At 49.9% G+C, this 56,987-nt stretch carries 58 protein-coding genes (2 of these 58 running past the window's edge); 37 read left to right on the top strand and 21 right to left on the bottom strand.

The window, feature by feature from the left end:
- Both HZ996_11540 and HZ996_11535 read right to left on the bottom strand, forming a co-directional pair.
- On the bottom strand, positions 1-1,052 hold the beginning of the coding sequence (locus HZ996_11540; GenBank protein QTN39748.1) for a TonB-dependent receptor. The gene continues 1,396 nt to the left of window position 1, outside the view; only the first 1,052 of its 2,448 coding nucleotides appear in the window; its start codon is at positions 1,050-1,052; its stop codon lies off the left edge, out of view.
- A gap of 9 nt (positions 1,053-1,061) precedes the next feature.
- Entirely contained in the window at positions 1,062-1,730 is a 669-nt protein-coding gene (locus HZ996_11535) for a carboxypeptidase-like regulatory domain-containing protein (protein ID QTN39747.1), read from the bottom strand.
- A 60-nt stretch (positions 1,731-1,790) separates the two neighbouring features.
- Here HZ996_11535 and HZ996_11530 point away from each other — a divergent pair, with 60 nt between their 5' ends.
- Positions 1,791-3,614: a T9SS type A sorting domain-containing protein gene (locus HZ996_11530; protein ID QTN39746.1), complete on the top strand. Its 1,824-nt coding sequence runs from the start codon at positions 1,791-1,793 to the stop codon at positions 3,612-3,614.
- An 18-nt stretch (positions 3,615-3,632) separates the two neighbouring features.
- Here HZ996_11530 and HZ996_11525 read toward each other — a convergent pair whose 3' ends face one another.
- On the bottom strand, positions 3,633-5,333 hold the full coding sequence (locus HZ996_11525) for a M23 family metallopeptidase (GenBank protein ID QTN39745.1): 1,701 nt from the start codon (positions 5,331-5,333) through the stop codon (positions 3,633-3,635).
- 81 nt (positions 5,334-5,414) lie between these two features.
- Here HZ996_11525 and HZ996_11520 point away from each other — a divergent pair, with 81 nt between their 5' ends.
- The 3 genes from HZ996_11520 (at position 5,415) to rny (ending at position 7,789) form a co-directional block, all read left to right on the top strand.
- Positions 5,415-5,708, top strand: coding sequence for a hypothetical protein (locus HZ996_11520; protein ID QTN39744.1), 294 nt, complete (start codon positions 5,415-5,417; stop codon positions 5,706-5,708).
- A 3-nt stretch (positions 5,709-5,711) separates the two neighbouring features.
- On the top strand, positions 5,712-6,008 hold the full coding sequence (locus HZ996_11515; protein ID QTN39743.1) for a cell division protein ZapA: 297 nt from the start codon (positions 5,712-5,714) through the stop codon (positions 6,006-6,008).
- 236 nt (positions 6,009-6,244) lie between these two features.
- A complete protein-coding gene (rny, locus tag HZ996_11510) occupies positions 6,245-7,789 on the top strand; it encodes a ribonuclease Y (protein QTN39742.1) in 1,545 nt (514 codons plus the stop codon).
- A 2-nt stretch (positions 7,790-7,791) separates the two neighbouring features.
- Here the strand turns inward: rny and HZ996_11505 are convergent, their stop codons facing one another.
- Complete coding sequence (locus HZ996_11505; protein ID QTN39741.1) at positions 7,792-8,169, bottom strand: DUF2200 domain-containing protein; 378 nt, start codon at positions 8,167-8,169, stop codon at positions 7,792-7,794.
- A gap of 25 nt (positions 8,170-8,194) precedes the next feature.
- The gene (locus tag HZ996_11500) at positions 8,195-9,067 is read right to left on the bottom strand and encodes a nucleoside phosphorylase (protein QTN39740.1); all 873 of its coding nucleotides are present in this window, start codon (positions 9,065-9,067) and stop codon (positions 8,195-8,197) included.
- A 66-nt stretch (positions 9,068-9,133) separates the two neighbouring features.
- On the opposite strand from HZ996_11500, the gene HZ996_11495 reads away from it, so the two are divergent.
- Positions 9,134-10,021 carry a universal stress protein gene (locus HZ996_11495; GenBank protein QTN39739.1) on the top strand — a complete coding sequence of 296 codons (888 nt, stop codon included), beginning with the start codon at positions 9,134-9,136 and terminating at the stop codon, positions 10,019-10,021.
- On the opposite strand, the gene HZ996_11490 is transcribed toward HZ996_11495, so the two are convergent.
- On the bottom strand, positions 10,018-10,746 hold the full coding sequence (locus HZ996_11490; protein ID QTN39738.1) for a DUF4197 domain-containing protein: 729 nt from the start codon (positions 10,744-10,746) through the stop codon (positions 10,018-10,020). The two genes, HZ996_11495 and HZ996_11490, sit on opposite strands and share 4 nt — an antisense overlap.
- A gap of 42 nt (positions 10,747-10,788) precedes the next feature.
- Here HZ996_11490 and HZ996_11485 point away from each other — a divergent pair, with 42 nt between their 5' ends.
- From HZ996_11485 to rimO, 7 genes are all read left to right on the top strand, one after another.
- On the top strand, positions 10,789-12,033 hold the full coding sequence (locus HZ996_11485) for a competence/damage-inducible protein A (GenBank protein ID QTN39737.1): 1,245 nt from the start codon (positions 10,789-10,791) through the stop codon (positions 12,031-12,033).
- Positions 12,034-12,100: 67 nt separating this feature from the next.
- Positions 12,101-12,340: a 50S ribosomal protein L28 gene (locus tag HZ996_11480; GenBank protein ID QTN39736.1), complete on the top strand. Its 240-nt coding sequence runs from the start codon at positions 12,101-12,103 to the stop codon at positions 12,338-12,340.
- A gap of 69 nt (positions 12,341-12,409) precedes the next feature.
- Positions 12,410-12,982: a hypothetical protein gene (locus HZ996_11475; GenBank protein ID QTN39735.1), complete on the top strand. Its 573-nt coding sequence runs from the start codon at positions 12,410-12,412 to the stop codon at positions 12,980-12,982.
- Positions 12,983-13,040: 58 nt separating this feature from the next.
- The gene (gene rpmG, locus HZ996_11470) at positions 13,041-13,223 is read left to right on the top strand and encodes a 50S ribosomal protein L33 (protein ID QTN39734.1); all 183 of its coding nucleotides are present in this window, start codon (positions 13,041-13,043) and stop codon (positions 13,221-13,223) included.
- Positions 13,224-13,232: 9 nt separating this feature from the next.
- Positions 13,233-13,382, top strand: a complete 150-nt coding sequence (locus HZ996_11465; GenBank protein ID QTN39733.1) for a DUF4295 domain-containing protein — start codon at positions 13,233-13,235, stop codon at positions 13,380-13,382.
- An 80-nt stretch (positions 13,383-13,462) separates the two neighbouring features.
- Positions 13,463-14,419 carry a signal recognition particle-docking protein FtsY gene (gene ftsY, locus HZ996_11460; protein ID QTN39732.1) on the top strand — a complete coding sequence of 319 codons (957 nt, stop codon included), beginning with the start codon at positions 13,463-13,465 and terminating at the stop codon, positions 14,417-14,419.
- Between the two features lies 1 nt (position 14,420).
- The gene (gene rimO, locus HZ996_11455; protein QTN39731.1) at positions 14,421-15,734 is read left to right on the top strand and encodes a 30S ribosomal protein S12 methylthiotransferase RimO; all 1,314 of its coding nucleotides are present in this window, start codon (positions 14,421-14,423) and stop codon (positions 15,732-15,734) included.
- Between the two features lie 107 nt (positions 15,735-15,841).
- On the opposite strand, the gene rho is transcribed toward rimO, so the two are convergent.
- A complete protein-coding gene (gene rho / locus HZ996_11450) occupies positions 15,842-17,560 on the bottom strand; it encodes a transcription termination factor Rho (protein QTN39730.1) in 1,719 nt (572 codons plus the stop codon).
- Between the two features lie 211 nt (positions 17,561-17,771).
- Between rho and HZ996_11445 the strand changes: the two genes are divergently transcribed.
- Entirely contained in the window at positions 17,772-18,185 is a 414-nt protein-coding gene (locus tag HZ996_11445) for a DUF4293 family protein (GenBank protein ID QTN39729.1), read from the top strand.
- Here the strand turns inward: HZ996_11445 and HZ996_11440 are convergent.
- On the bottom strand, positions 18,182-18,691 hold the full coding sequence (locus HZ996_11440) for a metallophosphoesterase family protein (GenBank protein QTN39728.1): 510 nt from the start codon (positions 18,689-18,691) through the stop codon (positions 18,182-18,184). The genes HZ996_11445 and HZ996_11440 overlap by 4 nt on opposite strands.
- A 43-nt stretch (positions 18,692-18,734) precedes the next feature.
- On the opposite strand from HZ996_11440, the gene truA reads away from it, so the two are divergent.
- Entirely contained in the window at positions 18,735-19,502 is a 768-nt protein-coding gene (gene truA, locus HZ996_11435) for a tRNA pseudouridine(38-40) synthase TruA (GenBank protein ID QTN39727.1), read from the top strand.
- Positions 19,495-21,279, top strand: coding sequence for an ABC transporter ATP-binding protein (locus HZ996_11430; protein ID QTN39726.1), 1,785 nt, complete (start codon positions 19,495-19,497; stop codon positions 21,277-21,279). The genes truA and HZ996_11430 overlap by 8 nt, the downstream gene beginning before the upstream one ends.
- On the opposite strand, the gene HZ996_11425 is transcribed toward HZ996_11430, so the two are convergent.
- Together HZ996_11425 and HZ996_11420 are read right to left on the bottom strand one after the other, a co-directional pair.
- Positions 21,276-22,187: an aminotransferase class IV gene (locus HZ996_11425; GenBank protein QTN39725.1), complete on the bottom strand. Its 912-nt coding sequence runs from the start codon at positions 22,185-22,187 to the stop codon at positions 21,276-21,278. The genes HZ996_11430 and HZ996_11425 overlap by 4 nt on opposite strands.
- Positions 22,180-22,911 (bottom strand): sulfotransferase family protein, encoded by a 732-nt coding sequence (locus HZ996_11420; protein ID QTN39724.1) that lies wholly within the window; start codon positions 22,909-22,911, stop codon positions 22,180-22,182. The genes HZ996_11425 and HZ996_11420 overlap by 8 nt, the downstream gene beginning before the upstream one ends.
- Before the next feature lie 99 nt (positions 22,912-23,010).
- Between HZ996_11420 and HZ996_11415 the strand changes: the two genes are divergently transcribed.
- From HZ996_11415 to HZ996_11400, 4 genes are read left to right on the top strand one after another with little or no spacing between them, the layout of a single operon-like run.
- Positions 23,011-23,526, top strand: coding sequence for a hypothetical protein (locus tag HZ996_11415; protein QTN39723.1), 516 nt, complete (start codon positions 23,011-23,013; stop codon positions 23,524-23,526).
- A complete protein-coding gene (locus tag HZ996_11410) occupies positions 23,510-24,199 on the top strand; it encodes a DUF1211 domain-containing protein (GenBank protein QTN39722.1) in 690 nt (229 codons plus the stop codon). Before HZ996_11415 ends, HZ996_11410 begins: the two co-directional genes overlap by 17 nt.
- Positions 24,186-24,773: a hypothetical protein gene (locus HZ996_11405; protein QTN39721.1), complete on the top strand. Its 588-nt coding sequence runs from the start codon at positions 24,186-24,188 to the stop codon at positions 24,771-24,773. Before HZ996_11410 ends, HZ996_11405 begins: the two co-directional genes overlap by 14 nt.
- Positions 24,763-25,047, top strand: a complete 285-nt coding sequence (locus HZ996_11400) for a transcriptional regulator (protein ID QTN39720.1) — start codon at positions 24,763-24,765, stop codon at positions 25,045-25,047. The genes HZ996_11405 and HZ996_11400 overlap by 11 nt, the downstream gene beginning before the upstream one ends.
- Before the next feature lie 14 nt (positions 25,048-25,061).
- Here the strand turns inward: HZ996_11400 and uvrA are convergent, their stop codons facing one another.
- The gene (uvrA, locus tag HZ996_11395; protein QTN39719.1) at positions 25,062-27,860 is read right to left on the bottom strand and encodes an excinuclease ABC subunit UvrA; all 2,799 of its coding nucleotides are present in this window, start codon (positions 27,858-27,860) and stop codon (positions 25,062-25,064) included.
- A gap of 250 nt (positions 27,861-28,110) precedes the next feature.
- Between uvrA and HZ996_11390 the strand changes: the two genes are divergently transcribed.
- Positions 28,111-28,698: a sigma-70 family RNA polymerase sigma factor gene (locus HZ996_11390; GenBank protein ID QTN39718.1), complete on the top strand. Its 588-nt coding sequence runs from the start codon at positions 28,111-28,113 to the stop codon at positions 28,696-28,698.
- A gap of 118 nt (positions 28,699-28,816) precedes the next feature.
- Positions 28,817-29,056: a hypothetical protein gene (locus HZ996_11385; GenBank protein QTN39717.1), complete on the top strand. Its 240-nt coding sequence runs from the start codon at positions 28,817-28,819 to the stop codon at positions 29,054-29,056.
- A gap of 49 nt (positions 29,057-29,105) precedes the next feature.
- Here the strand turns inward: HZ996_11385 and HZ996_11380 are convergent, their stop codons facing one another.
- The 3 genes from HZ996_11380 to HZ996_11370 are packed head-to-tail and all read right to left on the bottom strand — an operon-like array spanning position 29,106 to position 32,009.
- Entirely contained in the window at positions 29,106-29,756 is a 651-nt protein-coding gene (locus HZ996_11380; protein ID QTN39716.1) for an endonuclease III, read from the bottom strand.
- Entirely contained in the window at positions 29,743-31,473 is a 1,731-nt protein-coding gene (locus HZ996_11375) for a response regulator (protein ID QTN39715.1), read from the bottom strand. The genes HZ996_11380 and HZ996_11375 overlap by 14 nt, the downstream gene beginning before the upstream one ends.
- Positions 31,470-32,009: a heme NO-binding domain-containing protein gene (locus HZ996_11370; GenBank protein ID QTN39714.1), complete on the bottom strand. Its 540-nt coding sequence runs from the start codon at positions 32,007-32,009 to the stop codon at positions 31,470-31,472. The genes HZ996_11375 and HZ996_11370 overlap by 4 nt, the downstream gene beginning before the upstream one ends.
- Before the next feature lie 107 nt (positions 32,010-32,116).
- On the opposite strand from HZ996_11370, the gene bcp reads away from it, so the two are divergent.
- The 3 genes from bcp (at position 32,117) to HZ996_11355 (ending at position 34,699) form a co-directional block, all read left to right on the top strand.
- Positions 32,117-32,581, top strand: coding sequence for a thioredoxin-dependent thiol peroxidase (bcp, locus tag HZ996_11365; protein ID QTN39713.1), 465 nt, complete (start codon positions 32,117-32,119; stop codon positions 32,579-32,581).
- 100 nt (positions 32,582-32,681) lie between these two features.
- Positions 32,682-33,686, top strand: a complete 1,005-nt coding sequence (gene recA, locus HZ996_11360) for a recombinase RecA (protein QTN39712.1) — start codon at positions 32,682-32,684, stop codon at positions 33,684-33,686.
- A complete protein-coding gene (locus HZ996_11355) occupies positions 33,683-34,699 on the top strand; it encodes a tetratricopeptide repeat protein (protein QTN39711.1) in 1,017 nt (338 codons plus the stop codon). Before recA ends, HZ996_11355 begins: the two co-directional genes overlap by 4 nt.
- Position 34,700: 1 nt before the next feature.
- Here HZ996_11355 and HZ996_11350 read toward each other — a convergent pair whose 3' ends face one another.
- The 7 genes from HZ996_11350 to HZ996_11320 all read right to left on the bottom strand — a co-directional run bounded on the left by HZ996_11350 (position 34,701) and on the right by HZ996_11320 (position 44,405).
- A complete protein-coding gene (locus HZ996_11350; protein ID QTN39710.1) occupies positions 34,701-35,795 on the bottom strand; it encodes an AI-2E family transporter in 1,095 nt (364 codons plus the stop codon).
- A 1-nt stretch (position 35,796) separates the two neighbouring features.
- A complete protein-coding gene (locus HZ996_11345) occupies positions 35,797-36,456 on the bottom strand; it encodes a DUF4159 domain-containing protein (GenBank protein QTN39709.1) in 660 nt (219 codons plus the stop codon).
- A gap of 19 nt (positions 36,457-36,475) precedes the next feature.
- The gene (locus tag HZ996_11340) at positions 36,476-37,177 is read right to left on the bottom strand and encodes a 16S rRNA (uracil(1498)-N(3))-methyltransferase (protein QTN39708.1); all 702 of its coding nucleotides are present in this window, start codon (positions 37,175-37,177) and stop codon (positions 36,476-36,478) included.
- Positions 37,177-37,782, bottom strand: a complete 606-nt coding sequence (locus tag HZ996_11335) for a hypothetical protein (GenBank protein ID QTN39707.1) — start codon at positions 37,780-37,782, stop codon at positions 37,177-37,179. Before HZ996_11335 ends, HZ996_11340 begins: the two co-directional genes overlap by 1 nt.
- Before the next feature lie 56 nt (positions 37,783-37,838).
- Positions 37,839-41,090, bottom strand: a complete 3,252-nt coding sequence (locus tag HZ996_11330; protein ID QTN39706.1) for a glycosyl hydrolase — start codon at positions 41,088-41,090, stop codon at positions 37,839-37,841.
- 126 nt (positions 41,091-41,216) lie between these two features.
- Complete coding sequence (locus HZ996_11325; GenBank protein QTN39705.1) at positions 41,217-42,455, bottom strand: NADP-dependent isocitrate dehydrogenase; 1,239 nt, start codon at positions 42,453-42,455, stop codon at positions 41,217-41,219.
- 108 nt (positions 42,456-42,563) lie between these two features.
- Entirely contained in the window at positions 42,564-44,405 is a 1,842-nt protein-coding gene (locus HZ996_11320; GenBank protein ID QTN39704.1) for a DNA polymerase III subunit gamma/tau, read from the bottom strand.
- A 168-nt stretch (positions 44,406-44,573) separates the two neighbouring features.
- On the opposite strand from HZ996_11320, the gene HZ996_11315 reads away from it, so the two are divergent.
- From HZ996_11315 to HZ996_11255, 13 genes are all read left to right on the top strand, one after another.
- The gene (locus HZ996_11315; protein ID QTN39703.1) at positions 44,574-44,924 is read left to right on the top strand and encodes a 30S ribosomal protein S6; all 351 of its coding nucleotides are present in this window, start codon (positions 44,574-44,576) and stop codon (positions 44,922-44,924) included.
- 17 nt (positions 44,925-44,941) lie between these two features.
- Positions 44,942-45,232, top strand: a complete 291-nt coding sequence (locus tag HZ996_11310; protein ID QTN40046.1) for a 30S ribosomal protein S18 — start codon at positions 44,942-44,944, stop codon at positions 45,230-45,232.
- A gap of 8 nt (positions 45,233-45,240) precedes the next feature.
- Positions 45,241-45,690, top strand: coding sequence for a 50S ribosomal protein L9 (locus tag HZ996_11305; GenBank protein ID QTN39702.1), 450 nt, complete (start codon positions 45,241-45,243; stop codon positions 45,688-45,690).
- Positions 45,691-45,804: 114 nt separating this feature from the next.
- Positions 45,805-46,215 carry an IS1 family transposase gene (locus HZ996_11300; protein QTN39701.1) on the top strand — a complete coding sequence of 137 codons (411 nt, stop codon included), beginning with the start codon at positions 45,805-45,807 and terminating at the stop codon, positions 46,213-46,215.
- Between the two features lie 134 nt (positions 46,216-46,349).
- Positions 46,350-47,591, top strand: a complete 1,242-nt coding sequence (locus HZ996_11295) for a porin (protein ID QTN39700.1) — start codon at positions 46,350-46,352, stop codon at positions 47,589-47,591.
- Positions 47,592-47,601: 10 nt separating this feature from the next.
- Entirely contained in the window at positions 47,602-47,856 is a 255-nt protein-coding gene (locus tag HZ996_11290) for a DUF4212 domain-containing protein (protein QTN39699.1), read from the top strand.
- A gap of 22 nt (positions 47,857-47,878) precedes the next feature.
- Complete coding sequence (locus tag HZ996_11285; protein ID QTN39698.1) at positions 47,879-49,657, top strand: cation acetate symporter; 1,779 nt, start codon at positions 47,879-47,881, stop codon at positions 49,655-49,657.
- Between the two features lie 66 nt (positions 49,658-49,723).
- On the top strand, positions 49,724-49,918 hold the full coding sequence (locus tag HZ996_11280) for a hypothetical protein (GenBank protein ID QTN39697.1): 195 nt from the start codon (positions 49,724-49,726) through the stop codon (positions 49,916-49,918).
- Positions 49,915-52,581 (top strand): histidine kinase, encoded by a 2,667-nt coding sequence (locus tag HZ996_11275; protein ID QTN39696.1) that lies wholly within the window; start codon positions 49,915-49,917, stop codon positions 52,579-52,581. Before HZ996_11280 ends, HZ996_11275 begins: the two co-directional genes overlap by 4 nt.
- A complete protein-coding gene (locus HZ996_11270; protein ID QTN39695.1) occupies positions 52,574-52,936 on the top strand; it encodes a response regulator in 363 nt (120 codons plus the stop codon). Before HZ996_11275 ends, HZ996_11270 begins: the two co-directional genes overlap by 8 nt.
- Before the next feature lie 21 nt (positions 52,937-52,957).
- Entirely contained in the window at positions 52,958-54,874 is a 1,917-nt protein-coding gene (locus HZ996_11265) for an acetate--CoA ligase (GenBank protein ID QTN39694.1), read from the top strand.
- Positions 54,875-54,883: 9 nt separating this feature from the next.
- Complete coding sequence (gene acs / locus HZ996_11260) at positions 54,884-56,779, top strand: acetate--CoA ligase (GenBank protein ID QTN39693.1); 1,896 nt, start codon at positions 54,884-54,886, stop codon at positions 56,777-56,779.
- Positions 56,769-56,987, top strand: partial view of a cyclic nucleotide-binding domain-containing protein gene (locus tag HZ996_11255; protein QTN39692.1) — the start only. Its footprint extends 1,629 nt past the window's final position; 219 of the gene's 1,848 nt are visible here — the first part of the coding sequence; it begins with the start codon at positions 56,769-56,771; its stop codon lies beyond the right edge, outside the window. The genes acs and HZ996_11255 overlap by 11 nt, the downstream gene beginning before the upstream one ends.

Genomic DNA, 56,987 nt, shown 5'->3' with positions numbered 1-56,987 from the left:
GCGCCGAGGAAGGTTTCGTATTGGGTGATTTCTTGTCCATCGAAGAAGACCGTCAAGCGCAGCGCCTCGGTGATGGTTCCAAAGTCTGTTTCGCGCGTTTCAGGCACGGTTTGGAAGAGGTTACGCGAATAGGTGGTCAAAAGGCCGAGGTTCCAGCGCGGCTTGATCTCATAAGTGAGGTAGGCCTGCGCATCGGTGTAGCGCGGGCGGTAGTCGGCTTCGGTGTCCAAGGAGCCCACGAGGATCTGGTTGGTGCGGTACCGGGCACTGGTGATGAAGCTGAACTTCCGATCATCGGTCCGTCCCCCAATGGCAATGGATCCCCCCAAGAGGCTGATCATGGCGTTCACGCCGTATTCAGTTGGGCGCTTATAGGTAATGTCCAAGACGGAAGACATCTTATCCCCGTAGCGCGCCTCAAACCCACCGGCCGAAAATTCAATATTGGCGACCATGTCCGGGTTGATGAAGCTCAATCCTTCCTGCTGTCCGGCGCGGACCAAGAAGGGGCGGTAGATTTCGATGTCGTTCACGTAGACCAGGTTCTCGTCGAAGTTTCCTCCACGCACGCTGTATTGGGAACTGAATTCGTTGTTGGAGCTTACTCCGGGCAGGGTCTTGATGAGGCCTTCAACGGTTTGAGCAGGACCGGGAAGGGCGGTCACGTCCTTGGCGTCCAGCCGGATGATTTCGTCGTAGCGCTCGGTTTCGTCCTCCACGTCCACCTCGGGGATGAGGTTGGCCATGAGTTGGAGGGTGATGTCGAATTCCTGTTTGCGGCCTTTGGAGGGGTCGACCAGAACGGAGTCTGGTCGGTAACTGATGTGGGTGAAATAGACGTAGAACGGAGCATCGCGCCGTAGGCGCAAACTGTACTGACCTTCCACACCCGTGCTCACTCCGAGCGCTCCGGACACCACGTTCGCCTCCGAAATGGGCTGGCCTTGAGCGTCACGCACGGTCCCTGTGACCGTCACGTCTTGGGCGAAGGCAGGCAGGGTAGCAATTGTAAGGAGCAGTATTCCGATCAGGCGCATCGGCAGTAGTCGCAATTCGTCAGGTTATTTGTATCGGTCACTGGAAAAATCACCCCGTTTGAGGGCCCGGAAAAACTCCGCCCAGGCAAAGGGGTTGGTGAGGGCTCCGAGCACGGCTTGCCCTCCGTTTTCGCCGTAGTAGCGACCGGCGTTGTACAGCTGTTGGTGGTTGTAATTGTTCATGTAAGCCGCCATAGCTTGGGGGTCGTAGCCCACCTGTTCGGCTTGGCGACGGATCGTTTCCAGGGCCATGTTTCGCTTGGCGCGTTGCAGATCGTCCGTGGGCGGCTCCATAGCCAAGAAGAACTGCTTGAATTGTTCTTTGGAAGGCCAAGGGTAGAGCGTTTGCTCGGCAAGAATAATGGTATCTTGGAGCAAGGTCATCACCAGGCTGTAGTGTGATTTTTTAAGCGTATCGGGCACCCAAAACTCACCGGTTTTGAATCCCATACTGCTGAATTGAAGCGTATCGCCTTTGTGCACCACCATGGAGAAAAACCCGTCATAGTCGGTCACGGTACCCATGGCTCTATTGGGGATGTAAATGGTGGCGTAGGGGATGGGCCGCACCGTATCACCGGTAGCCACCACGCCCGAAAGCTGGATCAAGTCGTCGTCTTGCGCCTGCGCAGGGGCCGAAATCAGAAGCATCGCGATCACCCATACACCTGCCCAACTGGTAAAGTGCTTCATACCACAAAGTAACGGAATCCTCTGCATTTTGGTATCTTTGGTAACCTGCACTTTGTCACCATGAAAAGAAAACTACAATTGCTTCTCGGAATCGCCCTGTTGCCGCTGCTTTCAGCCGCTCAGGAATACACCGAAATTCGCCGCGAATACCTCCGCGAAATCATCGAGGAAAAGATTCGATTCCCAGAGGGCGCTCCAGTCATTACAGATTTGTCTGCGCCTACGGCGCGATGGACCCGCTCCGTCCCAGACGAACACGTCGTCAGCGCGGTCAACGCCCCGGAATCAGAAGTCCACGCGGCCATCTTTCCTGGAGACACCAACATCCTGGTCACCAGTGCCATGCGCCAACAAAATGGCCTGGCCATGCCCATCTGGACTTCGGCCGACTTCGGCAGCTCTTGGAACCTGAGCTCCTTTAGCCCATCTCCTCAGTTCAGCAACGCCGTGGTCTACGGTGGTGGGGATCCCAACTTTGTCTACGACGGCAACGGACGCCTCTACTACAGCTGGATTAACCTCTTTCAAAAGAGCTCCATCAGCGACAGTATTTTTTGGGCCCTTTATTGGGCCTATTCCGATGATCACGGCATCACTTGGCAGCAGAGTCCTAAAAAGGCCATCGGCCTGAGCAAGAATGACGGAGGTCTGCCCAACATCAACAGCCTTGTCGTGCGCGATAAGCAGTGGATGGCGGCGGACGTCAATCCCTCCTCACCTCATTACAATTCCGTCTACTGCACCTTCCTCGAAGGAAACCCACTCACAGGGTCGTCTTACATCGGGCTGCGGTACAAGCGGGCCAATGACGTAGAATTCACGCAGAGCACCATCAACGTAAGTGGTTTTAATTGGGTCTTTGTCCAGTTTGGGAATGTAGCGGTTACGAGCGATGGGGTGGTGCACGTCACCTTCTTTGCCAGTCCAAATAGCCAGACCTACCACATGTATCACTGCAGCAGTACGGACGGTGGATTGACCTTTAGTGCTCCGGCCGAAGTAACTCAGGCCAACGTGCCCTCCTTTACGGCTTGGGATCCCGATCCTAACCTCACGGGAGTTTCGCTCCAGCGTTTTTATCCCTCCTGCTATTTGGCTTCGGACAACTCAGGTGGGCCGAACGACGGATCGCTCTATTTGACCTGGACCGCCAACGGTGTAGACACCACGGAGAGCTATGGGCTCGATATTTGGCTTTCCCGTTCACGTGATGGAGGAGACACCTGGTCCACGCCCATGATTGTCAACAATGACGGTGACCCACAGCAGCATCAGTTCTATTCCAGCATCTTTGTCGATTCCGAAGGAGATGTCATGCTCGGTTGGTACGATCGACGGGACGATGTTGCCAACATCGCCACCGACTACTACATCGGTATATCCACGGATGGTGGAATCACCTTCAGCAACATTAAGGCAAACCTAACGCCGACCTTATTCTCTACTGTTGGAAACAACAACAACGGCTTTGGTATTGGGGAATACACCCAAGTCTTGGGCTCCCCGGGCTCGGTTATTCCCTTCTGGTCTGACGGCCGATCCAACAACGGGAACCTCGATATCTACAGCGCAACCATCAACAAGTCGGATGGATTGACCGATCCTGAGATTGGTCCCGTGACTGAAGCGGTGGAGTGGCGCTCCGTGTTCCCGAACCCTGCCACGGATTACTTCACCATGGACGTGGTTCTGAAATACCGAACCGATCTGCGCATCACCATTTACTCCACTCAGGGCCAGATTGTGGCTTCGGAGGCCTACCAGCGTTCGGCTGGGCTATTTCGTCGGGAATGGTCCACGGAAAACTGGGCCGCGGGTTCCTATTTAATCGAGCTGGATACCGATTATGGTCGCTTCCTCAAGCGCCTGGTGATTACCGATTAATCGCTCGAACCACTCAGGTCATCGTGTAAAGAAGACCACGTATTCGGCTGTATTTCCGCAGTTGTCCGTGACTTCCAAAGCAAAGGTGTGCTCTCCTGCGGGGCAACGTTCATCGAATGTGTACCACAATCGCCGTGTCTTCGGATCCCATTCCATTAAGACCCACTGACCGTCAATTGTTCCTTTGATGGCGTCAATACCACTGAAATCGTCTTTGATACGAACCATCAAGGACTCGTTCCGACTCATGTTCTTCCGGGCGTAGATGTTGACGGGGTCAATGACAGGGGCAACCGTATCGGCACCTATCGCATAGCGCCCAAATTCGCGGCTACGGCCGATAAATCGGCCCGATTTCCATTCTCCCGGCCACCATTCTTTGCGACCGCTTTCTTCCACTTCGACAAAGCATAATTGTTCTGCTCTGAGGCCTTTGGGAATCGCCGCAAGGGGAAGGTCTAGGGTAAAATAGGTGTGTGCCGGAATCTCTTGGTGTCCGAATCGGTACAAGGGGGTGTAAAAGGTGTTGTCGTATGCGGCTTGCCCTTTTGGGAAATAGGTGTCTGTGTACAGCACGCCCGCCGGAATGATGCAGCGCGCATCGCCCACCGTAATCCGATGGGCCTCGTGATGCACCAGCCACGGCTTGTTTTGCAGCACCACGGGGTCTTCCACAGCGGAGTCGTGTTGAGCGGGTTCCAGAGTGCCAAAGCTGTAGGTCAAAACGCTCTTGTTCCCGCGACGGTCTTCTGCTTCGATGCGAATCGTATGCTTCCCGACGGCCTCAAATTCATATCCGGCGGGATTGCCTTGGACAAAGCTCAATTGGTTGTTGGGTTCCACGTACAGTTTAGTGCCCCTCCAGCGGCAGCACTTGTACTGATCATAGGTGATCAGACTGTTCATGTAGCGCGTTTCGGAGAAGCTGAATTCGTCAATGTCGTGCACGTAGCGCAGGCTGTCGTCCAACCACATTTTGAGCATCACCGTACCGTTGCGATTGCTGCCGCCATCTTGTTGATCTACGGTCTGAACAGCAAAGCCCCAAGTACCGGTAAGCTGAATACTGCGGTTGTCTGAAACGCGGTATTGTCCCACGCCGGATCGGGTGGTGGGAAGAATGACATTCTCGCGTATTCCATTACAGCGGGCATCGGCACTGATAGGAATCAACACCAACCGTTCAAGCAAGGGGGCGCGATGATCCTCAACCGAGAATCCTTGATTCAAAGGGTCGAGGGGATGCTCGTTGGCCGTATTCCTGATCTCGAAATGAAGGTGAGGCCCTCCAGAAGATCCGCTGTTCCCGGATTTGGCGATCTCTTCACCGCGTTCAAAAGTAAAGGTTCCCGCTTCGGGGTAGAGGTCCACTGCAAAGCGCTGTTGACGGTATTGGGCCTTTTTGACATATTCAGCAATGGCCGGATCAAAGGCGTTCAAGTGGGCGTATACACTGGTCTTTCCATTGGGGTGTCTCAGATAAAGTGCTTTTCCAAAGCCAGTGGGGCCCACGCGAATACGTACCACCGTTCCGCGTTCCACCGCGTAAACGGACTTTCCAACCACCCCGCCTGTTTTGATGTCGATACCGCTGTGGAAGTGATTGCTCCGGAGTTCGCCAAAGGAACCACTGAGGATCATGGGAGGGTCCATCGGAGGATGCCAGTTTTGGGCGTTTAGGGATAAGGTCGAGACAAGGAGAAAAAGCAGGATGCGCATAGTCCGCAAATATAAGATGCTGGCCATTTGCGCCCAATACGCCGAAACGCTACATTTGTTTTAACCTAGATTCTAAACTGCATGAGCGATTTAGCGCGAACGGTGGAGCGATTAGAGGCCGATTTGAACTTGTTTATAAAGAAGTACAAGAGGCTGGAAAGCGAACACCGTGAACTCAAAGAAGAATTGATCCAGGCCGAAGAGCGTGTGGATCAAGCGCGCGAAGTGGTGGCGCAGATGGAACGGGAAAATGAACTGATTCGGATGGCTGGCACTTTGGGGGGAAATGACCCATCGGGCCGTGAGGCCACAAAATCCAAAATCAGCGAATTGGTGCGGGAAATCGATAAGTGCGTAGCACAACTGAATGGATAAAGGATGGATCCGAATATGCTTAAAATAAAGGTGAGCATCGGAAACAGAACGTATCCGCTCACCATAAAACGGGCCGATGAAGAGTCGGTGCGAAAAGCGGCAAAGACCATTGAGTCAATGCTGAAAGACTTCCAGCGTAACTACGCGGTGCAGGACCAGCAAGACCTGCTCGCCATGTGCGCCTTGCAGCTCGCTACTAAGGTGGAGCGAACGCAAAGTGATGCCGTCGTGGTCGACCAAGAGGTGACCGACCGGTTGGAAGCCCTGGGGAAGCAGTTGTCCGACGCTCTTGCTGACTAGTTCTTTACATAAAAAATAATCGCATAGCCCGCATTATTTCACATGTTTGTTAAACTCAACAGTTATTCTATTGGAGTTCAACGATTCAGACAGTTAAAAACAGGCCTTGTAGCCGTCCTGGTGACGGTGAGTCCAATCCGGACCGGTGGAAGTTTGATGCTGTCGGCGACTCCACCCATGACATTATGGGGTTTAATAGAACCGTGAAGTAGTGTGGGCTTATTTTATACCGACATATGGACAATACAGTCGTTATGATCGTCGAAGGATTGATCAGTGTGCTGGCCGGATTTGGGCTTGCCGTGATCATCCTGAGAAAACAAGGAGACGGTAAGGTCGCCAAAATGCTGGCCGAAGCCGAGAAAGAGGGGGAACAAATCAAGAAGGACAAAATCCTTCAAGCCAAGGAGAAATTTCTTGAGCTCAAGACCGAGCATGAAGGCGTGATTCACGAACGCAATCAACGCATGGAGGCGAAGGAGAAGAAGTTCAAAGAAAAGGACGACAAGCTCCGCACCCGAATCGAAGAAAACAGCCGAAACTACAAGGAGCTCAAGGACAAGCAATCCAAATTGGATAAGCGCTTCGACGTCTTGGAGCGCAGAAGTAAGGAAGTAGAGCAAATGCACCGCAAGCAGGTAGAGCAGCTCGAGGTCATTTCCGGATTGTCCGCTGAGGAAGCCAAGAAGCAGCTCGTGGATGCCCTCAAAGACGAGGCGAAAGCACAGGCCTTGGCCTTGGTTCAGGAGCAAGTCGAAGAGGCGAAGTTGGCCGCCAACAAAGAAGCCAAGAAGATCATTCTTCAAACCATCCAACGGGTGGGCGTAGAGCACAGCATTGAGAACAGCGTATCGGTGTTCAATATCGAAAGCGATGATGTCAAGGGACGTATCATTGGCCGTGAAGGTCGAAACATCCGTGCCTTAGAAGCCGCTACGGGGGTAGAGATCATTGTAGACGATACACCTGAGGCCATCATCTTGAGTTGCTTTGATCCGGTTCGTCGTGAGGTGGCGCGACTGTCCTTGCATAAGTTGGTGACAGATGGACGTATCCATCCGGCGCGAATTGAGGAAGTGGTCAAGAAGACCATTAAAGAACTCGAAGAAGAAATAGCCGAGACCGGCAAGCGCACCGCCATCGACCTTGGAATTCACAATTTACATCCGGAGCTAGTACGCATGGTAGGACGTATGAAGTACCGTTCTTCGTACGGACAGAACCTGTTGCAGCACAGCCGTGAAGTAGCGAACCTCTGTTCCATTATGGCCAGTGAATTGGGGCTCAACCCCAAGGCGGCCAAACGGGCTGGACTCTTGCACGATATTGGAAAAGTGCCCGATGAAGAGAGTGAGTTGCCGCACGCTATCCTTGGGATGAAGCTCTGTGAAAAGTACGGAGAGAAGCCCGATGTCTGTAATGCCGTAGGAGCTCACCACGATGAAGTGGAAATGAATACCCTCATTGCGCCGATCATTCAAGTCTGTGATGGAATCTCAGGAGCTCGTCCGGGAGCTCGTCGCCAGATCGTAGACAGCTACATCAAGCGTCTGAAGGAATTGGAGGAGTTGGCTCTGCAGTACCCGGGCGTGAGCAAGTCCTATGCGATTCAAGCGGGTCGTGAACTACGTGTAGTGGTCGATTGCGACAAGGTCGACGACAACAGTGCTACGCAACTCAGCTACGACATCAGTCAAAAGATCCAAAGTGAAATGACCTATCCAGGTCAGGTCAAGGTGACGGTGATCCGCGAAACACGGGCGGTGAACTACGCGCGGTAGTCTTATTCGCTGCGCAGAATCTTCTCCATTTTTCGGCCCTTGGCCAGCTCGTCGATCAGTTTTTCCATCTGACGGGCTTCTCGGGTGAGCTTGGTTTGAAGCTCCTCAATGCGATATCCGCAGACCACTCCTTTAATCATATGGGCGTTGGGGTGCAAGGTAGCGGCCTCAAAAAGCTCAGCATACGAGGAGCGTTTATCGATTTGTTCCTGTAATTCGGCTTCGCAAAATCCGAGGATCCAGCACAGGACCTGATTCAGCTCTTCAACGGTCCGGCCCTTCTTTTCAATCTTATTCACGTAGAGCGGATAGATGTCTGCGAAGATCATCTCAGCTATGCGTTTGTCGTGTTCGGGGGTGGTTGTGGTTAATGCAGGCATGGTCAATAGCGGTTTAAATAGGTTTTCATCGCGCCGTGAGGCGCTCCAATACATGGTCAATCATCTGTTCCACAGAGGCGTGGTAGTTCGCCGAAAAATCGTTGTTGGGGCGGTTGGCTATAATCACACAAGCGGTGGTGCAGCGGTGTCCCATCATTTTCCCAAGGCCATATAGGGCGGAGGTCTCCATTTCATAGTTGGTGATGCGCTCATCTCCGAAACGGAAGCTTTCGAGACGATCGTTGAGGTCGGGTAGGGCAATCGGAATTCGAAGCTCCCGGCCCTGAGGGCCATAGAATCCGTGGGCGGTAATGGTCACTCCAACGTGGGTGTTGGGGCCTTTTAGAAGATCAAGGGTTTCGTGATCGGCACGCACCACGTAGGGATGTGCTGCCGCCTCGGGCCAGTTCAGTTCTTTTCGGAAGGCTTTTGAGAAATCGTGGTCCATCACGTGGCGGGCATCGTAGAAGTGCATCAGTCCATCGAAGCCAAGGGCCGCCTCACTCAAAAGGATACTGTCCACGGGAATATCCGACTGGAGCGATCCTGAAGTTCCCATACGCACCAGGCGCAGGGAAGTTTTTTGATCGAGAAACTCCCGGCGCTTGAGATCGATGTTGACCAGGGCGTCAAGCTCGTTGAGCACAATGTCAATATTGTCCGTACCAATACCCGTGGCCATCACAGTCAATCGCTTGCCGTTCAACTCCCCCGTATGGGTAATGAATTCTCTTTTTTGCTGGCGAAGAGTCACTTTGTCAAACTTATCGGAGACCAAACGAACCCGGCCAGGGTCACCAACCAGGAGTATCGTACCGGCGATGTCTTCCGGGTGCAAGCCCAGATGGTATACGCTGTGATCGGGATTCAAGACGAGTTCAGAAGGGGCGAGTGACATATTGCCGTTGGATTGATTCGTATGTGAACGAAGAATTCTAATTTAGCTTAAAATTCTGCAGAAAGTATGACCTACGAAAATCCTTTGATCATTGTTCCGACGGGCTTCTCTCCTCAATCGCTTTCCGCTGTTGATCAGGCGGTCAGTTTTGCCAAGCATACGGGAGGGCGTATCCTGCTGTTGACCGTAACGGAACCGACCAGTTTGTGGAGCAATTTTTTGGATCAGGATGGCGAGAATCAACTCGTGCGCCAGAAAATTGAGGAAAAATTAAGCTCTTTAGCTGCGCAGTACAGCGGTCGTGGTGTGGAGATTGAAACGCGCATCGAAGAAGGGACTCCCTATGAAATGGTCCGTACCGTGGCAGAAGAAGAGAGTGCGGACATCATCATTATGGGAACCAACGGTGCTCCAAAAGGGATACGCAAGCGCTTCATTGGATCCAATGCATTGCGTGTAGTTTCCAGTGCACAACGTCCGGTGATCACCATCAAAGGAGGGGACCACGAGATTGGCATCAAGAACATCATTTTGCCCCTGGATTTGACCAAGGAGACCAAACAAAAAGTCGGGCACGCCATCAGTCTAGCAAAGCTGTACGGCTCTACCATTCACGCCGTTTCAGTTGTGGACACTAATGATGATTTTGTAGTCAAGCACTTAAAAGCCAACATGCGCCAAGTGCATGATTTTATCGAAAAGGAGGGCGTTCAGGTGAATTCGGACTTTATCAAGCGAATTGGAGATGAGTCCTTCGCTTCCGCATTGATTCACTATGCGGTGGAAAAGAAAGGAGACCTGTTTGTGATTATGACGCAAGAAGAAACTAAGGTATCAGAGTTCTTCGTGGGGTCATTGGCACAGAAAATTATCTACTTCAGCCCTGTGCCGGTTTTGTCCATTCGACCCAAGCAACTGACACACACCTTAGGGCCTGGGGGCATGGGCGTTTAAATATTGCCGAAAACTTTTTTCAAGAGATCCGTGACCCTCGCTTCGGGGTTTTCACGGATCTTTTTTTCTTCCTGAGCGACCAAGAGAAAGAGTCCGTCTAAGGTTTTCTGTGTGACGTAGTCATCCAAATCCGGATTGACGTCTTCCGTCAAGGGCAGCGCATTGTACTTCGTTACGATGGGCTCCCAAGCTGAAGTTACACCGACAGATTCGATGGCCTCGTGTACATCGGGCTTAAAAGCGTTGTAGAGTTGACTACGCGTTTGCTGCTCCAAATACTCGGTAGCGGCCTCATGGTTGTCACTGGTCAAAATACCTTGGGCATCCTGAATGGTCATTCGTGTGATGGCATCCACAAAAATGGGCGCGGCCTTCTTGCTCGCTTCACTTGCCGCCGCGTTCAGCGTTTCCACAAACTGATCGGCCTGGGTGCTCAACCCGAGTTGGCGCATTTTATTTTCCACTTTAGTCGCTTCCGGCGGGAAGGGGATGCGCAGCTTACTGTCGTTAAGAAAACCGTTGGTTTTTGAAGCTTCGGTTACGGCGTTTTGGATGCCCACATTCAGGGCTTCCTTGAGGCCGTCTACCATATCCGATTGGGTAATGATTTGACTGCTGGGCCCACCGATGGGGTTGTTGAAGTCCGGAAGCTGAGCAGTGCCTTCGCACGAGGTTAATAGGCTCAGCGTGACGCTGAGAACAAAGGAGGAGGAGAGGAGTTTCATAGCGTGAACAATCTGTAGATTTGTCGAAAGTAAGTAAACGCTATGAAATCCGAAATCATTACGATTGGAGATGAAATTCTCATCGGCCAAATTGTGGATACAAACAGTGCTTGGATGGCACAACGACTCAATGAAATTGGCGTTGACGTCGTTCAAGTCACTTCTATTTCGGATGCTCCCGAGGCCATCAAACACGCCGTCGACGAGGCGAGAACGCGTGCTCAGTTGATTCTGATTACGGGAGGGTTAGGCCCGACGAATGATGATCTGACCAAGAATACGCTCGGTGAATATTTTGAGAGTCCAGAGACGTTCCGAGAGGAAGTATTTGAGGATATCAACAAACTGTTTCGGGCCAAAGGAAGGGAGATTACCGAATTGAACCGGGCTCAGGCCAATGTGCCTGAGGCGGCTCAAGTGATCCGCAATCACGAAGGAACGGCACCGGGCATGTGGTTTGATCGTGAGGACTACGTGGTCGTCAGTATGCCTGGTGTTCCGTATGAAATGAAGGCCATGTTTACACACAGTGTGCTGCCTTGGACGGTTGAGCGCTTTAATACCCCGGAAATTGTCCATCGAACCATATTGACTGCCGGTTTACCGGAGAGTATCTTGGCCGCCAAGCTCGAAACATGGGAATCGGCGTTGCCCGAGGCGATCAAGTTAGCTTACTTGCCCAATGCGGGCCGCGTCCGACTGCGCCTGAGCGCTCGCGGTACAGACCGGGATCAGTTGGCAGCATTAATTGACGAGCAGGTTCAAGGATTACAAGAAGTCGTTGGAAAGTACATCTTCGGTGAGGGAACGCAGACCCTGGAAGAAGTAGTGGGGCTAGAACTGATCAAACGCGATCAGACCGTGGCTACAGCTGAAAGTTGTACCGGAGGCGCTATTGCAGCTGCCTTGACGAGTATTCCCGGCAGCTCCGCCTATGTGATTGGCGGTGTAGTGGCCTATAGCAATGCCGTGAAGATTGCGCAGCTAGGGGTTGATTCGGTCTCGATTGAGGAGCACGGAGCGGTCAGTGAAGAGGTTGTGGAACAAATGGCTCGTGGTGTACGGGATCGAATGGGAACGGATTATGGAATTGCCACCAGTGGAATTGCTGGCCCGGACGGGGGATCAGAGGAGAAACCTGTCGGGACTGTTTGGATTGCGGTCGCGGGCCCTCAGCGCACGTGGAGCAAGCAATTCTTATTTGGTACCAAGCGTAAGCTTAACGTCCACTTGAGCGTCAATGCAGGCTTGGCCAGCTTGCGTCGAGAAATTTTAGAGTCGGCTTGAAAATCTGTGAAATTATCCCGTAATTTGCACTCCAATTTTCGAAAGGGAATTTTAATATTCGAGGATCATGTCTAGAGTTTGTGAACTGACCGGAAAGAAAGCATTATCAGGAAACCACGTTTCCTTCTCCAATAAGAAGACTAAGCGCCAATTCAAAGTGAATTTGGTACGCAAGCGTTTTTACTTGCCAGAAGAGGACAAGTGGTTGACCCTTCGTGTTTCAACATCAGCGTTGAAAAACATCAACAAAAAGGGCATCACTGCCGTGGTTAAAGAAGCACGCGAAAAAGGTTACTTGACCAAGTAACCCTTCGCTAAATTGCTTACATTTAGGTCGTTCCCAACCGGAACGGCCTTTTTTTATTGCCACACAATCATGAAACGACACCTAATCTTTGCTTTGGCAGGCATAAGTCTTTTAGCCTGTTCCAAGGAGCAACCAGACTCCGGAAATAGTCAGATGGAAGCCTTCCCTTTTGTGGCCGTGGGTCACGAAAGTCGATATGTAACCACTTTTGACGGTACGGTCCTGGACACGTCTTCCACGTTAAAGATCACCAGTGAAGCGAACGATCGCTATCAGATGGTTCTTCAAGCCGCTGGGATAACGCAGCCCAGCACCTTGTATACAGACGGCACCTGGCTGTATGAATACGGCCTACAAGGTTCGGAGTTGGACGCGTCCAAGGTGTATAAAAAGGATGCAGCCATAGGCGATACATGGCAAGAGGTCATTGAAAATGACACGGTAGTGAACGTGGTAAGTCAAGTGGATGTGGAGGTTACCGTTCCCGCCGGTACGTTTGTGGTGGATGTTGTGGCTTCTGCGGAAATAGGCACAACAGATTCGAGCTACGTGTACATCAATGAAAATGACGGGATTGTCAAGCAGGAGCTGCAGGTTCCGGGCTTTTCCTTGTTGCTTGAATTGTACGAGAAAAACTTCTAACTACTTGGTGTAGTTTTTATTAAATGTCTATCTTTGCACTCCTCAAAAAGAAAGGATCATGGCGAAGAAAGGAAATCGCGTTCAAGTAATTCTCGAGTGCACAGAGCACAAAGAGAGTGGTATGCCAGGAACGTCACGCTACATCTCTACCAAGAATAAGAAGAACACTCCAGATCGTTTGGAGTTGAAGAAATACAACCCGATTTTGAAGCGGATGACTGTTCACCGCGAAATCAAATAATAAAGAACTATGGCTAAGAAAACCGTTGCAACCCTGCAGAGTGGCGCCTCTAAAAACTACACCAAAGTAGTGAAGATGGTGAAGTCCGATAAAGGAACGTATTCCTTCCAAGAGGAAATGGTAACTAAGGACCAAGTAAACGACTTCTTCAACAAGTAAGTTGAAGCCATGAACGATCAGAGCCATCTACTTCCGTAGGTGGCTTTTTTTTTGGGATATTTGCCTGAATTTCAATCGCTATGAGTTTATTCAAACGCATTTTCTCCAACGAAAAGAAAGAAACCCTTGACAAGGGACTGGAAAAGTCCAAAGAGAGTGTCTTTTCAAAGCTTTCGCGAGCTGTTGCTGGAAAATCCAAGGTCGACGATGAAGTACTCGACAACTTGGAGGAAGTCCTGGTAACCTCAGACGTTGGAGTCACCACCACCTTAAAAGTCATCGAACGCATCGAGGAACGCGTGGCCAAAGACAAATACCTCGGCACCGATGAGCTGAATCAAATCCTCCGAGAGGAGATTGCAGGTTTGTTGGCAGAAAGTGAAGGGGAAGAGTACACCGAAATTGCGGTTCCGGAAGGAGTCAAGCCTTTTGTCATTATGGTCGTAGGGGTCAATGGCGTGGGCAAGACTACGACCATTGGGAAATTGGCCAAGCAGTTTAAAGACAAAGGCTTGAAAGTGGTTCTGGGAGCAGGAGATACCTTTCGTGCTGCGGCCATTGATCAGCTCAATGTTTGGGCCGATCGTGTTGATGTTCCGATTGTCAAGCAAAAGATGGGTTCAGATCCCGCTTCAGTAGCCTACGATACCTTACAGTCCGCCCTCTCTCAAGAGGCCGATGTGGCCCTCATTGATACCGCCGGGCGCCTGCACAACAAAATTGGTCTGATGAACGAGCTTTCTAAAGTCCGCAATGTGATGCAAAAGCTCATTCCGGATGCGCCTCACGAAGTACTCTTAGTGCTCGATGGTTCTACAGGGCAGAACGCCGTAGAACAGGCACGTCAGTTTACCAAGGCGACGGAAGTCAATGCCCTGGCCATTACCAAGCTGGACGGAACAGCAAAAGGCGGAGTTGTCATTGGTATCAGTGATGAATTCAAGATTCCCGTTAAGTACATCGGTGTAGGAGAGAAGGTCGAAGACCTACAGGTCTTCAACAAGTTTGAATTCGTCGATTCATTCTTCAAGCAATAAGATGCGTACCAAGCAACTTCATAAAAACACCATCAATGTTGTAACTCTTGGTTGCTCCAAGAACCTCTACGACAGTGAAGTCCTGATGGGGCAACTCAAAGCCAACGAAATGGATGTTCGCCATGAGGATCCTAAGGAAGAAGGGAACATTGTGGTGATCAATACCTGCGGCTTCATCGACAACGCTAAGGAAGAATCGGTCAACACCATTCTCCACCACGCCAAGCGCAAGGAAGAAGGACTGATCGATAAGGTTTTTGTGACGGGCTGTCTCAGCGAGCGGTATAAGCCGGACCTCGAGAAAGAAATCCCCAATGTGGACGAGTACTTCGGAACACGCGATCTGCCCCGATTGCTCAAGGCCCTTGGAGCAGATTACAAGCACGAGCTCGTTGGCGAGCGCCTGACGACCACCCCGACCCATTTTGCCTATTTGAAGATTGCCGAAGGTTGCGACCGTCCCTGCTCATTCTGCGCCATTCCCTTGATGCGCGGAAAGCATGTGAGCAAGCCCATTGAAGACTTGGTCAAAGAAGCCGAGCACTTGGCGGCTGGAGGGGTAAAAGAATTGATCTTGATTGCCCAGGATCTGACGTATTACGGCTTAGACCTCTACAAAGAGCGTCGCTTGGCCGAATTGCTCAAGGCGCTAGCTGGAGTTGAAGGTGTCGAGTGGATTCGCTTGCACTACGCCTTCCCAACCGGATTTCCTGAGGATGTGCTCGACGTTATTCGCGAAGAACCGAAGGTCTGCAACTACATCGATATTCCTCTTCAGCACATCAGCGATCCCGTCTTGAAGTCCATGCGCCGTGGAACCACCATGGAAAAAACGAATCGTCTTTTGGATGCATTCCGAGCCAAGGTGCCGGGTATGGCGATCCGCACCACCCTCATTTGTGGATATCCGGGCGAGACAGAGGAAGATTTTGAAATCATGAAGCAGTGGGTCGCCGATCAGCGATTCGAGCGCCTTGGAGTTTTCACCTACAGCCATGAAGAAAACACGCATGCTTTCTTGCTCGAGGACGATGTTCCCCAAGAGGTCAAGGAAGATCGCGCAGCCCAGATCATGGAGGTGCAGCAGCAAATTTCGGCAGAGAAGAATGCCGCCTTGGTGGGGCAGACCTTCCGCGTGCTTTTTGACCGCAAGGAAGGCGACTGGTTCATTGGCCGCACCGAGTTTGATTCACCCGACGTTGACAATGAAGTACTGGTCGACGCCCGCGAGCATTACGTGCGTATCGGCGATTTCGCTCAGGTACGTATCACAGAGGCTTTGGACTTCGATCTCTATGGCGAGGTCGTGAGCTGACCCTTGAAGACATACATCGGCCCGTAGGGCCACAAAAAAATCCCGCTTCACATGAGGCGGGATTTTCTTTTCTATGCGCCTACGGCGCGATGTTTTTCTGATTCGGCTTAGCCGTTCATCGAGATCAAGAACTCTTCGTTCGACTCGGTGCGAACCAAGCGATCGCGTAGGAATTCCATGGCTTCGACTGGGTTCATGTCGCTCAAGTGCTTGCGGAGGATCCACAAACGCTGGAGTACGGCATCGTCCAAAAGCAAGTCTTCGCGACGCGTGCTCGAGGCCACCAAGTCGATGGCTGGGAAGACGCGCTTGTTCGCAATCTTGCGGTCGAGTTGCATTTCCATGTTACCGGTACCCTTGAACTCTTCGAAGATGACCTCGTCCATTTTGGAGCCGGTGTCAATCAACGCTGTCGCAATGATGGTCAAGGAACCGCCACCTTCAATATTCCGGGCCGCTCCAAAGAAGCGTTTTGGCTTGTGCAGGGCGTTCGCGTCCACACCACCGGAAAGAACCTTTCCTGAGGCCGGCTGAACGGTGTTATAAGCGCGGGCCAATCGCGTAATGGAATCCAAGAGGATGACTACGTCGTGTCCACACTCCACAAGTGCTTTTGCTTTTTGTAGAACGATGTTGGCTACACGTACATGGCGGTCTGCAGGCTCATCGAAGGTCGAAGCAATAACTTCTCCTTTTACGCTGCGGGCCATATCGGTGACTTCTTCAGGGCGCTCGTCGATCAGCAAAACCAATTGGTAAACTTCTGGATGATTGTCGGCAATCGCATTGGCGATTTCCTTCATCAACATGGTCTTACCTGTTTTCGGTTGAGCCACGATCAAGCCACGCTGTCCCTTTCCGATTGGGCTGAACAGATCAATAATTCGGTTGCTGACAGATGGTTTGTGACCTCCGGTCAAGTTGAACTTTTCATCTGGGAAGAGGGGAGTCAAATGCTCAAAGGCCACACGATCACGCACATAGCTTGGATCGCGTCCGTTGATCTTCTCGATCTTCACCAAGGGGAAGAATTTCTCTCCTTCTTTCGGCGGGCGAACTTGTCCGACTACGGTGTCTCCAGTCTTGAGGCCGAAGAGTTTAATTTGGCTTTGCGACAAGTAGATATCGTCCGGTGAGCTCAAGTAGTTGTAATCGGAAGAGCGCAAGAAACCATAGCCATCAGGCATCATTTCCAATACGCCTTCGGCGCTAATGATACCGTCGAATTCGATTTCTTCTTCTTTCTTCTTTTGCTGCTGTTGACGTTGGTTCGGATTGTTGTTTCCGCGATCGTTTCCGTTTCCGTTTCCGTTTCCGTTCCCGTTGTTGCGGTTGCGGTTGTTGTTTTGGCGATTGTTGTCGCGCTTTTCATCGCGATTGTTGTCACGCTTTTCATCGCGATTGTTGTCGCGCTTTTCATCGCGGTTGTTGTCGCGCTTTTGTCGCTTATTGTCGCGGCCTTCGCCTTTCTCGCGTTTGTCTCCGTCGTTCTGCTTTTGATTGCGTCCGCGGCGGTTGTTGTCTTGTTTGTCGTTGCCTTCGCCTTCGCCTTTTTGGTCTTGGCCGTTGTTGTGGCGGCGACCTCGGTTGTTTTGGCGTTCGTTTTTCGGCTTGTCGTCACTGCCTTTTTCTTCAGCTTTTGGCGCTTCCGCTTTGGCATCGCTCGCAGCAGCCTTCACTTTAGCTGGGCTTTCCGCTTGAACATCCAGTATCTCATAGATGAGATCCATTTTTTTGAGCTTGGAAAGGCCTTTGACGTTAAGTTCTTTTGCAATGTCTTGCAATTCAGGGAGTTTCATCTCCTTTAATTCCAGAATGTCGTACATGGAATGTTTGTTAAGTAATATGGGAATCCGGGTGGATTCGCTCGTTTCAATCGTACTGATCTAGTGTAAAACAGGAAGTAGTGTGAAGCAGAATGCTTCGTAGATGTTGCAAGTATACAAAGATTTCCTCGATATGAGCGAAGTTCTCAATAAAAGAATCGGCGACTAGCCCCTTAAAATGTCCTATTTTTGCGACTCCAAACAACCTAGAATGTTACAACGCGTACAAACGATATACTTGATTGCCGGAATTCTCTGGACCATCTCTGTGGGTTTCCTTGGAACCTTTTTCGAAGTTGATGGAGAGCCTGTTAAATTGGCACAGAACCCAATCATTACGACCTTATTAATAGTTGTCGTGGTTTTGTATATGGTGGGAATTGCCATGTACCAAAACCGTAAGGCACAAGTCAACATCAACCGAATCAATACCTTTTATAACCTGTTGCTCTTTGGTGGAGCGGCTTACTTCGCCTATTTCCACATTCCTCAGATCCAGGACGGTAATGCTCATATGTACTGGGGAGCAACCATTCCCATCCTGAACGTGATATTGCTCTTTTTGGCAAATCGAGGGATCATGGCCGATGAGGAACTGGTTCGCTCTCTAGACCGATTGCGTTAAGCCTTCCCAGAGCCGCGTTTCCCAAGCTCAATCACCTCCAAGTCTTTAATGTCCGCACCGTCAATGGTAAAGCGGAGCATGGTTCTTATTTTGTGGAAACCGTGTATTCCCGCTGCGCCGGGATTCATGTGAAGAAGCTCCAAGTCTTTATCGTACATCACTTTTAGAATGTGGCTGTGACCAGTTATGAATAGCTTGGGCGGATTGGCCCGGATTTCATCTCGTACCTCTCTGCTGTACCGTTTGGGATATCCTCCGATATGCGTCATCCACACCTCTACATCTTCGCAGTGAAAGCGATCGTGCAGGGGCCAGGTGCGCCGAACGATTTGATCATCGATATTGCCAAACACGGCGCGCACTGGAGCGACCTTTTCCAACTCATCGGTAACGCGAATGGGACCGATATCACCGGCGTGCCAGATTTCATCGCACTCACCCAGCAGTTCAAGCATGCGATCATCAACATGTCCATGGGTGTCCGATAGGAGTCCGATTCTTTTCATAGGGGATTGATACCTTTGCAAACGTACTCAAAACAACCCTCCTTTGCGTTACTTCGTTCAACTCAGCTACCACGGCAGCGCCTTTCACGGATGGCAGGTTCAACCTAATGCCAAGACTGTTCAGGGTCAATTGACCGAGAGTCTGACGCAGTTGCTCGGCACACAAGTGGAAATCGTAGGGGCGGGGAGAACGGATACGGGAGTGCACGCTCGAATGATGATGGCTCATTTCGATGCGGAGGAACTACCGGAAAACTTAGTCTACCGTTGGAACCGATTTTTACCTGACAGCATCGCCATCCAGAAGATCTGGCCCTTAGGGCCGGAGATTGGCCGAGAGGGCCGAGGTGCTCATGCGCGCTTTGACGCCACCTCAAGGGCATATGAGTATTGGATGACCTCGCGAAAAGATCCTTTTCTAACTGATCGGGCATGGTACTGGCACGGTCCTCTGGACATTGACGCAATGCAAGCCGGAGCCGACATCCTCAAGGAGTACACGGATTTCGAAAGCTTTTCGCGGACCAATAGTGATGTCCATACCTTCAATTGCCGCATCGATGAAGCGTATTTTGAACAGCGCGAAAACCTCTTGGTCTTCACCATTAGGGCTGATCGCTTCTTGCGCAATATGGTCCGTGCGGTGGTCGGGACGCTTGTGGAAGTCGGCCAGGGAAAACGTACCTTGGACCAGCTTCGGGAAACCATCGAAAAGAAGGATCGAACCGCGGCCGGAACATCTGCCCCTGCATCGGGTTTATACTTAATTGACGTGGCGTACCCGCCCGAATTTGCCGCCCCACATGAGTGATTCTCAAGTAACCGGAAAAGCCTTTGACCTCGGGCTTTTGAGACGTATTTTAAGCTACGCAGCTCCCTACCGTGGTCGCTTTTACCTCGGTTTGTTCCTGACCCTATTCATCTCGGTCCTTTCGACTTCGCGGCCTATTCTGATTCAATATACCATTGACCACTATGTGGCTCCCACGGAAGGCGAACCCGATCCGCAATGGCTGCTGTACATGATCCTGATCATGATCGGCATTCTGATTGTGGAAAGTCTGGTGCAGTTCAGTTCCATCTTCATCACCAATTGGCTCGGTCAAAACATCATTAAGGACATGAGGATGCAGCTCTACCGCCACATCCTGCAATTCAAGATGAAGTACTTTGATCAGACCCCGATCGGAACCCTAGTGACCCGAGCGGTTAGCGATATCGAGACCATTGCGAATATCTTTTCTCAGGGGATCATTGTCATTTTCGGAGACCTCTTCAAGTTGACCGTGGTCTTGATCACTATGTTCGTCTACAATTGGCGTCTGGCCCTGTTGGCATTGGCGGTAATGCCTCTGTTGATCTTTGCGGCCCGACTTTTCCAGAAGGCCATCAAAAAGGCCTTTAGCGATGTCCGAACACAAGTCGCCAAATTGAATGCCTTTGTCCAAGAGCATCTAACCGGCATGAAAATCGTCCAGATCTTCGGACGAGAGGACCAGGAATTCGAGAAATTCCAAGACATCAACCGCGAGCACATGAAGGCCAACATCCGCTCCATCTGGCACTTCAGTATTTTCTTGCCCGTGGTCGAAATCAGCTCCGCCATTTCCATCGGATTGATCGTCTGGTGGGGTGGACTGCACGCGGCCCTAGAGGACGGCGTGACCCTCGGGGACTTGATTGCCTTCATCCTCTTCGTAAGCATGATGTTCCGACCCATCCGCCAACTCGCCGACCGCTTCAACACCCTGCAAATGGGGATGGTTTCAAGCGACCGCGTCTTTAAAGTATTGGACACCGATTTTCAGATTCCTAATGAGGGGAGCCTGCGGCTCGATGATGTTCGCGGCAACATCGACTTCCAGAATGTGGTTTTTGGCTACAACGAAGACGAGCCCGTGCTCAAGGGCATTTCCTTTGAAGTCAAGGAAGGGCAGACTTTGGCCTTAGTCGGTGCTACCGGTGCCGGAAAGACCTCCATCATCAACCTGCTCAGTCGTTTCTATGAAATCCAAGGCGGTAGCATCACGGTGGATGGAACCAATATTCACGAGGTGGAGCTGGAAAATCTGCGTTCGCACATCGCCGTAGTTCTTCAGGACGTCTTTCTCTTCAGCGATTCCATCTACAACAACATTACGCTCAACGAGGACATTCCTCTTGAAAAGATAGAAGAAGCAGCACGAATCATCGGCGTGGATGAATTCATCGACAGCCTTCCCGGCCGATACGATTATAATGTCCGGGAGCGTGGGGGAATGCTCTCTGCGGGCCAACGCCAATTGATCTCCTTCCTCCGGGCCTATGTCAGCGAGCCCAGCATCCTAATCCTGGATGAAGCGACAAGCTCTGTAGATACGCATACCGAACAGCTCATCCAGAACGCCATCGACAAGCTAACGGAGAACCGAACAAGCATTGTCATTGCCCACCGTTTGGCGACCATTCAGAAGGCCGATCAAATCTTGGTTCTAGAAAAAGGTCAGATTGTGGAACGCGGAAACCACCAAGAACTCCTCAAGCTCGACGGCAAGTACAAGGAGCTCTATGAGCTTCAGTTCGAGAATGAGGCCCCGACAGTAGATTAAGCTTCTATAGATACCCCTTCACGGGCGGTGAGTTCGGTGTACCACTCTTGAAACTGAACCGTAACGGGCCCTCGTTCACCATTGCCAATGATGCGACCATCAATTTCTCCAACGGGGCTTAGCTCTCCCATGGAGCCGGTGGTAAAGCACTCATCGGCCGTATACAATTCCGTAATGCTCAAATTTTTCTCTCGGTGCGGAAACCCTCTTTCGGCAGCAATGCGCAAGAGCGTTGCGCGGGTAATGCCGGGCAAGCAGGCGTCGGCAAAGGGAGTGAGCAGTTCACCGTTCTTGACCACAAAGAGATTCATGGCGTTGGTCTCTGAAGCAAAGCCGTAGAGGTCCAGCATAACGGCGTCGTCTACACCAGCCACATTCGCCTCGATTTTGGCGAGTATGTTGTTGATGAGGTTGTTGTGGTGAATCTTTGAATCCACGCACATCGGTGGGTTTCGGCGAATGCTCGAAGTGATGAGTCGCAGCATCTTGCCGTCAAAGATCTTTTTCTTCCATTCCGCCAGGACGATGAGTGAGCAACCGTACTTATTCCAATGGGGACTCATCCCGCTGGTCACCTTGCGGCCGCGCGTAAGGGTCAGGCGAATATGCGTTTCATCCGTCATACCATTGGCCTTCAGGGTCTCACGTACCGCTTTCCGAATCTCATCTTTACTCGGAATGCCTTCAAAAGCCAAAGTGTGTGCACTGTTCATCATGCGGTCCAAATGCTCTTCCAGCTTGAAGATGCGGCCATTGTACACGCGCAGACCTTCCCAAACGGCATCACCTCCTTGTACCACGCTGTCAAAGACAGAGATTTTGGCTTCGTCACGAGGGTAAAGCATACCGTCAATCCAAATGAGGAGTTCTCGGTTACGTTCATCGGGGAGTGCAATGTGATCAGTCATGATTCGGAGCTTTTAGTGCGTGTTTGTAGAGTGCGTCGTAATGAGGTTGACATTCGTGCAATAGGGCATGCAAGAATTCGGGAAAGGGTTCCGTCTTGTGCTTATAGGGTTGAAAACCGGTGCTCGTGTGCAGATTGTGGTACCAATGAGGTGCCCAAGCCCCATCTTCGGGCCGAGGTCCAGCAGGCCATTGAAGCATGCGCGCAGTATAGGGAATGCCGAGACGTTCACAGACCTGTTCAAGTATGGCTTCTGGATTGACCAGCAGCTCTCGCGAATCTATGACCAAGGGATCATGTCCCTCCCTTACCAATTCCGAGTACAGTTGATGCTGCCGTTCATAGGCCGTGTCCAATAGCGTAGGGTGGGGGATCTGCTTGATAAGCGTGGGTAGCATCTGTTCTGGATCGCGGATCAAAAAGATGTTCTGCAGCTCGCGCAGAAAACCGTGATCTTCGATGCCCTCCAGATGATGCGCCATGTTCTTGACAAAGAGCACGGGCCGGTCGTATCGGGTAGAGACAAATCGATTCAGGCAGGAGTCTACTTCGAGGTCCAGTTCTTCCAGAAGCTCTTCACGCCCGGGATGGTCGACGCCCGTGCGGACCAGATAGGGCCCGTACAAGGGCTCGTCAATGACCTGGGTATCGGGCCGTTGCGCAAAGCTGTACATCAGAGCTGTGCTGACATTACGCGGCCCCGACCAAAGACAAATTCTCTTCATAGTTGCGTAGTGTGGCTCCAAATCTGCACAATTTTCTTCGAAGAACATTAGGTTTATAAAGTAAACTAGTTTATGTTTGCTTCATCAATACTTCCCATCATGAAAAAAATATTGTTGATCCTCATGTGCGCCTGCGGCGCGATAAGCGCTTCCGCGCAGAACCCTGTCAAAGAGAACCTCGCTTGGATGGTGGGGGACTGGAACGGCTCAGGCTGGGCCAGCCAAGGTCCTGGCTCTAAAGTGAACTTCAATCAAAAGGAGCACATCATCTGGGGTGCCGGGGAAACGGTGCTCGTCATTCAGGGCGAGGGGACCGATCCCGAAAGCGGCGAAACAGTTTTTGAAGCAGTCGGTATGATCTATTACGACATTCGAGAGCAAGCCTACCATATGCACAGCTTTACGGCTGACCAAGGGGGTGTTATTGCCGATTTTAAAGTGACGGGTGACCGCCAGGCCGAATGGGGTTTTGACGTTCCGGGCGGCAGTGTAATCTACCGAATCAATGCCACGTCCGGCGATTGGGTGGAGAAAGGCTACTTCCGTCCGAAAGGCATGCCGCAAGAGTACCCTATGTTTGACATGACCGTTGTTCGCGATGAAACCACTGATTAAGACAGGAGCCTCACGGCTCGAAGCCTTCAGCGACGCCGTCTTCGCCTTCTCGGCCACCTTACTCGTGGTCTCGCTCGAGGTGCCCGAGAGCTTCGACGCCCTTATTGGAAATCTCCGCGGATTCATGGCCTTTGGGGTCAGTTTCATGGCGCTCCTGCTCATCTGGGACGTGCACCGCGCATACTTTGATCGTTTTCCCGAAGTCATTCCGGCCGTCAAGGTGTGGAACTTCATCCTGCTCTTTGTGGTGCTCTACTATGTATACCCCATGAAGTTTCTGGCCAACAGCTTTATCAACGGCTTTTTAGGGGTCGACCGCGCGCACTCCGCGCGAATGACCATGGATCAGCTCATGGAAGTCTTTGTCTGGTACGGAATCGGATTCTCCGCACTCTTTTTGTGTGTCTCGATGATGTACTTCGCATCGGCCCGTAGGGCCAAAGCACAAGGCGAAGCCTTGCTTGCTCATGAAGGCTTTACCCTGGGGCGCCACTACTTCATATTCGTCGGAGTGGGTTTCATCAGCATCCTCTTTGCCGTCAGTGGAGTAGGGGCTCGAATCGCCACACCGGGGTGGATTTACGGAATTTTAGGGCCGCTGTGTTACGCGCACGGGGTCTGGAGTGAAAAACAGAAACCAACAGAAATAAACACATCCAATGGAACAGAATAACTTAACACATGAGGAGAGTCTCCGTCTAATTGGCGGGATGATCCAAACCGCTCAAAACAAATTTACGGACAACAGCTCGCATTACCTCCTCTGGGGATATTTAGTGGCCCTGGCTTCGGTCATTCACTACGTCCTGATTCGCTTTGGTCTCGAGGAACTGGCGTGGGTCCCTTGGCCGATTTTGATGACCGCCGGTGGCATTATCGCCGGAATCATGGGTTATCGAAGCAGTAAGAAGGCTCAGGTGACGACCTATACGGATCGCGTTGCCGGCTTTGTCTGGGGCGGTATGGTCATTGTCATGTTCGCTCTCCTGATTCAAGGAGCCAGCCTGGGGTGGCAAGTGGTCTATCCCATTTTGATGCTTTTGTGGGGCTGGGCGCTCTTTATCTCGGGTGGTATGATCCGCTTTACCCCACTCATTTTGGGTGGTATTTACAACTGGGCGATGGGTATCTTTGCCTTTTATCAGCCCTTCGACGTGCAGCTGCTTTTGATTGCTACGTCTATGGTGGCCACCTATTTAATCCCCGGTTATATGCTCAAGCTAAAGGTCAAGCGCGATGCTGCCTGATCTCGACCCTTTATTGCACAATCAGCTTCGGCTCTCCATCATCTCTTTGTTGATTGGGGTGGAGAAGGCGGACTTTAATTTCCTTCTGGAGGAAACGAAGGCCTCCAAGGGAAACCTCAGCGTTCAAATCAAAAAGCTGAGTGAGGCGGGCTATATCGAAGTGACTAAGTCCTTTGTCAACAATTACCCGAAAACGGAATGTGCGATGACCAAAAAAGGCATCAAGGCCTTTGATACCTACGTTTCGGGAATTTCTAAATACTTGAAGAAGTAGATTCTCGCTCGGAATTACAGCTTTTCGGCTAGGTACCCGGAGGTAAATCCAACACCGCTTTCAACCAATCCTTCGGGGGTGCCTTCAAAGAGTATGTTTCCACCGCGGACTCCGCCTTCTGGTCCTAGATCAATCACCCAATCAGCACATTTAATGATGTCTAGATTGTGCTCGATGATCAAGATGCTGTGTCCTTTGGCGATCAGCGCATTGAAGCTATCCAAGAGCTTGAGGATGTCGTGGAAATGCAAACCCGTGGTAGGCTCGTCAAAAATGAAGAGGGTATGTCCTTGGTTGCCGCCTCGGCTCAAGAAACTCGCCAGCTTTACCCGCTGAGCTTCACCACCCGATAGCGTCGAAGAGCTTTGTCCTAGATGGATATAACCCAATCCGACGTCTTGAAGCGGCTGTAATTTATCAGCAATCTTTTGATGCTTGTTGGCGGTAAAGAAGTCGATGGCTTCATCGATGGTCATTTCCAAGACCTGGTAGATATTCTTGCCGTCCACTTTCACTTCTAGAATCTCATCCTTGAAGCGTTGCCCTTTGCAAACCTCGCAGGTGAGGTGAACGTCGGCCATGAACTGCATTTCGATCTGCACTTCACCTTCACCTTCACAGTTGTCGCATCGGCCACCTTCTACGTTGAAGCTGAAGTGCTTGGCCTTATAGCCGCGGTTCTTGCTCAGCTTCTGACTGGCATATAGTGCGCGGATTTCGTCGTAAGCCTTGACATAGGTCACGGGGTTGGACCGGCTCGATTTTCCAATCGGATTCTGATCCACAAACTCGATTTCCTTCAATTGATCGACACTGCCTCCAAGCCCGTCGAATTCGCCCGTACGCCCTGCATATCCCCCTAAGCGCTTCTTCAAAGCCGGGTATAGAATGTCTTTGATCAAAGTACTTTTTCCCGATCCGCTTACCCCGGAAACCACTGTGAGTGCTTCAAGTGGGAATTTCGTATTGATGTTTCGAAGGTTATTCTCTCGGGCACCATGGAGCTCCACCCAATTGCGTCCTTTTCGACGAACATCTGGTACGGGGATTTCCAGCTTGCCGGTGAGGTATTGTCCCGTCAGACTGATTTGGTCTGTAAGCAGCTCCTCATGGGTTCCCCAGAAAATAAGCTCACCACCCAGGGTACCCGCCATCGGGCCGATGTCAATAAGCAAGTCCGCGGCCTTCATAATGTCCTCATCGTGCTCCACCACAATGACCGTGTTGCCCAAATCCCTCAGACTCTGAAGTACTTCAATCAAGCGCTCGGTATCCTTGCTGTGCAAACCAATAGAAGGTTCGTCCAAGATGTACATGGATCCGACTAGTGAAGAACCCAAGGATGTAGCTAGGTTGATTCGTTGAGACTCTCCTCCCGACAGGGTAGAAGAGCGGCGATTCAGGGTCAAGTAGTCCAAGCCCACTTGATTGAGAAATCGAAGGCGACTCGTGATTTCAATCAGAATTCGCTTACTCACGCCTTGCTCGTATTCATTGAGCTGTAGGTTTTCCATCAATGGCTGAAGCTCCCCAATAGGTAGCTCGACCAAGTCCGTGATTTTGTGGCCATCGACTTGGACGTATCCTGCTTCCTTACGAAGTCGTCTTCCCTTACACGATGTACAGCGCGTTTTGCCGCGATAACGCGATAGCATGACGCGGTATTGGATCTTGTAGCTCTTGGATTCTAAGTATTCAAAGAAGGCGTTGATGCCCATGAAATGCCCATTGCCTTCCCAGAGCAGTTCGCGTTGCGCATCAGTGAGTTCGTAGTATGGACGGTGAATCGGAAAGTCAAAACGCTCCGCATTCAGGATGAGATCGTTCTTGTATTCCTGCATTTTCTCTCCTTTCCAACACACGATGGCATCCTCGTATATACTCAGGCCCTTATTTGGGACTACGAGATCTTCATCAATACCTATAATGCTTCCATAACCCTCGCACTTGGGACATGCTCCGTAGGGGTTGTTGAAGCTGAAAAGATGTTCGGATGGTTCGTCGAACTCCATTCCGTCGAGTTCGAATCGATTGCTGTATTCGGTTCTTTTCTGCTCATCGGCTTCTTCAATGATGCAAATGCCTTTTCCTTCGTAAAAGGCGGTTTGAACAGAATCCGCGAGGCGGGTCTGAGTGTCTTCGTCATCGGCCCGGGCGGCCAAACGGTCCACGACGAGGTAGGTTGAATTCCAGTCGATGTCCACCTTTTGTTCGAGGAGATCGTCAATGCGGTCGACACCGCTATCGCGCCGTAGGCGCGCAAAACCCTGCTGCTGCAGTACCTTTAACTGTTGTTCCGTGTTCCGCTCAGCATGGAGCTGGACTGGAGCGAGCACCATGATCCGCGTCCCATCCTTCATTTGAGCCACGGCATTGACCACATCCGTGACGCTGTGTCGCTGAACTTCCTGACCGCTAATAGGGGAGAAGGTGCGTCCAATGCGCGCGTATAGGAGTTTGAGGTAGTCGTAAATCTCCGTGCTGGTGCCTACCGTAGAACGCGGGTTCCGGGTATTGACCTTCTGTTCAATAGCGATGGCCGGAGCAATACCTTTAATGTATTCAACTTCCGGCTTATTGAGTCGCCCTAAGAATTGACGGGCGTAGCTCGAGAGACTTTCTACGTATCGGCGCTGCCCTTCCGCATACAGGGTGTCAAAGGCCAGAGAAGACTTGCCAGAACCTGAAAGTCCCGTCACTACGACCAAGCGGTTACGCGGAATGACCACGTCAATATTCTTGAGGTTGTGTAGCCGAGCCCCTTTAATGAGAATGTTCTCTTTGGGGTTGTAGGATTCGATGTCCGCGGTCATAAAAAGTGGTACGGTTTTAGCACTAACACGGGTAATTCGGAAGAGTTCTTTCGAAAGTCGAAGCGCAAAATTAGAGGAATAAAAGTTGTGTTGTATCCAAATTATTCTATATTTGATGCTTAGACTCCGAGATCAGTACTTGTTTAATTCTAACTTTTTAGTCGCTTATACCACACGTTTACTTTTTGTTTTTGGGAGCTGATAGAGCTTTTTGAAGCAGATTTTGAGAAGAACCAAAACTAGGTAAACTATGCACTTGAAGCAGTGTGAGGATTCTGCATTGGTAAAGATGTACCAAGGCGGAAATGAGCAAGCGCTAGAAGAATTGGTCGTACGCCACAGACAGCGTATCTACGCGTACATTTTGACTCGGGTCCACGACCAAGATTTAGCCGAGGATTTATTTCAAGATGCCTTCATCAAGGTGATTAAGACCTTGAAGAAAGGAAAGTACAACGAGGAAGGTAAGTTTCTTCCCTGGGTGTTGCGGATATCGCACAACCTCATTATCGACCATTTCCGACGCAACAAGCGGATGCCGATGATGGAGACCACGGAAGACTTCGACATATTCGACGTCATCGCCGATTCAGGATTGAGCGCGGAGAATCAGATCATCAAAGATCAGATCATTCAAGACGTGCGCAAATTGATCCAGAAACTTCCCCCTGAGCAAAAAGAGGTGTTGATTATGCGCCACTATGCCGAGATGAGTTTCAAGGACATTGCGGCTCAAACGGATGTGAGTATTAACACCGCCCTTGGTCGTATGCGCTATGCATTGATCAACTTGAGAAAGCTGATTGCAGAGCATCATATGAACATGACCATGGGGTGATTCCCGAGGAATTGCGAAAAAAATTCAGTGACGTAAAATATTGGCATCACAGGTCCGTTATTTTGGGGAAGTTTAACCCAATAGACCTTATATGGCCAAAACTTTTACTCCCGATTTTTTGCTGCAATATTCGTACGGAGAGCTCAATGAGCGCGACCGCAAAGAGGTAGAAGCGCTCTGCATTCAAGATCCCTACTTGAGAGACGAGTTGGAAATGATCAACGAAAGTAAAGCTCTGTTGAACGAAATCGAATTACGCCCAAAAGAGCGTACAGTTCAAAACATCCTTTCATTCAGTAAAGCGTATCATGTGGACAAGCTTTCTCGTGGGCGTCATGCGGAAATGATTTTGAACTAATTTCGATCCGAAGTAAAGAAGTTAAGCGGCCCACTGTGGCCGCTTTTTTTTATTCGTAGCCGTTCTTCTTGAGGAACTCCTTTCGACCGATTGTTCTCGTGATGTAATCCCGCTCAGGCTTGAATCCCCTCGCAGGGCTGTACTGCCTTCCGTAGAATATGATCTGCAAGTGAAGCTTGTTCCATTTTTCTTTAGGGAAGAGTCGCTTGGCATCTTTTTCGGTCTGTGCGATGCTCTTGCCGTTAGAAAAACCCCACCTCCACATCAATCGGTGTATGTGGGTGTCTACAGGGAAGCTGGGTACCCCAAAACTTTGAGCCATAACTACTTGTGCGGTTTTGTGGCCCACTCCGGGCAAGGCTTCTAGTTTTTCTAGGTCCGCTGGCACCTCTCCTAGGTACTGCTCGGTTAATATTTGAGATAGTCCGCTGATGGCTTTCGATTTTGCCGGACTCAGTCCACAAGGCCGTATGATTTCTTTGATTTCCTCTACAGGGACCTTGGCCATATCGTAGGGGTTGTCGGCACGATCAAAGAGCAATGGCGTGATCTTATTGACACGTTCATCGGTGCATTGGGCACTCAACAATACAGCGACCAATAGAGTATAGGGGTCTTGGTGATCTAGGGGTACAGGAGTCTCAGGAAAGAGCTTTTCGAGCTCATCCATGACGTACTTCACTTTTTCAGCCTTGGTCATCAGCACGTCCGATGTAGGTTGAAATAATTCGTCTCAATTCGGTCAAATCAATCGGTTTAGAAAGGAAGTCATCCATCCCTGCACTCAGTGCTTGTAGTTTGGATTCTTGAAAAGCGTCCGCTGTTAAAGCGACGACAGCCAAGTGGTTTCGATCCTCTTCCTTCTCAATCTTCCGCCATTCCTGTATTGTTTCAATACCTCCTTTTACAGGCATTTGAATATCCATAAAGACCAAGTCATAGTCATTGGACTTCATCTCTTCCAGGGCTTGCTCACCATTGCTGACAATGGTAACCTCAGGGTTCCAAGCCTCAAGGACTTTTTTAAGAACAAGCTGATTCATGATGTTGTCTTCAGCCACCAACAAACGGAAAGGACGAATCAACTTCGCCTCGATAGAAACGGGCTCTGAGGCCTCTATCACATCTTGAGAAACCCGTCCAAAGGGCATTTCAAAAATGAAGGTGGAGCCTTTGCCTTTTTCGCTCTCAATCCGAATGCTTCCCCCTTGGCCTTCGATGAACTTTTTGGTGATGGTCAAGCCTAAACCAGTTCCTCCATACTTGCGAGTAGTGTCTACTCCTTCTTGCTCGAAACCATCAAAAACGTGGTCAATTCTATCTGGACTAATGCCGATTCCGCTGTCTTGAACCTTGAACTCTAACCAAATACGATCTTTCTCTTCCTTGGTTAGAAAGGCAGTAGTACGGATGAATCCTCTCTCTGTGAACTTCACGGCATTTCCGACTAGATTCAAGAAAATCTGATTCAATTTAACGCGATCTCCACTAATCAAGGACGGAATGTCTTCGTCGATTTCAGAGATAAAGTCAATCCCCAGTTCGTTCAAGCGGAATTCAAAGGTCTGTCGAATCCCTTTGAAGGAATGACGAAGATCGAACGGTATGGTCTCAAAGGTGAGCTTTCCTGCTTCAATCTTACTGAAGTCCAGTATTTCATTGACGATTCCAAGAAGATTGTCCGCCGAGTACTTCATGGAATGAACGTAGTGTTCTTGTTCCTCTTCCAAATCCTCTTGCATGAGAATGTCCGTAAGGCCAACGATAGCATTCAATGGAGTTCGAATCTCATGACTCATCTTGGATAGGAATTCGCTTTTAGCTAGCGTTGCCTTTTCGGCAATATCCCTCGCATCCATGAGCTCCAGCCTAGACTCAACCGTCTCGGTAATCTCAATGGCATATCCGATATACATGACAATTTCGTCATCCTCAATAACGGGATACCAGCGCCTTAGGTGATACTCTTTTCCTTTAGGACCTTCAAGTTCTTCAGTCCATTCCAATGTTTTCCGCGCTGACTTGACCCTGTTGAAGAATTCTCGACGTTCTTCCGCTATTTTGCGAGGCTTATTCCGGTACTCGACATACTCGAAGTCGTCTTTTCCGATCATCCAGTCACGGACTTCTTTGTTCGCTACTGCCTTTGGGTTGATGAACATATACCGATGATTACCATCGGCGACCACTACATCCGCCGGAATGTTGTTCAGGATTGCTTCGTAGAAGTTGCGCTGTTTCTCGAGTTCTTGAGTACGAGAGGCTACCTTTTCCTCTAGACTTTTGTTGAGTTCGGTCAATTCAACATTCGTCCGATAGAGTTGTAGAGATCGTTCTTCAAGAAAGTTCTCTGCTTCTTTTCTAGCCCTGCGTTCTCGCTCCAGAGCCTTTTTTAATATGTCAATTTCTTTACTCAAGCGTTGTCCGTCAAGCGAATCAGAACTTTAGAACCGTCTTCAGTGAGATTCTCGGTCTCCATGCTAATATCGCTTTCATAATGCTGGGCAGCTGCTTCAATCAAACCGAGGGCCAAATCAGACATCTTTCGTTCCGATGTATAGGTCATGAGTAACTCTTTCCCATTTCGCTCTGTTTCGAAACGAGGAAGTTCTGCATCTGGATAGAGTTTCTTGACTTCTACATGAATGTGGTTGTCAATTTTTTCAAGGAGGTCATAGGGATGTTCCACGCCTTCAAAGAAGACAGAGTAATTCTTATTGAAGGTGTTGAATAGGTGATGACCAAAGACCTTCAACAGATCGGGAACAGGAATTCCGGATTTTTGACTTAGGGCGACAACTAAAGAAACCATCTCGGAATGCGGATACGTCCCCACCGCTGTGTAGGCTCCTCCGCTGGCCAATTCTGTAGTCTCAATGAGATGATCTACCGTTTCTAGGCCGAATTTCTCTTCGACCAACTCCATAAACTCTGAGAACACTATACCTTTCATGACCTTGTGTATTTGATGTTAAATTAGGAAAAATTAAACCAAAGGATTATTCCCCACAGCACGCGAACATTAATGCATTGCCCTTGTCATTATTCAAAATATTAGTCATGAGTGAATTGAAAGAAGGTACGGCGGCCCCGGAATTTAATGGAGTAGACCAAAATGGAGCCTCTGTTAGTCTTGCCGATTTGAGTGGTAAAAAAGTGATCCTCTATTTCTATCCCAAGGATGATACGCCTGGCTGTACAGCAGAGGCCTGCAGCTTGCGAGACTATTATTCTGAACTCAAAGAAAAGGGTTTTGAAGTGATAGGAGTAAGTGCCGACAATGAGAAGAAGCACGCCAAGTTCGTCGAGAAATACGATCTACCTTTTCGCTTAATCGCGGATACAGAAAAAGAGGTTATCAACGCATATGGAGCCTGGGGCCTCAAGAAATTCATGGGGCATGAATACGAAGGGATCATTCGCAAGACCTTTGTGATTGACGAATCAGGAGTTATTGAACGCGTCTTTGACAAAGTGAAAACCAAGGCACATGCGGAGCAGATTCTGGAGTCTTATGCTTCGTGAATAAATAATTCATAAAAGGACATACAAACGCGTTGTCGATGGCCTCGACAAGGTCTATATTTGGTTCGAATTGAAGGAACTGAATTAGGATAGTACGACTATGGATGAAAAAGAAAAAGCAGCGAAATTAAAGGCGCTCAGGCTCACAATGGATAAGCTTGACAAGACCTACGGCAAAGGAGCAGTCATGAAGATGGGTGATTCTGCAGTAGAGAATGTTGACGCTATTCCTTCCGGCTCATTGAGCCTTGATATCGCACTCGGAATTGGAGGGTATCCACGAGGACGTGTAGTAGAGATCTACGGACCGGAATCATCAGGTAAGACAACACTCACTTTGCACGCCATCGCAGAGGCTCAACGTCAAGGAGGAATTGCGGCTTTCATTGACGCAGAGCACGCTTTTGATCGCTTCTATGCGGAGAAATTGGGTGTCGACATTGAGAACCTGTACGTCGCGCAACCAGATAATGGAGAACAAGCCTTGGAAATTGCGGATAACCTAATTCGTTCAGGAGCTATTGACATCATTGTCATCGACTCTGTTGCAGCACTAACACCTAAAAGTGAGATTGAAGGTGAAATGGGTGACTCCAAAGTGGGGCTTCAGGCGCGCTTGATGTCTCAAGCTCTTCGAAAGCTTACGGGGACCATTAATAAAACGGGATGCTGCTGCATCTTCATTAATCAGCTCCGTGAAAAGATTGGAGTGATGTTCGGTAACCCAGAGACCACAACTGGAGGAAATGCTCTTAAGTTCTATTCTTCGGTACGTTTGGATATCCGTCGCATCGGTCAAATTAAAGATACCGACAGTGTGAAAGGGAATCGAGCCAGAGTTAAAGTGGTTAAGAATAAGGTAGCTCCTCCTTTCCGCCAAGCCGAATTCGATATCATGTATGGTGAAGGAATCTCTAAATCCGGTGAAATCGTGGATTTAGGTGTGGACCACAATGTCCTACAAAAGAGTGGTTCGTGGTATGCCTATGGCGACACCAAACTCGGACAAGGTAGAGACGCAGTAAAGAATCTTCTTCAGGACAATCCGGAGCTCTCCGAGGAGATCGAAGGTAAAATCCGAGAACTGATTAATGGAGCTGAATGATTTTGCGTCGGCTTCTTATCCTATTAGCGCCCATACTTGTATGGGCTTGTTCTTCTGAGCCGAAGGTAGAAGAGGCGGAAGAGTCCGTCGTCGCTGCGCCCATAGATAGCGTTCGCGCCTTGGTTGCTCAAGACTCAAGCAATGCACAAGCTTATGCACGCTTGGCGATTTTGGAACTTCAAGGCCGTGATTTAAAAGCAGCTCAATTAGCTGCTAATACGGCTATTCGCTTAGATTCAAATGACTTGTATGTGCTGGAGTCTTTTGGAGATGTGTATTTCGTGCTCAATCAAACGCGAAAATCAAGAGACAGTTGGACGCGATGTGCACGACTTGATGAGGAGAACGTGGCCTGCAGACTCAAACTTGCCGAGCTATATTTTGCTGTTCGCAGTTATTCGGAGGCATTGGAACGGTTAAATGAAGTCCTCCTCATTGAAGGACGAAACCCTAACGCACTGTTTTTGAAAGGCAACGTGTACAAAGAGATGGGGGATACGGCGAACGCAGCTACCTTCATTCAGGCAGCCATCGATGCAAATCCGGAATTCTATGACGCCTATGAGCAACTCGGAGTACTGTACGCAGCTCAAGGAGATTCCTTAGCTGTAGTTTATTACCAAAAGGCCATTGAGCTGCGTCCAAATGAGCCCAATATCTATTATAACCTAGGTGTGTATCATCAAGCTCAAGAGCAATGGAATAGGGCTCTGGAGGCATATTCTTCAGCGGTTCAAGTAGACCCTAAGCATTTTAATAGCCATTACAACATGGGATACATACACGTTTTGTTGAGTGTATGGAATCAGGGAGCGGTCCATTTTACGGATGCTATCAATGCGAAAAATGACTATTACCAAGCGTTTTACGGCAGGGCGTACTGTTTTGAGATGCTCGGTGATGTGAAGCGAGCTAAAGAGGACTATGAGCGCGCTGTCAATATGAAAGTAGATTATCAGCCTGCTCGAGAAGGTTTGGACCGTGTAGAGCGGACCATGAGCGTTGGCCAATAAGCTAGAGCTTAGTCGTCAGACTGCGAACGACTTTAAATCCGGTCAAGAATTCTTTCGCGACAATCCGAATAAGTGTGTACAGTGGAATGGCAATGATCATTCCGACAACTCCGCCAATGGTTCCGGCCACAGAAATCACCAAAAAGATCTCTAGGGGGTGGGCTAAAACAGAATTGCTGAAAATTACGGGCTGAGAAACAATGTTGTCAAAAAGCTGCACGGCGATGAACGTTCCGAGGACCTGAGCGGCTAGTATGCCGGTATTATCAGCAAAACCAAGTTCGACATTCAGCAAGAGGCTGATCAATAAGGCAAAGGTTCCTCCGATAATGGGCCCGATATACGGGATGAGGTTGAAAATTCCGGCGAAGAAGCCAATAGTCAAGGCATATTTGACACCAAATATGGAAAGGCCAATCGTCAACAATAAAGTGACCACACTTATCTGAATCAAAAGCCCAATGAAATAGCGAGACAAGAGGCGCTGAGAGTTAGAGAGTACGCGCTTCATGGACTCCATGTGCTTTTCGGGAGTCAGAGAGTAAACCATCTGGGTAAGGATGTAATCGTCCTTCAAGAGGAAAAATGTAATGAAGGAGATGGAGAAAATGGCCACGACAATCCCACTAAAGGTTCCTAGAATTCCACCCATGAATGAAGATATGTCGGTAACCTGTAGGAGCTCGGATAATGGAGCTTCAAGCGCTGCGCGATTGTTGAGCGCTTCCGCCTCGAGGTTATAGCGCTCCAAGAAAGCTACCGCATCGGCCCGTAAGGGCTCCAACCCTTCCCAAACTTTTTTGACTTCGATATTGGATATGATCTCCACGCCTTGAGCAATCAGTGGGGTCAGCAGGCTAAAAAGGCCTACGAGAAAAACGATAAAGGTGGCCAAGACCATCAACGCTCTCAGCCAAGAAGGGATGTGTTTTCCCTTAATTTGAATTTTATGGAAAAGATTCATGAGCGGTCTCCCGACTAAAGCGAGTACGGCGCTGCAGATAAAATAGACTACAAGGGAACGCACATACCAAAGGAGGATCATGAATAGGATAACACTAATTCCACCGATGATTTGCCGTGTGCGTTGATTCATGCTATGGGTTTTCTTCGCCTAAAAATACGAATTGGATCAAGTTAGCTCCCATTTGAAGTGCTTGCTCACGAATTTGGGGACTGTCGTTATGAACTTCGGCGTCTTCCCACCCGTCGCCGAGATCACTTTCATAGGAGTAGAAGACCACTAGTCGACCTTCGTAAATAAGGCCTAAACCCTGGGGTGGAAGGTCATCGTGCTCGTGCACCTTGGGAAGTCCATTATCGAAGTTGAAACGACTGTGGTAAATGGGGTGATCAAAGGGAAGCTCAACCAATTCTAACTCGGGAAAGACCTTTTTCAACTCCGGACGGATATAGGGGTCCATTCCGTAGTTATCATCAATATGGAGAAATCCACCGGCAATCAGGTATTGGCGAATGTTCTCTGCTTCTTGAGCATCAAAGACGACATTGCCATGCCCCGTCATATGCACAAAGGGGTAATTGTACAGTTCAGGACTACCCACTTCAACGATATCGTAGTCGGGATCTATATCCGTTCCGAGTTGATCATTACAATAAGAAATAAGGTTTGTGATGCTGCTTGGATTCGAATACCAATCACCGCCTCCACGGTATTTAGCCACGGCCAACTTGAAGCTCTGGGCATGGAGTCCTAAAGTGCCTAAGAATAAGATGAAAAAGATGGATTTCTTCATAGCGCAAACGTATGGAACCTTAACGCAATTCCATAGACTTAAGTGCCAAGACTGAGCAAGAAAGTAGGCCTGCCGTCTCCGTACGAAGCCGCATATCGCCTAAATCGAGTCCCATCCATCCATGAGATTGAGCGAGTTCTATTTCGGATGAGGAAAAATCTCCCTCTGGACCTATGGCGATGACACAAGAATTTCCGGTGATGGATTGGATCGAAACCTTATCTCGCTTTTCGCAATGTGCAATGTACTTTTCTTCTTCCTGTACGTTCGGCCAGAAACTCGAAGTTTTAATCAGACCTTTGAGTTCGGGAAGCCAACTTCGCTTGCTTTGTTTCATCGCGGAAACCATGATGCGCTCAAGTCGATCAAAGTTGACCTTTGCTCTTTCACTGTGGTCTCCTTCGAGTAAAGTAATGCGTTCCACGCCGAGTTCAACCGCTTTTTCAACCAGCCATTCGATTCGATCCCGATTCTTGGTCGGGGCTATGGCGAGGTGAAAAGTGATGGCGCGCGGAGCTTCTTCAAATGTGTCTTGAACTTCCAGGGTTGTTCCTTTCGGGTCGGCAGTGCTAATGATGCACTGAAAGCGCTGACCTCTGCCATTGACAACTTCTACTTGGTCTCCTTCGCTTAACCTAAGGACTCGGACGGCGTGCTTGCTTTCATCCGGTGGTAGTTCCGGACGGGAGACATCAAAGTCTGGGGCGTAGAATTCCGGCATTACTGCTTGCTGATGAATTTTCCGACAAGGAAAGCTACCAAAACGGTCATATACACCTGTCCAACTAAAGACAGAGTATAGGCTAAGAATTGCGCTACGGGTGCTTTCGGGGTGACGTCTCCGTAACCCAGGGTCGACATGGTGACGAAGGAGTAATAGAAGAAATCGTGCAGGTTCGGATCTCCCGTATAGGCGAAGTAGAGTGCTTCAGGGTTAAAGGACTCCACGGCGATAAAAACGAGCCCAGCGGACATTCCTACCAGCAGATAAACACTAATAGCCCCCAAGATGACATGAAGATTGACCCGTTTGGATCTCGCAATTTGCATCATCATGCGAACTGTGAGCAATCCGAAGAAGATAATGACCACAAAACCCAGAATGATCCTTAAACGTGGAGGTAGCACAAAAAAAGTGGTCACCTGTGCCACGGCTGCACTCAAGCCTAAGGCGATCCACCATCTGCCTTGGGGATGATCGGGATCAAGGCTGTATACAGCGGTCAAAAGAATGACCAACAAAATGCCACTGAACACCCAGTTCTCCGCCTGCGTATGATCGGCAACCGCCATAGCGAAAAGGCCAAATAAGGTCGTAGAGAGCATGAGGGTGTAAGGCTCCCTCAATATGGCCCTTAGTCGTCGTATGGGTCTACTTCGTCTCAATCGTCCAATGAAGGAATTTGACCAGGCAAATAGGGCAATCCAGTCCCGTCCATTTGGCTGTATAGTTCTGTCAATGCTCCATCAATGCTTCGTAATTCATCCAAGACCGGCCCAATGGCTTCGCGAATGTAAGCGGCATTTTCCAGCTGCTGTTCGGTCGGCTCGGAACGCACACTCCACGCGTAGTAAGCCGTCATGCCCAATCGATTGCTGATGCTCGGTACGGTGGCAAACTCTCGACTGCTCAATGTTGCATCACCGTCCAAGGTGATCTTCAATTGATGCAATCGGTCTTTGAGATCATTCATTGCCGCCGCATTGGTGCTATTAAAGGCGTTCGTTTGTTGCATCAGTCCCCTGAGGTGCGCCCACTGCGAAACCAATTCTGAACGAGCATCACGAGCACCATATACAATTCGATTCAGATCTCGCAAATCATTGAAAAAGGCCAATAGAGCCGCTTCATCCGAGGCAGGAAGGGACACATTATTCAGAGGGACACAATTGAATTCCTGAGCTTCAACAAGGGTACGTATTCCAGAAGTATCCACCTGGTGAAGACTGATGTAATAGGTTCCCGGAACGGCCGGGAAACTTCCTCCAGCGTCGTAAAATACATTCTTCGCCTTGGTTGAGATCGGATCTAAGCTCTGATACTCAAAATCCCAGGTGATTTGGTGAATACCCTTGCTGGCTGAGGCCTTCATCCGGCGCACCAGATTTCCATCGGCATCGGTGATGTCGAAATAGACGTAGGGCTTTTCTTCAGTATCCTCTGCAAGGAGTTCTTCATAGCTCGGATAGGGGGTGTCGTTCCCGTTCTTGGCCAATTTCGCTTCAGCTTTTTTTCGAGCACCCTTACGGGTGGATAAGCTCTCCTTCAGATAATAGGTAATGGTGGCCCCAAAGGAAGGGTTCTCAGCGGACCAATAGGTCTCGCCCTTGAAGCCGTTTTTGCCATAAATGTTCGGCGATGCTTCACGATACATCAGCGCATCGGGGATCTCGAAGATATGCGCTTCATTTTCCATCAATTCGTCGCTCATTTCGCGAAGAGGGGAGTAATCGTCTAGCACATAAAACCCTCGACCAAAACTCGCAAGGACCAAGTCGTTGTGCTCGGGCTGAATCTCCATGTCTCGAACGGCAATCGTAGGCAATCCCGACTTTAGCTGAACCCAGTGGTCTCCGCCATCTATACTGACAAAGGCACCAAACTCCGTTCCGCAGAACAGGATGTTGGGGTTCTCATGATCTTCGGCAATACAGTAAACGGAACCGCGCTCCGGCAGATTTGATGCAATAGAACTCCAGCTTGCGCCTTTATTCGTGGATTTCAAGATATAAGGCTTGAAGTCTCCGTTCTTGTGGTTGTTGAAGACGGCGTAAACCGTTCCCTCATCGTGCTGAGAGGCCAACAGATAATTGACATAGGTGCGCTCTGGAACTCCGGGGAAATCATCATAGGTTTTCCACTCGCCGCCGTCGTTGTCAGTAACGTGGATGAGACCATCATCGGATCCGGCGTAAAGCAGACCTGGCTTGACGGCACTTTCATGCAGGGCCACCAAGGCCCCATAAATACTGGTGCTTTTGTTTTTCATCACGGCATCCACACTCCAAACGCGGTCCATGACAGGCAGTGCGTTTCGGTCTAATCCGCGCGTCATATCTTCGCTAATGGCTTCCCAACTCTGTCCGCGGTCGTCGCTTTTATAAAGGCGGTTTGCCCCAAAGTAAAGTCGAGTGTGGCTGTGTGGGCTGATGATGAGTGGAGCATCCCAGTTGTATACGAGGGCATCTTCACCCGGTTTGGGCATGGGCTTGATGTCCACGCGCTCTCCAGATTGACGATCATAACGTACCAAGAAACCATATTGGCTCTGAGCGTAAATGATGTTGGGATCAGTGGGGTCGACTTGGGTTTCAAACCCATCTCCTCCCTTGGTGAGGAACCACTTTTCGTTGGGAATACCCGCGTCGTCGATGGTCTGTGAAGGGCCGCCCATGCTGAAGTTATCTTGGGTTCCACCGTACACGTTGTAGAAGGGTTTTGCGCGGTCCAAGCTCACCTTGTAGAACTGAGTTACGGGTAGGTTTGGATGGTACTTCCAGGTCGCCGCACGGTCAAAACTCTCGTATACCCCACCGTCACAACCGGCGAGTAAATAGTCTTCGTCATTCGGATCAATCCACAGGCAGTGGTTGTCTACGTGCTTGTTTCGCTCTCCGGTATCGTCAAAGTTGGCTCCGCCATCGCGGGTCACATACCCGTAGGTGTTCATGACATAAACCGTGTTCACATCATTGGGATGAGGTACGAGCTCTTGGTAGTAGTTTCCGCTGGTACTTAAGGAGTTCATCTTGCTCCAGCTCTCACCGCGGTCCGTTGAGCGGAAAAAACCTCCTGATTCAGATGCAGCTTCAATGATGGCGTAAAGCACGTCCGGATCCGCAGGACTCACCGCCATTCCAATTCGACCGACATCGCCAGATGGAAGCCCGGACTTTAGCTTGCGCCAGTTCGCTCCACCGTCTTCGGATTTGTAGATAGCCGATTCCGGTCCACCGGAGATATACGTCCAGACATGACGTCGTCTTTGGTGCGCAGTAGCGTAAAGAATATCCGGATTGCGCGGATCTAGGTGAATTTCATTGAAGCCGGTGTGCTCAGAAACTTCCAAAATGAGCTCCCAGTTCTCACCACCGTCGGTGGTCTTGTACACTCCGCGCTCGCCACCGGCACTCCATAGTGGTCCGTAGGCGGCCACGTAGACCACATTGCTGTTGCGTGGGTCCACGGTGATCATCCCGATGTGCTCGGAGGTCTTCAGTCCCATGTTCTTCCAGGACTTTCCGCCATCGCGGCTTCTGTACACACCGTCACCGTATGCGACAGAGCGTTGGTTGTTGTTTTCACCGGTTCCCACCCAAATAACATTGGAGTTGTTCGGATCCATGGTGACACAGCCGATGGAATAGGAGCCTTGGCTGTCGAATATGGGCTTGTACGTCGACCCGGCATTCGTTGTTTTCCAAACTCCTCCGGAAGCCACAGCCACGTAGTATTCGGCTCGATCTTCAGGATTGACGGCGAAGTCTGCAATACGACCAGAGGTCAGTGCAGGTCCGAGGTTTCGAAAAGAGAAGGTGCCTAAGTCACCCGACTTCAGCCAATAGCCATCATCGGATTGTGCTGAGGCAAGTAGGGTACAAAAAGCGAGTAGTAAAGTGTAGTATTTTTTCATCAGTCGAATTTTCAGGAAGCCCAAAATACTAAAAAAGGCGCCATGCACTACGGAGGAGGGGACCGCAATGGGTCAAATAAAAAAGCCCCGCCATAAGGCAGGGCTTCGATGAGTTTTATCGTGCCGTTAGGCACCCAACTTGGCTTGCAAGCCTTCGTCGAGGGCAGCCAAGAATTCCTCTGTTGTGAGCCAGTGCTCGTCGGTCATGTCTTTACCGTGAATCAAGAGGGCGAGGTCTTTGGTCATGCGCCCGCTTTCAACGGTCTCGATACATACCGCTTCCAGTGAATTGGCGAAATCGATCAAGGCTTGATTGCCGTCGAGTTTCCCACGGTGTGCCAGTCCTCGCGTCCAAGCGAAAATAGAGGCAATCGGGTTGGTCGAGGTTTTCTTTCCTTGTTGGTGCTGACGGTAGTGACGGGTTACCGTCCCGTGAGCCGCTTCTGCCTCCATTACTTCTCCATCTGGAGTTAAAAGGGTAGAGGTCATCAAGCCTAAGGAACCGAATCCTTGAGCAACGGTATCGGACTGAACGTCTCCGTCGTAGTTCTTACACGCCCAAACAAATCCACCTTCCCACTTGAGGGCAGCAGCAACCATGTCGTCGATCAAACGGTGCTCGTACGTGATCCCAGCAGCGGCGAACTTCTCAGCGAACTCGCTGTCAAACACTTCTTGGAAGATATCCTTGAATCGTCCGTCGTACGCCTTCAAAATGGTGTTCTTGGTACTCAAGTACAGCGGCCACTTCTTAGCCAAGGCTTGATTCATACAGCTGCGCGCAAATCCGTAGATCGATTCGTCGGTGTTGTACATGCTCATGGCAACGCCACCATCGCCTTCGAAGTTGTACACTTCCCAAGTTTGCTCTTCACCACCACCTTCAGGAATGAAGCTCATGGTCAATTTTCCGCGTCCTTTAATGACGGTGTCTGTAGCGCGGTACTGGTCGCCGAAAGCGTGACGCCCGATGCAGATGGGCTGTGTCCATCCTGGAACCAATCGAGGTACATTGCTCATGATGATCGGCTCGCGGAAAACGGTTCCTCCAATGATGTTACGGATGGTTCCGTTTGGAGAACGCCACATTTTCTTCAGGTCAAATTCTTCAACGCGCGCTTCATCTGGTGTGATGGTCGCACATTTGATACCCACCTTGTGCTTTTTGACAGCTTCAGCAGCGTCCACGGTGATTTGATCATCCGTTTCGTCGCGCTTTTCAACTCCCAAATCGTAGTATTCCAGTTGGATATCGAGGTAAGGAAGGATCAATTTGTCCTTGATGAATTGCCAAATGATCCGCGTCATTTCATCGCCATCCATTTCGACCACAGGATTGGCAACTTTAATTTTTTCGAAACTCATAATAGGTATAGGTTAAAACGTCAAACTCGTTTTGAAGAGTCGCGAATTTAAGAAATTAAGGGTAAAAATGCCCGTAAAACCCTAGCGCATAAAGGGTCACAAAGACACTTAAAAATCGACGTCGAGGTCTAGGCGCTGGCGCAAATCGAGTAAGGCGGGGTTCTTTTCGGCCATGTGCTTGAACTTCTCCTGGGGCGTGTAGAGTTGCTTGACTTGCTCGTGATCCAGCACAATGACCTCGAGTTGCATGTGGAAGTTGTTGAGTCGCGTGCGCAGGAACTCCATGAGCTCGGGTTTCTCCTTCTCGATCTCGTTCCGCTGGATGTTGTTCTCCACTTCAAAGGTCACATGATACTCGGCACCAAGATTTGGCTTGTGCTTGTTCAGTGTACTCATCAAGCTCCATTTCTGCTCTTCTTTGAGCTTATCGCAATAGAGGTCCCAATAGTACTGAAGGCGCTCCTGATCAAAAGGATCCGCCGGTCCTTTCGGAGAATCACTCTCAACAACAGGCTTTTCCTGAGCTTTTTTCTCCTGCTCATCCATCAGGTCATTGATGGAAATGGTTGCGCCGCGTCCTCTTTTGGCTGTGGCCCTACGGGCCGATGGTACCGTCACCGGAGCATTCGCCACCGGTTCAGGAGTTGACGCCTTTTCCACCTCGGGCTCAGGAGGAGTCACGGCAACGGGAGCAGGTTCCGGAACGGGCGTAGGTTCGGGAGTTGGAGTGGGCGCGGGCTTGGAAGCCGGCGCTGCAGTTTGAACTGGAGCTGGGCTTTCTTGAGATTCCGCTTGAGGTGGAGTGGAGGCGCTGCTCTGATAGCGCGTTTTGGCCTGAGCAGGAGCGAGGATTCCCGCTTCTTCAACTACTTTTTTTTTTACCTCCGCATCCAGGGAGCTCAATTGCATCAGCGTAATCTCGACCAAGAGGCGTTGGTTGTTGCTGGTCTTGTACTTGACATCCGCGCCATTGGTCAGTTCAAGGGCTCGGACCAGCCAAACCATGGAACAAGACTGGGATTGCTCTCGGTACCGCGCCTTGATGCGTTCACCCACTTGAAGAAGCTGAAGGGTTACTTCGTCTTGGCAGACCAGTAGGTTCCGCAGATGCTCTGCCAAACCACCGATGAAGTGATGTCCGTCAAATCCACGCTGTAAAATTTCGTCAAACAACAACAGGCTAGAACTGATGTCCTGCGCCAAGAGGTGATCCACGAGCTTGAAATAGTACTCGTAGTCTAGGATGTTGAGGTTGTCGATGACCGCTTGATAGGTCAATTCGTTTCCGGAGAAGCTCACCATCCGATCAAAGATGGAAAGGGCATCTCTCATGGCACCATCCGCCTTTTGGGCAATGATGTGCAGAGCGTCTTGTTCCGCTTGCACACCTTCTTGCTCGGCAACGTATTGAAGGTGCCCCACAATGTCTTCCACTCCAATGCGGTTGAAGTCAAAGATTTGGCATCGGCTCAAGATGGTTGGAATGATCTTGTGCTTCTCCGTGGTGGCCAAAATGAAGATGGCGTGAGCGGGTGGCTCTTCCAACGTTTTCAGAAAAGCGTTGAAGGCCGCTTGGCTGAGCATGTGGACCTCATCGATGATGTAGACTTTGAATTTCCCGCGTTGGGGAGCAAAGCGTACTTGGTCGATGAGGTTTCGAATGTCGTCTACCGAGTTATTCGATGCGGCATCCAGTTCAAAAATGTTGAAGGAGAAATCATCGTCTCCACCCGTCAACTCAACTCCGGCATCGTCCAGGTTAATGGCTTTAGCCAGAATTCGCGCACAGGTGGTTTTTCCCACTCCTCGAGGGCCACAAAACAAGAGGGCTTGCGCGAGGTGGTTGCTTTTAATGGCATTTTGGAGGGTGCGTGTAATGGACTGTTGGCCCACCACGCTCTCAAAATTCTGCGGACGGTATTTCCGCGCTGAAACAATGAAATTCTCCATAGGACAAATATAGAAGGGCGTTTCTTTTTCCACTTCCCCAAAACACAGGAGTTATGAACAGAATATAAAGACTCGCACGTGGTTGTTCGGGTGAAGGGTATTTTTTATCTTTGCCGTCCGTTTTTACGGACTAGTTAATTCATTGATTATCAATTAAACGATTCTGAGATGTCGAATCAGTACGAGACCGTCTTCATCTTACATCCCGTTTTATCTGAAGACCAGATAAAGGAGACGGTAAAGAAATTCCAGGATTTACTCAAAGCCGGAGGCGCTGAGTTTGTATCCGTGGAAGACTGGGGGCTGCGCAAGTTGGCCTATCCCATCCAAAAGAAGAAAAGTGGATTCTACCACCTTTTCGAATTCAAAGCACCTGGTACCCTTATTGACGGTATTGAAACCGAATTGCGCCGTGATGAGCGCATCATGCGTTTCTTGACCGTACGTATGGACAAGTACCACGTAGAGTACGCTGAAAAGCGTCGTAAGCGTTTGTCGAACAAAAAACAGGAGGCATAATCATGGCTGAAGGATTGATGAAAGAAGCCCAATCGAAGGGCGGAGGTCAAGGAGACATTCGTTACTTGACGCCTCTAAGTATCGACACCGGTAAAAAAGAAAAATACTGCCGCTTCAAAAAAGCAGGCATCAAATTCATCGACTACAAGGATCCAGATTTCTTGTTGAAGTTGGTGAACGAGCAAGGAAAAATCTTGCCTCGCCGATTGACCGGTACCTCATTGAAGTATCAACGTAAAGTTGCCACGGCTATCAAACGTGCTCGTCACTTAGCACTGATGCCATACGTGGGTGACATGCTTAAATAAGGAGCACCATGGATATCATTCTGAAACAAGACGTTGAGAACCTAGGGTTCAAAGACGATATCGTAACAGTTAAGCCAGGATACGCTCGTAACTACTTGATTCCACAAGGGATCGGTATTATGGCGACTCCTTCTGCAGTCAAAATGTTGGAAGAAACGCTTCGTCAGCGCGCTCATAAAGAAGCGAAGTTGATTGAAGACGCGAACAAGACTGCTGCTGCATTGGCGGAAGCTGAAATCGTAATGAAAGCAAAAGTAGCCAAAGGTGGAACCAAGTTGTTTGGTTCTGTTACCGCTTCAGACCTCTCTGCCAAATTGGAAGAGATGGGGCACAACATCGACCGCAAGTACATTGCGATCACCGGTGGTGCTGCAAAAGCACTTGGTAACTACGAAGCGGTAATCCGCTTGCACCGCGAAGTACGCGCGAACGTTAGCTTCGAAGTGGCTGGAGAATAAGGTATATACCTCATCCGAATAGAAAGCCCCGCCTTGTGCGGGGTTTTTTTATGGCTAATTTTCTATATTTATGCTAAATAAATATATACAGGTGTCCTCGGGACACTTAAAACCATGAAAATCTGCCCCCGTTGTCAAAGTGAGCGCAATGTAAAAAGTGGTGTCGTCGGCGGGCGACAACGATTCCGCTGTAAGAATTGTGGTTACCACTTCACGGTGAGTAAGTTGGGTAAGAAGATCGATGACTATTATGTCGTTAAAGCGCTACAGCTCTACGTTGAGGGGGTCAGCTTCCGAGAAATTGAACGACTTTTGGGCGTCAGTCATGTCAGTGTCATGAACTGGGTACGGGCCCATAAGATCAAGCGCCCGACCACTGGTGATTATCATCCTACCTATAAAATCTTGACCCACGATGAATTGATGGATTTTTATCGGGATCGAGACAATATATCCGGAGCTGGGATGATCGTAACAGAGCTCGGCGATAAATTTATGCTCATTAAATGGGAGCGTTTCCGCTAGTCCCATCGCGCCGTGAGGCGCAAAAGATATAGCAAATTAGCATTTGTATATATCATATTCGTTTTTCTCTAGGTTTTCAGTGAGTTTCGATCCTGAGATTTCGGCCGAAGTCCACCAACTCTAAACCTTTAACTATGAGAAAAGCGATGCTACTCTTCGCGGTGGTCGGCCTATGTCTACACTACACGTCCTCCGCACAAAATGTCCCAACCGAATACGGAAGCGGTCTTAAGGTCGACTTGAGCGATGATGGTCAAAAGTACTTTAGACTCATCACTTGGCACCAAGCTTGGCTAACCGGGGCCCAGAACTCCAACGACGAATTTCAAATTACACCGCGGCTGCGCCGTTCGCGATTGCTCATGTTCGCACAACTGAGCGATCGTTTTTTGATTCTGACCCACTTTGGACTGAATAACTTAACTCCTGCTGGATTGGATCCCGTTGGATTCAGTTCTCAAGCGCAGCTGTTTATGCACGATGCTTGGGTGGAATTCAAAGTGACCGACAATATCTACCTGGGTTCTGGTCTCCATTATTGGAACGGAATTAGCCGATTGACCAACCAGAGTACCCTGAACATCATGCCGCTGGACAATACGCGGATGGCTTGGGCAACGATTGGAACGACGGATCAGTTTGCCCGTCACCTCGGGGTATACGCCAAAGGTAAAGTAGGCAAGCTCGATTATCGAGTGGCTTGGAATAAGGCCGCGGTCAATAGCTTAGACCAGCAGGCTGGTTTGGCCATTACCGGCGATCAGGCGGTATACAGAGGAGCTGCACTTTTCGGAGGTAAGGATGCCGGGAATATCTATCAAGGATATTTCATGTATCAATTCTTGGATCAAGAATCGAATAAGCTTCCCTACCTAGTGGGTACCTACCTTGGGAAAAAGACGGTCTTCAACATCGGAGCTGGATTCTACACCCACACCAACGGAAGTGTGACTCAAGATGCGATGGGCGATACCATTGGCCACAATGTGAGCCACTTTGGATTCGACGCCTTCTACGATGCGCCTATAGGAAATGAAATGGCGATTTCGGCCCTAGCGGCCTATTACCTTATGGACTATGGTCCCAATTATCAATTGGCCGGCTCTAGCCAAGTCATCGCTTCGGGTAACGGTTTCTATGGTCAGGTCGGTCTTCTCCTTCCTGCTTTTACCAAGATTGGTCGTTGGCAGCCTTATGTCACGTATTTGTCTCGCGGAGTGGATGCTCTTGACGGTAACTACAACCATATGGGATTGGGAGCCAACTACTTCATCAGCGGACACAATGCTAAAGTTTCACTGGAGTACCGAAATGCTTCACCTGTTGCCGGTGAGAACACCAGTCAGTGGGTAATGCAAGCCATGATCTTCTTATAAAATCAAAACCATGAGTAACAAATCTTTACAACAGTATTGGAAAAAGAACTTGGGCTATCTGGGGATTCTCCTGGCCATCTGGTTCGTGGTTTCCTATGTCTTTGGAATCTTGCTGGTCGATCAGCTCAACGCCATTCGCGTGGGGGGCTTCAAGCTCGGTTTCTGGTTCGCCCAACAGGGCTCCATCTACACCTTCGTCATTTTGATCTTCGTCTACGTTCGGCTCATGAACGGTCTGGATCGCGAATTCGACGTGGAAGAATAATCACCTATTAAAAGACGAAAAAATGGATATTCAAATTTGGACCTATATCATTGTTGGTATCACCTTTGCGCTCTACATCGGAATCGCAATTTGGTCTCGTGCCGGCTCTACAAAAGACTTCTATGTTGCCGGTGGGGGTGTTTCTCCTCTAGCCAATGGTTTGGCTACAGCGGCGGACTGGATGTCTGCAGCTTCCTTTATTTCCATGGCGGGAATCATCAGCTTCTCGGGCTACGATGGCTCGGTATATCTGATGGGCTGGACAGGAGGATACGTACTTCTCGCTCTTTTGCTGGCTCCGTATCTTCGGAAGTTTGGAAAATTCACAGTTCCTGATTTCATCGGGGACCGCTACTACAGCAACGTTGCGCGCACGGTTGCCGTAATTGCCGCACTCTTTGTCTCCTTCACTTACGTGGCGGGGCAGATGCGCGGAGTTGGGGTTGTTTTTGCCCGCTTCCTGGAAGTAGACATCAACACGGGAGTGTACATCGGTATGGCTATCGTGTTCTTCTACGCGGTGCTCGGTGGAATGAAGGGGATTACCTATACCCAAGTAGCACAGTATTGCGTTTTGATCTTCGCCTTTATGGTGCCCGCTATTTTCATCTCCATTCAAATGACCGGAAACCCTATTCCGCAACTCGGATTCGGAGGAACTGCGGCGGATGGATCTTATCTCTTAGACAAGCTTGACGGACTTCACGCGGAACTCGGATTTGCCGAGTACACCAACGGGAGCAAAAGTATGCTCGACATGTTCTTCATTACCGCAGCTTTGATGGTGGGAACGGCGGGATTACCGCACGTGATTGTCCGTTTCTTTACGGTACCCAAAGTACGCGACGCCCGACGTTCAGCGGGATACGCACTGCTGTTCATTGCCATTCTCTATACCACTGCTCCAGCCATTGCTGTATTTGCGCGAACCAACCTCATTGAAACGGTGAGCGACAAGGAGTACAGTGAGATGCCTGAATGGGTGCCAAACTGGGAAAAAACAGGTCTATTGGCCTGGGTGGATAAGAACGAAGACGGTAAGATCAACTACCTGCCCGGAAGTGCAGTGAACGGTAAAAAGCCCGTTTTCTCGGGTGAGACAGGACCTTATGGTCAGCGTATGGTAGAGAATGCGAACTTGGATTCTCCCAATGAGCTTTTTGTGGATCGAGACATCATGGTACTGGCCAATCCAGAGATTGCCAACCTGCCCAATTGGGTGATTGCCCTCGTTGCGGCGGGAGGTCTAGCTGCGGCACTATCTACAGCGGCTGGATTGCTCTTGGTCATCTCTACCTCGATCGCGCATGATTTGATCAAGAAGCAGATTGCTCCAGATATTTCAGAGAAAGGGGAACTCATCGCTGCTCGATTAAGTGCAGTAGTGGCGGTGACCGTGGCTGGATACTTCGGTATCAATCCTCCAGGTTTTGTGGCCTCGGTGGTGGCTTTGGCCTTTGGGTTGGCTGCGGCTTCCTTTTTCCCTGCCATTGTCATGGGAATTTTCTCCAAACGCATGAATCGTCAAGGCGCCATTGCCGGTATGATTGTCGGTTTGGGAATTACCATTTACTACATCGCCCGATTTAAGTTGGGTTGGATCGGAGATCCAGCTACAGCAACCAAAGACCACTGGTGGTTTGGTATCTCTCCAGAAGGATTTGGTACCATCGGGATGGTGATCAATTTCGCGGTCGCGTGGATCGTAGCCTTGTTTACCCCAGAACCTCCTCAGGATGTTCAGGATCTGGTTGAGGACATCCGGATCCCGAGCGGAGCAGGTTCTGCCGTAGCACACTAATCGAGCGACCCTTACATGAGTGAAGTCATATTTTATGGCTTCACTCATTTCTAAATTGTTGCACAAATGAATCGAGCCAAGCTGTTTTCTCTCTTTCTGGTCTTCTTCGCCATTCTTTGCTTCCCATTACCGGTGTTGTTCAAAGGTGCGAGTACGGTCTGGGGAATTCCCGCGCTCTATTTTTATCTCTTTGTTGTTTGGGCTGGAGCCATCGTCGCTCTGGCTTTGATAGTGAAGAGAACAAAGACCGAGTCTGAATGAGTGGTGCGCTCCTGGCCATATTGACGCTGCTCTACCTCGGTGTATTATTTGCCATTGGCTATTATTCCGAACGGGGTCATTCACTTGTGAAAAAATGGGCCAACGGATCGGCGGCCTATGTGCTATCGTTGGCCGTTTACTGTACGGCTTGGACCTTTTACGGGAGTATAGGTCGGGCGGCAACTTCAGGATTGGACTTCCTCGCGATTTATTTGGGACCAGTATTGGCCATGCCCCTCTGGTATCTGATTACCCGTAAGTCCATTCGAATTGCTCGAACCCATCGTATTGGTACCTTGGCCGATTTCTTCAGCGCGCGTTATGGACAATTCCAGCGCATGGCCACCTTGGTTTCTACGGTACTTCTCATGGCGATTATTCCCTACATCGCCCTTCAGATCAAGGCCATCTCCGAGAGCTACAGCCTTCTAACTACCCACGAAATGGGGTCGGCGGTTGCAGGCATCGATAGCGGATTTGTCGCAACGCTCATCCTCACCATTTTCACCCTTGCTTTCGGAACTCGATACCTTGAGGCCAGCCGACCAAAACGCGGAATGATCGCCGTGGTCGCCTTCGAAAGCGGAATCAAAATTTTTGTCTTTCTCCTCGCTAGCGTCATGATACTCGCTCAGTATAAAGGAGGCCTAGGTCAACTCTTTTCAGATGCGCATATCTTGTCTGACTTTGCGCAATTGACGGCCATCCCAGAAAAAGGCCAGAGCTCTTGGGTTTCCCTGATTTTGATCAGCAGTCTAGCCTTTCTCTTGCTGCCGCGTCAGTTCCAAGTGGCTGTAGTTGAGAACCGAAGTGAATCCCACCTCCGGCATGCCTTGTGGCTATTGCCGCTGTACTTCTTGGTCATTAATCTTCTTGTTTTTCCAGTGGCCCTCACGGGCCGATTGGCTTTTCCCGCGGAGATTGATCCAGATTTCTATATGAGCTGGCTGACCATGGATCAGCCTTGGCTCAGTAGCCTAGTCTTCATCGGAGGATTTTCAGCAGCCAGTTCCATGATCATTGTCTCGACCATCGCCATGGGAACAATGGTCAGCAACAATCTTATTGTACCGGCCTTGATTCGCTTGATGCCGTCGATCGATTTCTCCAAAAAGCTGCTTTGGATCCGCCGATTCAGCATTCTAGTCATTATGCTATTGTCCTGGGCCTATTTCCGAGGCGTAGGGGAACGCACCACTTTGGTTTCGATTGGAATTACCTCCTTCATTGGCGTTGCACAACTGGCACCTGCTTACCTTGGAGGGCTTTTTTGGAAGAAGGGAAACCGCCATGGGGCCTTTGCGGGAATGCTCTTCGGGTTGATTCTGTGGTTTGTCCTGTTGATTTTACCCGACCTCAACCCGGCTTGGAGTGTTTGGGAAGTAACGGCCTTATCGACTTGGCTGGGTGTGAGCACCACATCTACCGTGGTTTACCTCACGCTACTCCTCAATGCGATGGTCTATGTGGTGGTCTCGTCTTTCACGAAGGAAACTGCACGCGACATACAACAAGCAGAGCTCTTTGTTGATGCGGACAAGTATGCGCGCAGCTATGAAGACCGACTCGTTTGGCAGGGCAGCGCAAGCTTCCCCAATATCCAGGCGCTGTTGAACCAGTTTTTGGGAGATCAAAGAGCCGAGGAGGTCTTGGATCGATATGCCCGGATTCAGGGCGTTGATTGGCGATCAGCTCCTCATGCGGATGCTAAAATGATCAGCTATGCCGAACGACTGTTGGCCGAAGCCATTGGTCCTGCATCGGCCCGAATCATGATTTCCAGCGTGGTCAAAGAGGAGCGCATTGGAATTGGCGAGGTGGTGAATATCCTCAACGAAAGTCGAGAAGTCCTCCAACTCAACAAGAAACTCAAAACGCAATCTGATCAACTCATACTCGCCTCAGAGGAGTTGAGGCTTGCGAACGAGCAAATGAAGGAGCTCGGGGGATTGAAGGACGACTTCCTCTATACTGTAACACACGAGTTACGCACCCCACTGACGAGTATTCGTGCTCAAGCTGAAATTCTACACGATGAGCCCGAGATGCTCCGAAGTGATCAAGAAATGTTTCTCAACAACATAGTCGAGGATTGTGAACGCTTGACGAGACTGATCACCAATGTCCTGGACTTGGAGAAGTTTGAATCGGGCAACCTACAACTCGATCAACGAGTAGCGGACATCGCCGAGCTCCTCGATCGTTCCATCTCCTCCATGCACACCCTTGGAGAACATCATAATATTCAGGTCAAGATGGACCTTGCCCGAGGAATGAGACCGGTATTTATTGACCAGGACCGTATCACACAGGTAATTGTCAACCTGCTGTCCAACGCCATGAAATTTGCCAACCCGGCAGATGGTCACATCCGCATTTCGGCCTACGAAATTGACGGAGAGGTTAAGGTCAACATCATTGACAACGGCCCGGGAATTAGTCAAGAAGATGCGGAACGCGTCTTTGATAAATTCTATCAAGTTCGTCATCAACTGACGAATAAACCCAAAGGAACGGGGCTAGGTCTAGCCATTTGCAAGAATATCATTCAATCACACGGAGGAGTCATATACCTCCGTCCAGAAAAGAAAGGCGGGACTCGGGCCTCATTTACCCTTCCCATTTCCCGTCACCACCAGCAAAAACAAGAATCTCATGTCTAAGATTATGATCGTCGACGACGAACCCAATATCCTGATGAGTTTGGACTACATGCTCCGCAAAGAGCGGTATGATACACTCATTGCCCGCAACGGTACAGAAGCCATGGATCTGCTTCAAACGGAAGTCCCGGACCTAGTGGTACTGGACATCATGATGCCGGATGTAAATGGATATGAAATATGCGAATACATCAAATCGACAAAGACTTTTGATCAGACTAAAGTGATTTTCCTCTCGGCCAAGAGCAAACGGGCCGATTTGGAGAAAGGCCTGGCCCTGGGGGCCGATGCCTACATGCTCAAGCCTTTCTCCACACGTGAACTCCTCAAAGAAATCAAGAATCAACTCTCCTGACAAACCTTTAACCTGCAACTGATGAGTTACAAAGAACACTACGCAAAAAGCCTGACCGATCCTGCTGCCTTTTGGCAAGAGCAGGCTAATGAATTAGACTGGTTTCGGCCAGCAGATCAAGTGCTTTCCAAGGACCAAAACGACTTCTTTCGATGGTTTAAAGGTGGTATGATGAATACGGCTTATTTGGCCTTGGATTATCACGTCGAGAATGGAAGGGCAGAGCAAAACGCACTGATCTATGATTCCCCCGTCACCCAGACGGTGGAAAAGTACACGTATCGCCAGCTTCGAGATAAGGTGAGTGCCTTGGCCGGAGGCTTAAAAGCCCTTGGAATTGAAAAGGGAGATACGGTGGTCATCTACATGCCAATGATTCCAGAGGCAGCGATGGCCATGCTGGCCTGCGCTCGAATTGGAGCCATTCACAGCGTAGTCTTTGGTGGTTTTGCCCCACACGAACTGGCTATTCGCATTGATGACGCGAAGCCTAAGCTCATCATGACGGCAACATCGGGGATTGAGGTGGACAAGATCATTCCCTACAAACCCATGGTAGATCAAGCCATAGAAAAGGCGGAACACAAGGTGGATCGCGTCGTGGTATTTCGTCGAAATCTAGGAGCTCCTGCACCTGTGCAAAACCGGGATATAGACTGGAATGAGTTGGTCGCTTCGGCCGAGCCTGTAGGATGCACCCCTGTGGACGCTCAAGATCCGCTCTATATTCTCTATACTTCAGGTACGACCGGAAAGCCAAAGGGCATCATTCGTGAAAATGGCGGACACGCAGTGGCCCTGAACTACAGCATGAAGTATATCTACGGGCTTCGCCCCGGAGAAGTCTTTTGGGCTGCTTCGGATGTAGGCTGGGTTGTAGGACACAGCTACATTGTTTACGCTCCGCTCATTTATGGGGCTACCACCGTTCTGTTCGAAGGTAAACCCATTCGTACGCCTGATGCATCCACTTTCTGGAGGGTGATTGCAGAACACCGAGTATCCGTCATGTTTACCGCTCCAACGGCTATTAGAGCCATTCGAAAAGAAGATGAGGAAGGGGCCTTGATGAAGAAGTATGATTTGAGTTGCTTGCGGTATCAGTTTCTCGCCGGAGAGCGTTGCGATGCGGCTACCTTGCATTGGTTAGAAGACATGCTTCGTGTACCGGTCATTGATCACTGGTGGCAAACGGAATCCGGCTGGCCAATGCTGGCGAACATGATGGGACTAGACGCTTTACCGGTCAAAGCCGGTTCGGCTACACGCCCGGTACCGGGGTACGGCATCGACATATTGCGCGAAGACGGATCTTTAGCAGAACGAAACGAGGAGGGTTATGTGGCCGTTCGACTACCCTTACCACCGGGTTGCCTACCAACGCTTTGGGGAGATAACGAGCGATTCCGAAGGGGATACTTGGACAAGTTCCCGAACTATTACTTCTCTGGTGACGGTGGTTACATTGATGATGACGGGTATTATTTCATCACGGGCCGCGTGGACGATATCATCAATGTCGCGGGACATCGTCTGTCTACGGCGGAGATGGAAGAAGTCGTTTCCGGAAATCAAAACGTAGCAGAGTGCGCAGTCATTGGAGTTCAGTGCGAGCTCAAAGGTCAACGACCAGTGGCCTTAGTCGTACTGAAACCAGATGTTCCTGTATCGGAGCATGAGTTGGCTATGGAATTGGTCGCTTCCGTTCGGGCGGAAATAGGCCCTGTAGCCGCGCTTAAAGAAATCCATGTTGTGGAGCGATTGCCGAAGACTCGGTCGGGTAAGACCTTGAGAAAACTACTTCGGGCCATTGCCGATGGAAAGCCCTACAGCATTCCATCTACAATTGACGATCCGACGATTATTGAATCGATCGCTTCGATTATCGGGCCGCAGGCCCAAAAACAAAACGAACAAAAGAAAAACGTGAACCACTAAACCGAACCCATGAATTATCAGATTAAATCATTCGAGGAATATCAAGAGAAATACAAGCAAAGTGTTGAGGATCCATCGGGATTCTGGGACGAAATAGCTGGTGAATTCCAATGGCGCAAACCCTGGGACAGCACTTTTGAATCGGACTTTTCGAAACCAGATGTGCGGTGGTTTACCAATGCCAAAATGAACATCACCGAGAATTGTCTGGATCGCCATTTAGAGGATCGCGGTAACAAACTAGCGGTGATATGGGAGCCCAATGATCCTAAGGAGCGCTTCATACGATGGACGTACCGAGAGCTGTATGAACGGGTGAATCAATTTGCCAATGTCTTGAAGAAGCACGGTGTGGTCAAAGGAGATCGCGTTGCCATTTACATGCCCATGATTCCCGATTTGGCCGTAGCGACTTTGGCATGTGCACGAATCGGTGCCGTACACAGTGTTGTTTTTGCGGGATTTTCAGCTTCTGCCTTGGCGGACCGGATCAATGATGCACAGTGTAAAATGGTCTTGACTTCGGATGGATTGTACCGAGGTGCCAAGGAGATTCCTGTCAAAGCTGTTGTGGATGAAGCGCTTCAAGAATGCCCATCGGTAGAAACGGTTCTTGTTGCAGAACGTACACAATGGGCCGTGAATATGGTGGACGGTCGTGATTATTGGCTCTACAAGGAAATGGAGGAAGCCGATAAGGAATGTCCTGCAGAAGAAATGGATTCCGAGGACATGCTGTTCATCTTGTACACCAGTGGTTCTACGGGTAAGCCGAAAGGAGTGGTGCACACCTGTGGAGGGTATATGGTGTACGCGGGATATAGTTTTGCCAATGTCTTCCAGGTAGGGGAGTCGGACGTATACTGGTGTACCGCTGACGTGGGTTGGATTACTGGACATACGTACATCGTATATGGTCCGCTCTTGAACGGAGCTACGACCGTCATGTTTGAGGGCGTTCCGACCTATCCATCTCCAGGACGCTTTTGGCAAGTTTGTGATAAGCACGGGGTAAACCAGTTTTATACCGCTCCAACGGCAATTCGCGCGTTGATGGCGCATGGAGAAGATCATGTACTTTCTTATGGATTGTACTCGCTAAAGGTTTTGGGAAGTGTGGGTGAGCCTATAAATGAAGAGGCATGGGAGTGGTACCACATCCACGTTGGAAAAGAGAAGTGCCCGATTGTGGATACATGGTGGCAAACGGAGACCGGCGGAATCATGATTTCCGGCTTGGGAGATCTTTCACCGATGAATCCGTCACACGCCGGGTATCCGCTTCCGGGAATTCAACCCGTTCTATTGGATAGCGATGGAAATGAGATTGAAGAAAACGAGGTGGAAGGGTATCTGTGTATTAAGCACCCTTGGCCTTCTATGCTTCGCACGACTTATGGAGATCACGAGCGCTGCCGTGTGACGTATTTCTCCCATTATGATGGCTATTACTTCACGGGAGACGGTGCTAAGCGAGACAAGAATGGCATGTACCGTATAATTGGCCGTGTAGACGATGTGATCAATGTTTCCGGTCACCGCTTCGGAACGGCCGAAATTGAAAACGCCATCAACGCGAACGACAAGGTTGCCGAAAGCGCAGTAGTGGGCTATCCTCATCCCATCAAAGGACAGAGTATCTACGCCTATGTTATTACCCGTGATGAGGTAGCCAATCAAGATGTTCTGCGCGCAGAAATCGTCGAAACCGTGGTGGCTGAAATCGGGAAGATTGCCAAGCCGGAGAAGATTCAGTTCGTTCCTGGTCTGCCTAAGACCCGTTCCGGAAAAATTATGCGGCGGATTTTGAGGAAGGTAGCGGAGGGAGATACCTCTAACTTGGGAGATACCTCCACGCTGTTGGATCCAGATGTAGTCGAAATTATCAAAGAAGGTGCCCTCTAATGCCATCGTTCAGCGCGTAGCCGACTTTTTCAAGTCGTTTCCTCCTTTTGACCTAATGTCCGAGGAGGAAACGCTGTATTTGGCCACCAGGACCCAGGTCACCTATGTCCGACCAGGTGAGGTGATTTTTCAGAAAGACCACAAGCCGGGTGAGTACTTTTATATGGTCCGATCTGGAGCCGTGGACCTCGTGGAAGGAGATGAAATG

The organism is Cryomorphaceae bacterium (assembly GCA_017798125.1).
Classification (GTDB): Bacteria; Bacteroidota; Bacteroidia; order Flavobacteriales; family ECT2AJA-044; genus ECT2AJA-044.
This window is presented reverse-complemented; position numbering and strand designations above follow the sequence as displayed.

Bases quoted from the DNA above. Each gene is read 5' to 3' on its own strand.
- HZ996_11410 (QTN39722.1), top strand. From the start codon at position 23,510: ATGAAACCACTGATTAAGACAGGAGCCTCACGGCTCGAAGCCTTCAGC.
- HZ996_11520 (QTN39744.1), top strand. From the start codon at position 5,415: ATGAGCGATTTAGCGCGAACGGTGGAGCGATTAGAGGCCGATTTGAAC.
- HZ996_11270 (QTN39695.1), top strand. From the start codon at position 52,574: ATGTCTAAGATTATGATCGTCGACGACGAACCCAATATCCTGATGAGT.
- HZ996_11495 (QTN39739.1), top strand. From the start codon at position 9,134: ATGACCTACGAAAATCCTTTGATCATTGTTCCGACGGGCTTCTCTCCT.
- rho (QTN39730.1), bottom strand. From the start codon at position 17,560: ATGTACGACATTCTGGAATTAAAGGAGATGAAACTCCCTGAATTGCAA.
- HZ996_11320 (QTN39704.1), bottom strand. From the start codon at position 44,405: ATGGAGAATTTCATTGTTTCAGCGCGGAAATACCGTCCGCAGAATTTT.
- HZ996_11280 (QTN39697.1), top strand. From the start codon at position 49,724: ATGAATCGAGCCAAGCTGTTTTCTCTCTTTCTGGTCTTCTTCGCCATT.
- ftsY (QTN39732.1), top strand. From the start codon at position 13,463: ATGAGTTTATTCAAACGCATTTTCTCCAACGAAAAGAAAGAAACCCTT.
- HZ996_11430 (QTN39726.1), top strand. From the start codon at position 19,495: ATGAGTGATTCTCAAGTAACCGGAAAAGCCTTTGACCTCGGGCTTTTG.
- HZ996_11295 (QTN39700.1), top strand. From the start codon at position 46,350: ATGAGAAAAGCGATGCTACTCTTCGCGGTGGTCGGCCTATGTCTACAC.
- bcp (QTN39713.1), top strand. From the start codon at position 32,117: ATGAGTGAATTGAAAGAAGGTACGGCGGCCCCGGAATTTAATGGAGTA.
- HZ996_11340 (QTN39708.1), bottom strand. From the start codon at position 37,177: ATGCCGGAATTCTACGCCCCAGACTTTGATGTCTCCCGTCCGGAACTA.
- HZ996_11305 (QTN39702.1), top strand. From the start codon at position 45,241: ATGGATATCATTCTGAAACAAGACGTTGAGAACCTAGGGTTCAAAGAC.
- HZ996_11515 (QTN39743.1), top strand. From the start codon at position 5,712: ATGGATCCGAATATGCTTAAAATAAAGGTGAGCATCGGAAACAGAACG.
- HZ996_11355 (QTN39711.1), top strand. From the start codon at position 33,683: ATGATTTTGCGTCGGCTTCTTATCCTATTAGCGCCCATACTTGTATGG.
- HZ996_11420 (QTN39724.1), bottom strand. From the start codon at position 22,911: ATGAAGAGAATTTGTCTTTGGTCGGGGCCGCGTAATGTCAGCACAGCT.
- HZ996_11525 (QTN39745.1), bottom strand. From the start codon at position 5,333: ATGCGCATCCTGCTTTTTCTCCTTGTCTCGACCTTATCCCTAAACGCC.
- HZ996_11535 (QTN39747.1), bottom strand. From the start codon at position 1,730: ATGAAGCACTTTACCAGTTGGGCAGGTGTATGGGTGATCGCGATGCTT.
- HZ996_11485 (QTN39737.1), top strand. From the start codon at position 10,789: ATGAAATCCGAAATCATTACGATTGGAGATGAAATTCTCATCGGCCAA.
- uvrA (QTN39719.1), bottom strand. From the start codon at position 27,860: ATGACCGCGGACATCGAATCCTACAACCCCAAAGAGAACATTCTCATT.
- recA (QTN39712.1), top strand. From the start codon at position 32,682: ATGGATGAAAAAGAAAAAGCAGCGAAATTAAAGGCGCTCAGGCTCACA.
- HZ996_11265 (QTN39694.1), top strand. From the start codon at position 52,958: ATGAGTTACAAAGAACACTACGCAAAAAGCCTGACCGATCCTGCTGCC.
- HZ996_11400 (QTN39720.1), top strand. From the start codon at position 24,763: ATGCTGCCTGATCTCGACCCTTTATTGCACAATCAGCTTCGGCTCTCC.
- HZ996_11275 (QTN39696.1), top strand. From the start codon at position 49,915: ATGAGTGGTGCGCTCCTGGCCATATTGACGCTGCTCTACCTCGGTGTA.
- HZ996_11390 (QTN39718.1), top strand. From the start codon at position 28,111: ATGCACTTGAAGCAGTGTGAGGATTCTGCATTGGTAAAGATGTACCAA.
- HZ996_11285 (QTN39698.1), top strand. From the start codon at position 47,879: ATGGATATTCAAATTTGGACCTATATCATTGTTGGTATCACCTTTGCG.
- HZ996_11480 (QTN39736.1), top strand. From the start codon at position 12,101: ATGTCTAGAGTTTGTGAACTGACCGGAAAGAAAGCATTATCAGGAAAC.
- HZ996_11440 (QTN39728.1), bottom strand. From the start codon at position 18,691: ATGAAAAGAATCGGACTCCTATCGGACACCCATGGACATGTTGATGAT.
- HZ996_11505 (QTN39741.1), bottom strand. From the start codon at position 8,169: ATGCCTGCATTAACCACAACCACCCCCGAACACGACAAACGCATAGCT.
- acs (QTN39693.1), top strand. From the start codon at position 54,884: ATGAATTATCAGATTAAATCATTCGAGGAATATCAAGAGAAATACAAG.
- rimO (QTN39731.1), top strand. From the start codon at position 14,421: ATGCGTACCAAGCAACTTCATAAAAACACCATCAATGTTGTAACTCTT.
- HZ996_11405 (QTN39721.1), top strand. From the start codon at position 24,186: ATGGAACAGAATAACTTAACACATGAGGAGAGTCTCCGTCTAATTGGC.
- HZ996_11465 (QTN39733.1), top strand. From the start codon at position 13,233: ATGGCTAAGAAAACCGTTGCAACCCTGCAGAGTGGCGCCTCTAAAAAC.
- HZ996_11490 (QTN39738.1), bottom strand. From the start codon at position 10,746: ATGAAACTCCTCTCCTCCTCCTTTGTTCTCAGCGTCACGCTGAGCCTA.
- HZ996_11475 (QTN39735.1), top strand. From the start codon at position 12,410: ATGAAACGACACCTAATCTTTGCTTTGGCAGGCATAAGTCTTTTAGCC.
- HZ996_11330 (QTN39706.1), bottom strand. From the start codon at position 41,090: ATGAAAAAATACTACACTTTACTACTCGCTTTTTGTACCCTACTTGCC.
- HZ996_11300 (QTN39701.1), top strand. From the start codon at position 45,805: ATGAAAATCTGCCCCCGTTGTCAAAGTGAGCGCAATGTAAAAAGTGGT.
- HZ996_11380 (QTN39716.1), bottom strand. From the start codon at position 29,756: ATGACCAAGGCTGAAAAAGTGAAGTACGTCATGGATGAGCTCGAAAAG.
- rpmG (QTN39734.1), top strand. From the start codon at position 13,041: ATGGCGAAGAAAGGAAATCGCGTTCAAGTAATTCTCGAGTGCACAGAG.
- rny (QTN39742.1), top strand. From the start codon at position 6,245: ATGGACAATACAGTCGTTATGATCGTCGAAGGATTGATCAGTGTGCTG.
- HZ996_11310 (QTN40046.1), top strand. From the start codon at position 44,942: ATGAAAGAAGCCCAATCGAAGGGCGGAGGTCAAGGAGACATTCGTTAC.
- HZ996_11345 (QTN39709.1), bottom strand. From the start codon at position 36,456: ATGAAGAAATCCATCTTTTTCATCTTATTCTTAGGCACTTTAGGACTC.
- HZ996_11425 (QTN39725.1), bottom strand. From the start codon at position 22,187: ATGACTGATCACATTGCACTCCCCGATGAACGTAACCGAGAACTCCTC.
- HZ996_11370 (QTN39714.1), bottom strand. From the start codon at position 32,009: ATGAAAGGTATAGTGTTCTCAGAGTTTATGGAGTTGGTCGAAGAGAAA.
- HZ996_11350 (QTN39710.1), bottom strand. From the start codon at position 35,795: ATGAATCAACGCACACGGCAAATCATCGGTGGAATTAGTGTTATCCTA.
- HZ996_11445 (QTN39729.1), top strand. From the start codon at position 17,772: ATGTTACAACGCGTACAAACGATATACTTGATTGCCGGAATTCTCTGG.
- HZ996_11325 (QTN39705.1), bottom strand. From the start codon at position 42,455: ATGAGTTTCGAAAAAATTAAAGTTGCCAATCCTGTGGTCGAAATGGAT.
- HZ996_11530 (QTN39746.1), top strand. From the start codon at position 1,791: ATGAAAAGAAAACTACAATTGCTTCTCGGAATCGCCCTGTTGCCGCTG.
- HZ996_11500 (QTN39740.1), bottom strand. From the start codon at position 9,067: ATGTCACTCGCCCCTTCTGAACTCGTCTTGAATCCCGATCACAGCGTA.
- HZ996_11335 (QTN39707.1), bottom strand. From the start codon at position 37,782: ATGCTCTCTACGACCTTATTTGGCCTTTTCGCTATGGCGGTTGCCGAT.
- HZ996_11290 (QTN39699.1), top strand. From the start codon at position 47,602: ATGAGTAACAAATCTTTACAACAGTATTGGAAAAAGAACTTGGGCTAT.
- HZ996_11315 (QTN39703.1), top strand. From the start codon at position 44,574: ATGTCGAATCAGTACGAGACCGTCTTCATCTTACATCCCGTTTTATCT.
- HZ996_11415 (QTN39723.1), top strand. From the start codon at position 23,011: ATGAAAAAAATATTGTTGATCCTCATGTGCGCCTGCGGCGCGATAAGC.